Raw genomic sequence first — 55,802 nt, forward strand, 5'->3', positions numbered from 1 at the left:
CCCACCGGCAAACCGCTGGTGTTTGAGAAAACCATTTCGTTTTCGCCCTTCGCCAGCGATGGCCCGCCGCTGTACAAAGACGATTGCCTGCCCGACCCGCCGGTGTTCCGCAACCCCTTTGCCTGGGACGGCAAATCGCCGCAAGTGGCCCAAGCCCCGGTGCAGGCGGCACTGCCCGATCCGCAAGCGCTGGCCGACTGCTTGCGCCAACTGCCCAAAGACTCGATCGAGGCCGAAAGTGCCCACGACCGCAGGCTGATGGAGCAATGGGGCTCTGGTCAACTCAAGCGCTGAATTTCTCCGATACTCAAGTCACCACACCCGAATAGACAACCACCATGACTTCACGCATTTTTGAATTTGGCCAAACGCTGCCCGGCTACGACGTGCCGGTGCTCAACGAACGCGCGGTGCGGGCGAGTGCGGGCATCTTGTTTTTTGTGGCCATGGTCACCTTCATGCAGGCGCTGCTGCTGGGCAACTTCAAACCCACACAGGTGTTTGTGGTGGCCTTCCTGATCGAGTTTGGCATCCGCTTGTTCGTCAACCCGCGTTGGGCTCCGGCCATGATCGTGGGCCAGTGGGCGGTGCGCGGCCAAATGCCCGAATACGTGGGTGCGCCGCAAAAACGCTTCGCCTGGAGCATCGGTCTGGCGCTGGGCTTGTCCATGTTTTATTTGATCGTGGTGCAAGGTGTGATCGGCCCCATCAACATGCTGGTCTGCGGCACCTGTTTGCTCTTGCTGTTTTTGGAGTCGGCCTTTGGCATTTGTGTGGGCTGCAAACTGCACGACCTGTTGCGTCCCGAAAAAGCCCAGCTGTGCCCCGGTGGCGCATGCGCCTACACACCGCCCGCAGGGGCCGGTGGGCAGTGGGGCCACTTGGCTTTGCTGGTGGTGTTTGCGCTGGTCATGGTCGGTGTGGGGCGTTGGGTCAGCCACGGGCCTGATGTGCGCGGCATGCACCACCCCAGCATGCACGGGCAGGGCACGGTGCAGCCAGCCTTGCAGCCTGAGCAAGCCCCCGCATCCGGGGCCGACGCCGAGCGCTGCAAGGTGCCCGAGTTTGCCAAAGCCATGGGCCACGAAACCATCTGGAAACAGCACAACGGTTGCCTGTGAGCGCCTTGGCCCTTTTCGCTGCGTGGCTGCTGGCGCTGATCGCGGCCGTGCCCATTGGCGCGGCGCTGTGGGCGGTGGGCGCGCAAATGCTCGATGCCGCCGCGTGGCAAGCCCTGTGGGCCGACCCGCAAATTGGGCGTGCTTGGGGCATGACCTTGTGGACCGGTTTGGCCTCGACCGTGTTGGCGTGGATCACGGTGGCGCATGTGCTGGCCAGCGGCTTCATCCGCCAACAACTGGGGCGCTGGCTGTCGCATCTGCCTGCCTTGCTGGCCACGCCGCACGCGGCCATGGCCATCGGGCTGGTGCTGTGGCTCTCGCCCAGCGGCTGGGCGCTGCGGCTGGTGTCGCCGGGCATCACCGGCTTTGACGCACCGCCGCACTGGTTCACCACACAAGACCCGTGGGGCCTGGGCCTGATCCTGGCGCTGTGGCTCAAAGAGGTGCCGTTTTTGCTGTGGGTGGCCGCCACCCAAATGCAGCGCGAAGACCTGCGCCGCCGATGGCAAGCTGAATACGCCCTCGCCCAAACCCTGGGCCGCACCCCCGCGCAAGCCTTTGCGCAAATCATCTGGCCGCAACTGGCCCCGCGCCTGCGCTGGCCGCTGCTGGCGGTGCTGGCCTATGGCCTCACGGTGGTCGACATGGCGCTCATCATCGGCCCCGCCACGCCGCCCACCTTGGCGGTGCTGGCCTGGCAATGGTTGAGCGACGCCGACCTGATCACGCAATCGCAAGGCGTAGCGGCAGCGGGGTGGTTGACGGGCACGGTGTTGGTGGCGGGTGTGTTCACGGTGGTGGCTTTGCGAGTGGTCGCAGCTTTGCGGAAATTCGCTAGCAGGGGCTTGCGCCTACAAACAGCCGAAGACCAGGCTGCTGTGTTTCATCGTGGGCGGCTACCCCTGCGGCCGAATGTCGTTTGGACGCTGATCCTCACCACATACGCCGCCGTCTGGTTCGCTTTGACCGTGGGCAGTGTTTCAGGCGTGTGGCCTTTCCCCAATGTGTGGCCCGAGTTGTGGACGCTGGGTGCCTGGCAACAAGTGGCCAGCAGCGCGCACACCGTGTGGACCACGCTGGGCCTGGGCGTAGCGTCGGCCAGTGTGTGTTTGTTGTGGTCGGTGCCTTGGCTGGAGTTGGCCCCGCGCCGCTGGCAGCAGGCCTTGCAACCCTGGCTTTTGTTGCCGCTGGTTTTGCCTTCGGTGCTGTGGGTGGTGGGCTTGTACAGCCTGGCGCTGCACACACGGCTTGAAGGCCAATGGCTGGGCCTGAGCCTGGCGCACGCGGTCATGGTCTTGCCCTATGTGCTGCTGGCGCTGGTGCCCGCCTACCAAGCGGTGGACCCGCGCCAAGCCGCGCTGGTGGCCAGCTTGGGCCACGGCCGCTGGGTGTATCTGTGGCGCGTGAAATGGCCTTTGCTAAAACGCGCCATCGCATCGGCCTGGGCCGTGGGCTTTGCGGTCAGCGTGGCGCAATACCTGCCCACGCTTTACGTGGGCGCGGGCCGTTTTGCCACTGTCACCACTGAAGCCGTCACCTTGGCCGCGGGCGCGCAACGCTCGCTCATGAGCGCCTACGCCGCGCTGCAAATGCTCTTGCCCATAGCAGCCTTTGCGCTGGCCGCGTGGCTGGGCAGGCCGCGCCGATTTGAGAAGATCGCCCCCATGAAAGCCACACCATGACCGACACCCCACAAGATGCCCTGCACGACGGTCTACACGTTCACATCGAACGCTTGGGCAGCGCGCATCACGCGATGGTGAGCGGCCTGCGCCTAGCCGTGCCGCCCGGCGAAATCCTCACGCTCATGGGCCCGAGCGGCTGCGGCAAAAGTTCGGTGCTGGCCGCCATCGCGGGCACGCTGGCCAGCGTGTCCGAAGGGCTGCAGCCCCTGCAATTGCAAGGCTCGGTGCAACTCAATGGCCGCGAACTTGCGCACCTGCCCACCCACCAACGCGGCGTGGGCCTGGTGTTTCAAGACGCCTTGCTCTTCCCGCACATGACGGTGGCCGAGAACCTGCTGTTTGCCGTGCCCGCCTGTGACAACAGGGGCAGCAGTAGCACCCACGCGCAGCGCCAAGCCCGCGTGCAACAAGCGCTGCAAGAAGCCGAGCTGAGCGGCATGGGCGAGCGCGACCCGTCCACGCTCTCGGGTGGGCAGCGTGCGCGGGTGGCGCTCATGCGCGCCTTGTTGGCCGAGCCGCAAGCGCTGCTGCTCGACGAGCCGTTTTCCAAACTCGACGCCGCCTTGCGCGCCCAGCTGCGCCCGTGGGTGTTTGCGCATGTGCGCGAGCGGCGCATCCCGGTGGTGCTGGTCACGCACGACGAACAAGACGTGGCCGACTCGCAGCGCGTGGTGCACTTGCGCGCCGCCGAAGAAAGCCACACCCATGTTTGACCGCCACGCCCAAACCCTCTTGCGCCCCGCGCTCAACGCCGCCGCACGCGGCTTGGTGCACGCAGGCATTAGCGCCGACGCGCTGACCTGGCTGGGCTTTGCCATCGGCATGGCCGCCGCCGTGGCCATCGCGCTGCAAGCGTGGTGGTGGGGCTTGGCGCTGCTGCTGGCCTCGCGCTTGCTCGACGGCCTGGACGGCAGCGTGGCCCGCCTGACCCAGCCCACCGACGCGGGCGGCTTCCTCGACATCGCACTCGACTTCGTGTTCTACGCCGCCATCCCCCTGGCCTTTGCGGTGGCCAACCCCGCCACCAACGCCCTGCCCGCCGCCGCCCTGCTGGCCAGTTTCATCGGCACCGGCAGCAGCTTTTTGGCGTTCGCCGCACTGGCCGAAAAACGCGGCCTGACGGACACCGCCTTGCCGGGCAAAAGCTTTTACTTCTTGGGCGGCCTGACCGAAGCCACCGAGACCATCACCGTCTTCGCCGCCATGTGCATCTGGCCTGAGCACTTTGCGGTGTTGGCTTATGGGTTTGCTGGGTTGTGTGCCATCACCACGGGGATGCGGGTGAGGTGGGGGTATGGGGGATTGCGGTGAATACGCCGCTTATTCACCGCACTATTTGCGGTGAATGGTGAATCTCAACGCCACAATAAGCAAGATTGCGCGACACAATGGCTTGCAAGCGCGACACTTTTCGCGACATAATGACAGCCAATACTGTCGCTTTTGGTGGCCCTGAATGCCCTGAGCGCGACAAATGATCCCTCAACAAGCCACCCCATGCCTCGCATCACCCCCGCCCACGAATTGCAACTGATCGAATCCATCGTGGCCGCGCACCCTGGCGGGATCGGCATTGCCGAGATTGAGTTGGCTATGGCGCAGCGTCAGGGCGGTGCGCTGAACCGCCGCACTTTGCAGCGCCGCTTGCTCAAACTGATCGATGCGCAGCGGATCGCGTCTGAGGGGCAAAGCATTGCGCTGGTTTACAAGCCGGTGACGCTGGCTTGGGCGCAGCTTCCGGGCGAGCGCGTCAGTGCCCCTGTGGGCGTGGCCGAGGCGGAGCCCGATCTGCCGGTTTCGCCAGCGGGTGCCAGCATCCGTGAACGGGTCCGTCAGCCGCTGATGCACCGCCGCCCGGTGGGTTATCGGCGTGAGTTTTTGGAGGCGTATCAGCCGGGCGTCACGTTTTATTTGCCAGCCGCGCTGCGCAGCCAGCTGCACGAGATGGGCCGCACACCCGGCAACGAACGACCCGCAGGCACCTACGCCCGCGACATCTTGAGCCGTTTGCTGGTGGATTTGTCGTGGGCTTCGTCGCGGCTGGAGGGCAACACTTACAGCCGCCTGGACACGCAAAACCTGATCGAGCATGGGCAGGCCGCGCAGGGCAAGGACGCCATCGAAACGCAGATGATCCTGAACCACAAAGCCGCCATCGAGATGCTCATTGAGGATATGGACGAGGACACCAACGAGGTGGGCTTTGATGCCTTTACGTTCAAAAATCTGCATGCCGTGTTGTCGCAAGATTTGATGCGCGACCCGCAGGCCAGTGGCCGGTTGCGTCGGCGCTTGGTGGAGATTTCGGGCACGGTGTTTCACCCCGCCGCCATGCCCCAGGTGATTGAAGACTGCTTTGCGCTGCTGCTGAGCAAAGCCGCCGCCATTCCCGATCCGTTTGAGCAGGCGTTTTTCCTCATGGTGCAACTGCCGTATTTGCAGCCGTTTGAAGATGTGAACAAACGCGTGTCGCGCATAGGCGCCAACTTGTCGCTGATTCAGCACAACCTGTGCCCTTTGTCCTTCATCGACGTGCCCGAGCGGGCGTACATCGAAGGCACTTTGGGCGTGTATGAACTCAACGAGGTCGATTTGTTGCGCGACGTGTTTGTGTGGGCGTATGAGCGTTCGTGTCAGCGTTATCTGGCCATCACCCAAACCATGGTCGAGCCGAACCCCCTCAAAATCAAATACCGCGAAGCGCTGATTCAGGCCGTGCAGGCGGTGGTCAAGGGCCTGCAAGCGCCAAGCCCAGAGGTGCTGGCCCCTGTGGTGGCGCGCATGCAGGTGCCCGCAGCAGACCAAGACGCGTTTACCCGCATGCTGGCCGAGGCGCTGCACCAGTTGCACGAAGGCAGCGTGGCCCGTTACCGGCTGCGTCGCTCTGAATATCTGGCTTGGCAGTTGGCTTTCTCGGGTGAGCGGGGCGACACGCCGTAACTTTTTGCCGCGCCACACCGAACTGCAAGTTCATCCGGGTTATCGTTCACTGCCATTGGCCGTTTCCAACGCACACCATCGGCCACTCAGGAGTTCCCCTTTCATGCGCCTTCGTCAAATTGTTTTGCTGCTCTTGCTGGCGCTGGCCATCGGTGCGTTTGTCGCGCTGGACCTCGGGCGCTACTTGAGCTTTGAGCAGCTCAAAGCCAGCCAGGCCAGTTTTGCGCAGCTGCACGCCGAGCAGCCGTTCACGGTGGCGGTGGTGTATTTCTTGATTTATGTGCTGGCCACGGCGTTGTCGTTTCCGGGCGCGACCATCATCACGCTGGCGGGGGGGGCGGTGTTTGGGCTGTGGCAGGGTTTGCTGATCGTGTCGTTTGCGTCCACCGTGGGCGCGACCTTGGCGTTTTTGGCGTCGCGCTTTTTGTTGCGCGATTGGGTGGAGGCGCGCTTTGGTCAGCGCCTGGCCGACATCAATGCAGGCGTGGACCGCGAGGGCGGTTTTTACCTGTTCACTTTGCGGCTGATCCCGGTCGTGCCGTTCTTCTTGATCAACTTGCTCATGGGCCTCACGCGCATGAAGGTGTGGACGTATTACTGGGTCAGCCAATTGGGCATGTTGGCAGGCACGGCAGTGTATGTGAACGCGGGCACCCAGCTGGCGCAGCTCGATTCGGTGAAAGGCATTTTGAGCCCCGCGCTTTTGGGGAGCTTTGTGCTGCTGGGCATCTTCCCGCTGATCGCGCGGCGCATCGTGGCCGCTGCGCAAAAGCGCAAGGTCTATGCCCGCTGGGCCTACCAGCGCCCCAAGACCTTTGACCGCAACCTGATCGTCATCGGTGGCGGGGCGGGTGGTTTGGTCAGCGCCTACATCGCTGCAGCCGTCAAGGCCAAGGTCACGCTGATCGAAGCGCACAAGATGGGCGGCGACTGTTTGAACTATGGCTGTGTGCCCAGCAAGGCCTTGATCAAAAGCGCCAAGCTGGCCCACCAGATGCGCCACGCGTCGAACTACGGCCTGAGCGATGCGGCCCCGAGCTTCAGCTTCAAAGCGGTCATGCAGCGCGTGCACGACGTGATCAAAGCCATCGAGCCGCACGACAGCATTGAGCGTTACACCGGCTTGGGTGTGGAGGTGTTGCAGGGCTACGGCAAGTTGGTGAACCCGTGGACTGTGGAAGTGGCGTTGAACGACGGCACGACACAAAGGCTGACCGCCCGCAGCATCGTGATCGCCGCCGGAGCCCGTCCCTTTGTGCCGCCACTGCCCGGCTTGGACGATGTGGGCTACGTGACCAGCGACACGCTGTGGGACGAGTTTTCGAAGCTCGATGAAGTGCCCAAGCGCCTGGTGGTGTTGGGCGGCGGGCCCATCGGTTGCGAGCTGGCACAAAGCTTTGCGCGACTGGGCTCACACGTCACGCAAGTGGAAATGGGCGCACGCCTCATGGTGCGCGAAGACGTCGAGGTCAGCGAACTCGCCAAAGCTTCGCTGGAGGCCGACGGCGTGCAGGTGCTCACCGGCCACAAGGCGCTGCGCTGCGAGATGGTCAATGGCGACAAGACCCTGGTGGTGGAACACGCCGGTGCAGAAAAGCGCATCGTGTTTGACCAGCTGCTGTGCGCCGTGGGCCGCGTAGCGCGTTTGCAAGGTTATGGCCTGGAAGACTTGGGCATCCCCACACAGCGCACCGTGCAGACCAACGAATACCTTCAAACCATCTACCCCAACATCTACGCTGCAGGCGATGTGGCGGGCCCGTTCCAGTTCACCCACACCGCAGCGCACCAAGCTTGGTACGCGGCCGTCAACGCGCTGTTTGGGGAGTGGAGGCTGTTCAAGGCCGACTACTCGGTCATTCCGTGGGCCACCTTCATCGACCCCGAGGTGGCGCGGGTGGGCCTGAATGAGCAAGAAGCGAAAGAGAAGAACATCGCCTATGAAGTGACCCAATACAACATCGACGACCTCGACCGCGCCATTGCAGACAGTGAGGCCCACGGATTTGTGAAGGTGCTCACTGTGCCGGGCAAAGACAAAATTTTGGGCGTGACCATCGTGGGCGCACACGCGGCAGATTTGCTGGCCGAGTACGTGCTGGCCATGAAGCACGGCCTGGGCCTGAACAAAATCCTGGGCACCATCCACACCTACCCCACGATGGCCGAAGCCAACAAATACGCGGCGGGCGAATGGAAGCGTGCGCACGCGCCGCAACGCTTGCTGGCTTGGGTGAAGAAGTACCACGACTTCAAGCGCGGAGCCTGAGCATGGCAGGGCACCTCAGTGCATTCGCTGCCGCTGGGCTCTTGGCCTTGAGCGCCCACGCCACATCGCCCTTGTCTTTGTCAGGTCCGCTGTTGCCGTTCACGAGCCAGCACAGCGCCAACACCCCAGGCTGGCGCTTTGTGGGCTTGTCCAACAAACCCGAGATCGGTGCCACGCGTTTTGAGCTGGGGCAAGTCGATGGCGTGGCCGGTGTGCAGATGCGCACCAACCAGTCGTATGGCACCTGGGCGCACGACTGGCGGGGCACCGCAGGCACGTTGCAATGGCGCTGGCGTCTGGACCAAGCCTTGAGCGGTGGCCTGCGGCCTGCCGATTTGCGGCGCAAAGACGGCGATGACGCCGCGCTCAAAGTTTGTGTGATGTTTGACCATGCGCTCGATCGCGTGCCCTTTGGCGAACGCACGCTGCTGCGTGTGGCGCGCTCGGTGAGCGGCGAGAACCTGCCCGCCGCCACCGTGTGTTATCTGTGGGACCCGCTGCAAGCCAACGGCACCTCAGCCGCCAACCCTTACAGCCGCCGCGTGCGCTATGTGGTGGTGCAAGGCACCGGCGCACCACTCCAGCAGTGGCTCAGCGAATCCCGCGATGTGGCGCAAGACTTCCTCACGCTGTTTGGCGATGAACTGCCTGCAGGCAGTGCCAAAACAGCGGTGCCCTCCGTCAGCGCGTTGGTGATCGGCGCGGACAGCGACAACACGAAAGCGCGCAGCAACGGCTGGGTCGCGCAGCTTCAGTGGCGCTGAAACGCTTGCGTGCGCGTCACGTCTGTCGCACGCGAAGCCACCCAAGCCAGCGTGTGGCTGTTGACCAACCTGCACTTCAGGTTTTCAACACCACCGGCTCGATGGCCTGGCCTGCGGCCATGACGTGGCCAATGATGGCGGTGTGTGCATAACCGGCCGCCTGCAGCGCTGCCACGCAGGCGTCGGCCTGTTCAGCAGGCACGCTGGCCAGCAGGCCGCCAGCGGTTTGCGGGTCAAACAGCAGGGGGTAACGGGCGTCTTGCACAAACTCTTCGGCGTTGCGCAGGGCGCGACGCAAGCGCACATTGGCGGGCTGCAGCGAGCTGACGATGCCCGCCTTGACGCATTCCACCGCGCCGTCCATCAACGGCAGGGCGCTCAGTTGAAGCTCGGCGTCCACACCCGAGGGGCGCGTCATCTCGACCAGATGGCCCAGCAGGCCAAAGCCGGTCAGGTCGGTGCAGGCGGTGGCGCCATAAGCGCTCAGGATTTGCGCGCCCACCTGGTTGGACATGAGCATGGACTGCATGGCCCCATCGATCCAGCGGCCACGCGCTGCACCGCGGGCATGGGCTGCAAACAAGGTGCCGGTGCCGATCGGCTTGGTCAGCACCAGCAGGTCGCCCGCTTGCATGCCGCCTTTGCGCATGACCTGGGCCATCTTTTCGTCGATCAGGCCGTTGATGGCAAAGCCCAGGGCCAGCTCGCGGCCCTCGCCGGTGTGGCCACCGACCAAGCTGCAACCGGCGGCGTTGAGCACTTCCACCGCGCCGCCCATCATTTGCAGCAACAGGTCTTCGACCTTGGCTTCCAGCCCCGGGGGCACGGTGCACACCGCGGTGGCGGTCTGCGGCTCGCCGCCCATGGCAAAGATGTCGCCCAGCGCGTGGTTGGCCGCCACCTTGCCAAACAGATAGGGGTCGTCGATGAAGGCGCGAAAGAAGTCCACCGTTTGCACTACAGCTTTGCCCGCAGGCACTTTGACCACGGCCGCATCGTCGGGCTCGTGCAGGCCGATCAGCACATCCTGGCGTGCGACCGGCTGCAAGCTGCCCAGCGCCCGCGACAAGATGTTGGCACCCACCTTGGCCCCGCAGCCGCCGCAGCGCATGGCGATGGCCGACAGCGCTTGCAAGGATTCTTCGCTGCTCAGTTGCATGCCCTGTCGGCCCGAAGCTGGAGCACGCCAGGCCGAGAAAGCCTGCGTCAGCAAGGCCCACAGCGAGGCTGTGCGTGGCTGTGCCATCGGTGCATATTCGTTGAAGCGCCGCATAAACTGGCGGTCGATGCTGTCTTTCCAGCGCCATACCCAGCCACCGGCAAAGCCCAGTGGGCCGCGCGAAGCGACCGCGTAGCGGTTGCCGGTCGAGATCAAGGCCAGCCAACGGCGTTGCGGCGTGTAGGGCTGCAGGGCTTGGCCGCGCAAGCTGCGCCGCAAGTTGCGCGCCAGAGGCTTGGCCATGCGCACGGCGAACACACCGGCTTTTTCGAGCGGGCGCTCGGAAAAGCAGGCGATGTCGCCCGCTGCAAAAATTTTCGGATCGGTCAGCGTTTGCAATTGCGCATTGACCTGGATGAAGCCGTTCGCGTCGAGTGCCAGGCCGGTGCTTTGCAACCAGGCCGGGCCGCCCGCTTGCGTGACCCACATGGTTTCGTCGGCGTCAAAGGTGCGCCCGTTTTTGGTGTGCAGGCAACCGGGTGAGACTTGCACCACCTCTGCGCCGGTGTGCACTTCGACATTGCGCTCGCGCAGCACACGCACAAAGCGCGCGCGCACACCGCTGTTGTGGGTGGGCAGCAGCGTGTCCGAGGCGGTCAGCAGCACGAAGTTGAGGTCTTCCGGGTTGCGCCCCAGGGCTTTGAGTTCATGGCGCAAACGGTATTGCATGGCCAGCAGCAGCTCCACGCCGCCTGCGCCACCGCCGACCACGGCCACCGTCATGCGGCCACGCCACTCGCGCACTTTGACCAGCAACTGCAGCCAGCGCTGGTTGAACTGGGCAATCGGCTTGACCGGCACGGCCAAGGCTTGCGCACCTTCGATCTGCTGGACTTGCGGGGTCGAGCCAATGTTGATCGACAACAGGTCGTAAGCCACAGGCGGGCGGTGGCGGCAAATCACTTGTTGGTTTTGCCGGTCGATGCCGATCACCTCGTCGCGGTAAAGGCGTGCGCCGGTCGCTGCGGCCAGTCGGCCCAGGTCGATGTGCACGTCGTCAAAGCTGTAGTGTCCGGCCACATAGCCGGGCAGCATGCCCGAGTAAGGCGTGTCGGTGTCGGTGCAGATGACGGTGATGCGCAAGCCCGGCTCGGGCTTCATGGCGAACATGCGCAGCACGCCCACATGGCTGTGGCCACCGCCCACCAGCACCAGGTCGCGCAGCACGGGTTGTTCAGAAGATTGCATTCAATGGGTCCAGAGATCCTGCACCCAGCGGTGCAGCGCAGAGCGTTCGGCTTGCGGTTCAAACAGTGTGGCGCGTTTGACACACAGAGCCGTCAAGTGTGACAGCAAGCCACCGAACGAGTTTTGATTTGATCGGCATTGCTGCAACAAATCGGCCAGTGCGGGGGCATCGCCCACCTCGAACACGCCGGGGTAATTGTCGCCGAGCATGCCCAGGTTGCCGTCAATGCGCGAGGCCAGCACCGGGGTGCCGCTGCGCAGGGCTTCCATCAGCACATGGGCGCCGCCTTCCATGCGGCTGGTGTGCACCAGCAGGTGGGCGCGCTGGATGCGCTGCAAGGTCGCGGCATGGGGCAGGCCGCCCAGCCAGCGGTACCGCGGGCATTGTGTTTGTGTCTCGTGTGCGGCCTGGCCCAGTGCCGGGTCGAGCGCCTGGCCGATGTGGTCGATGAAGATGTCCGGCCGCGTGCGCAGCTGCTGTGCAGCGGCCATCAGTGTGCGTGGGTCTTTTTCATCGCGCATGTGGCCGACCATCACCACGCGCAGATGGCGTGCGGTTTTGACCAGGGTCTGCCGTGAACGACCGGAGGCCACGATGACCCGTGTCTTGCTGTGATGCACTTGGGGCAGCGCTTGCAGGCCTTGGCTTTGCAGCACGACCAGGCTGTGGGCTTGGGTCAGAGCGGCTTGCGCTGCCGCATCGTGCTGGATGTCGCGGTACAAGTCGGTGCCGGTGAGCACCAGGCCCAGGCCTTTGGGGCCGCGCTGATCGAACCAAGCTTGCACGGCCGCAGCAGAGCGTCGCGCATGCAGGGCCAGCATGATGTCGTCTTGCGCGGCTTGTGCGTCGGGCCACTCGCGCACGATGCGCACCGTGTGGGGTGCCAGCAGGCTTTTCCAGCGTTGGGCGGTTTGCCAGTTGCCATTGTTGGCGTCGGCCAAGGCAGGGCTGACAATGAGCACACGGAGTTTTTGCATCGCCGGTTTATACCTGAACGGTTTCAGAGGCTGAGCCTCAGTGCCTGCGGGCCCGAAGCGTCAGGTGCTGTGTCAGCCACAGGGCAGAGGCCCCCAGCACGCTGGCCAGCAGCAGCCACCACAAAGCCAGCGCATAGCCCTTGTCCGGCGACCACAGCAAACCCACGGCCAGTGGCGCGGCTGCACGGGCCAGTGCAATCGGCAGGCCGAGCAAACCGTTGAGCTGGCCCACATGGGCCCGGCTCACGTATTGCGCCATGGCCGTGCCTTTGACGATGGTGTTCATGCCATTGCCCAGGCCGTACAGCACCACGAACACCACCGCGGCCACTGGCTGCAAGCCGCCCACGATCAGGACCAGCAGACCCAAGGGGATCAAAGTGGGGATCCAGCGGTTGGCGGTGTGCACATCCCAATAGCGCTCACACACAAACAGCAAGAGCCGCCCCAGCACTTGGATCACACCAATGGCCGCAGGGATGGCGATCACCCAGGCCGGGGGCAAGTGGGCCTCTTGCAGCAAGGCGATCATGTGGGCAGGCAAGGCCGAGGTGACCGCCATCATGAACAGCGTGAACACGGCCAGCAGCCAAAACGGGGCCTGGCGCAGGTGGGTTCTGACCGACACGGGTCGGGGTTCGTGTGGCCCGGTGCGCTGGATGCCGCGTCGGGCACCTTGCAACAGCCAGGCATGCAAGGGGGCACACAGCAGCAGCTGCAAAGCCGCCAATGCCCACAGGGCGTGGCGCCAGCCCCACAGGTCCATCCACCATGAAAACAGTGGGATGAACACGGTGCTGGCCAGCCCACCCAAAAACGTCAGCGTGATGATGGCGCGGCGAAAGTCTTGCGCAAAGCGCCGGGTGACCACCGCAAAGGCGGGCGTGTACAGCGTGGCGGCCAAGCCCAGACCCAGCCAGATCCAGACCGCGTAAAAACCGTTGACGCTTTGCACTTGGCTGTGCGCGATCAGACCCAGACCGACCCAGACAGAGCCCACGGTCATGACCCTGCATTCATGCCCCTGGTCGATCCAGCGGCCCACCAGATAAGCCATCAGGCCCTCGGCCAGCAAGGCCAGACTGAAGGCCAGTGACGATTGCGCACGGCTCATGCCCAGCTCAGCCTCCAGCGGGGTCATCAGCAAAGAGAAGGTGTAGAACACGCTGCCCCAAGTGATGAGCTGGGGCAAGGACAAGCAGACGCTGAAGGGGCCCAAGGCCTGCGGCGATGGACGGCTGAAAAAACGCATGCACGCATTATCGCGAGCGGGGTGCTGCAACAGCGCGCATTCAAGACAGTGCGCCAGGCCTGCAGGCCAAAAGCCTTGAGGCTCAGTGTTCCTTGAGCACGCGCCGGTATTGCACCGCTTCGGCCACATGGGCGGCCTCGATGGTGGCACTGCCCGCCAGGTCCGCGATGGTGCGGGCCACTTTGAGGCTGCGGTGCGTGCTGCGCCCGCTCCAGCCCAGTTGGGCGGCGGCTTTTTGCAGCAAGGCGCTGGCCTTGTCGCTCAAGCGCGATTGCGCATCGATGGCCTGGCCTTGCAAGTCCGCGTTGGCACAGCCTTGCCGGGCCAGCGCGAAGTTGCGCGCCGCCAGACTGCGTGCGGCGATGGCTCCGGTGCTCTCGCCCGCTGGCGCTGTCAGCAAGTCGGTGGCGGGCAGGCTGGGCACTTCGATGTGCAGATCGATCCGGTCCAGCAGCGGCCCGCTGAGCTTGCCTTGGTAGCGGCTGATCTGGTCGGGCGAGCAGCGACACGCCCGCGTGGGGCTGCCCAGATAACCGCAAGGGCAGGGGTTCATGGCCGCGATCAGCTGGAACCGCGCCGGAAACTCGGCGCGCCGTGCGGCCCGTGCGATGGCGATGGTGCCGGTCTCCAGCGGTTCGCGCAGGGCTTCGAGTGCGGCGCGTGGAAATTCTGGCAGCTCGTCCAGAAACAGCACCCCGTGGTGCGCCAGTGAAATCTCGCCTGGCCGGGGTGGCGAGCCGCCTCCGACCAAAGCCACCGCACTGGCCGAATGGTGCGGTTGACCGGTGGGGCGTTGCGCCCAGCGCGAAAGCTCAAAACGCCCGGCCAGGCTGGCGATGGCGGCCGACTCCAGCGCGTCTTCGATGGCCATGGGCGGCAGCAAACCTGCAAAACGTTGCGCCAGCATGGACTTGCCCGAGCCAGGCGGTCCGACCATGAGCAGCGAGTGGCCACCAGCGGCGGCAATTTCCAGCACCCGTTTGACACCTGTCTGCCCCTTCACGTCGGCCAGGTCGGCATAGCGTGGTGGATCGGTCGGGGTCGTGGCGCTCAGACGGGCCCAGCCCTCGCCAGGCTCGGGTGGCGGCTCGGCCGATGGCGGCAAAAACTGTTGCACCACATCCAGCAGGTGTTTGGCGCGAAAGACTTCGGCATCGGGCACCAGCGCGGCTTCTTCGGCGCTGTCCGGCGGCAGCACCAGGCGGGTGCGCACCTGCTGCTGGCGCAGCGCCAGGCTCATGGCCAAGGCCCCGCGGATGGGTCTGAGCTCACCCGACAAAGACAGCTCGCCTGCGAACTCGTGACCGACCAGCTTGGCCGCATCGATTTGGCCGCTCGCCGCCAGAATGCCCAAGGCAATCGGCAAGTCCAGCCGCCCGGAGTCTTTGGGCAGATCGGCCGGGGCCAAATTGACGGTGATGCGTTTGTTGTGCGGAAACTCCAGCCCGCTGTTTTGCAAGGCGGAGCGCACACGTTCGCGGGCCTCCTTGACTTCGACATCGGCCAAACCCACCAAAGTGAAGTTGGGCAGCCCGTTGGCCAGATGCACCTCAACGGTGACCGCGGGCGCTTGCAGCCCGACCAATGCACGGCTGTGCACCAAAGAAAGACTCATATCCCCTCCCTGCCCCATGCTGGTGCATGGTGTGTGTGCTTGCGCGCTGTCTTGGCGCGTGCTTCTTGTATGAATGCCATTGAACCACGCAACGGGGGCCAGCGCACCGGTAAATGCCCCAGTTTCAGGCGCACCAAGTGTTGGCACGGTCTGTGCTTGATGGGGTGTGTCCTCAACAACTTTCAACGGAGTCCAATATGAAAAAGATCCTCGTTCCTTCCCTGATTGCACTGGCTGTCAGTTCTTTGGCTTCGGTGGCACAAGCCCAAACGGCCCCTGCAGAACCTGAAAGTACCTTGTCCTACAACGTCGGCGCCGTGACCGATTACCGTTACCGTGGCATTTCGCAATCCCGTCTGCAGCCCGCGCTGCAAGGTGGCGTGGACTATGCCGACAAGAGCGGTTTTTACGTTGGTGCTTGGGGTTCGACCATCAAGTGGATCAAGGATTCCGCAGCAACGGCAGGGTCCGTGGAAATCGACTTGTACGGCGGCTACAAGGGCGTTTTGGGTGATGTGGCCTATGACGTGGGTTTGCTGCGCTATGAATATGCGGGCAACAAACTCGGCGCCGTTGAGGGCTTTGCCAATGCCAACACCACCGAAGCCTACGGTGCAGTGACCTATGGACTGTTCACAGCCAAATACTCTCATTCGCTGACCAATACATTTGGCAATATCAACAGCAAGAACAGCTACTACCTGGACTTGAGCGCAACCTTTGATTTGGGTGATGGCTACACCTTGGTGCCGCATGTGGGTCGTCAGATGATCAACAACAGCCCTGCCTATTCCTACAACGATTACGCGTTGACGCTGGCCAAAGATTTGGGCAACGGCCTGAGCGCCTCGGTGATGGCGGTCGGCACCAATGCGGGTAAGTCGCAGTACACCCTGGTTGACAAATACAACGGTAAAGACGGTCTGGTTGTCGGCCTGAAGTACGCCTTCTGATCACCTCAAAAAAATTTCAAAGGAGCCATCATGAAACTGGTGACCGCCATCATCAAACCCTTCAAGCTGGACGAAGTGCGTGAAGCACTTTCGGGCATCGGCGTGCAGGGCATCACCGTGACCGAAGTCAAAGGCTTTGGTCGTCAAAAAGGCCACACCGAGCTGTACCGCGGCGCGGAATACGTGGTCGACTTTTTGCCCAAAGTGAAGATCGAAGCCGCTGTGTCCAACGAGTTGGTCGAGCGCGTGATCGAAGCCATCGAGTCCGGTGCCCGCACCGGCAAGATTGGCGACGGCAAGATCTTTGTGTACGACCTCGAACAAGTGGTTCGCATCCGCACCGGTGAAACCGGCGGCGAAGCCCTTTGATAGACAAGAAAGAGAGTCGAAAAATGAAAAAGCTACTCGCTTCGTTGGCCTTGGGCTTGACCCTGGGTCTGGGTTTGTTCGGAACGGCCTCTGTGGTCACCGCCCAAACCGCACCGGCTGCAGTCACCGCGCCTGCAGCCAAAGCGGCTGATGCCGCTGCACCTGCGACGGCACCTGCTGCAGCCCCCGCTGCCGCAGAAGCCGCACCTGCACCGGTGCCCAACAAGGGTGATACCGGCTGGATGATGCTGTCCACTTTGCTGGTCTTGATGATGGCTGTGCCCGGCCTGGCTTTGTTCTACGGCGGCCTGGTCCGCAGCAAGAACATGCTGTCGGTGCTGATGCAGGTCATGGTCACTTTCTCGCTGATCCTGGTGCTGTGGTTCATCTATGGCTACAGCCTGGCCTTCACCGAAGGCAGTGCCTACATCGGCGGGTTCGATCGACTGTTCATGAAGGGCATCTGGGACAACGCCGCCGGCACTTTCGCGAATGCCGCCACTTTCTCGAAGGGTGTCTACATTCCTGAAGTCGTCTTCGCTGCCTTCCAGGCCACGTTTGCAGGCATCACCTGTGCCCTGATCGTGGGTGCATTTGCCGAGCGTGTGAAGTTCTCTGCCGTGCTGGCTTTCATGGTGCTGTGGTTCACCTTCAGCTACCTGCCGATCGCTCACATGGTCTGGTTCTGGATGGGTCCTGACGCTTACGCTTCCAAAGAAGTTGTGGACGAAATGACTTCCAAGGCAGGTCTGCTGTGGCAGTGGGGCGCGCTGGACTTTGCGGGCGGTACCGTGGTGCACATCAACGCCGCTGTGGCCGGTCTGGTCGGTGCCTTCATGATTGGCAAACGCGTCGGTTACGGCCGTGAATCCATGGCGCCTCACAGCCTGACATTGACCATGGTCGGTGCTGCTTTGCTGTGGGTGGGCTGGTTCGGTTTCAACGCAGGTTCTGCATTGGAAGCCAACGGTTTCGCCGCGCTGGCCTTCATCAACACCATGATGGCCACGGCAGCCGCTGTGATCGCCTGGTGCCTGGGTGAAGCCCTGATGCGTGGCAAAGCTTCCATGCTGGGCGCCGCCTCTGGTGCGGTGGCTGGCTTGGTGGCCATCACCCCTGCTGCGGGCAACGTCGGCATCGGCGGTGGCGTGGTCATCGGTTTCATCGCTGGTTTCGCCTGCCTGTGGGGTGTCAACGGCCTGAAGAAACTGCTGGGCGCAGACGACTCTCTGGACGTCTTCGGTGTGCACGGCGTCGGCGGTATCGTCGGTGCTTTGCTGACTGGCGTGTTCAACTCGCCAGCCTTGGGCGGCCCCAGCGCTGTGGGCGACTGGGTCACCGTGGCCATGGTCACTCCGGACGCTTACTCCATCGCTGCACAAGTGTGGATCCAGGCCAAGGCTGTGCTGCTGACCATCGTCTGGTCGGGTGTGGTGTCGGTCGCTGCTTACAAGATCGTGGACCTGACCATCGGTTTGCGTGTCTCGGAAGAGCAAGAGCGCGAAGGTCTGGACATCTCCTCGCACGGCGAGTCGGCTTACCACGGTTGATCTGGAGGACTCTCCAGCGGTGACGCCCGTCACCGCACCAAAGCCCGCAGCGCTTGCGCCCTGCGGGCTTTTTTCATGAGCGCTTGGGGCGGGTGGCTGTCGACATCGGCGGGCCCGAAGGGCGCTGATGAGGGTGGTAAAGTCCTCTGTCATATTTTGCATTTCACTCATGTCACACACCTCCCCCAACGACAACGCTGCTTCGGCGGCTGTCATGCCCGAGGAGCCGGATGAGCAAACCGTCGTTCCGCTCAAAATTGAAGATTGGTTGACCGTGATCGTCATGGGCCTGCTGTCCCTGATCACCTTTGCCAACGTGCTGGTCCGCTATTTCACCGACCAGTCTTTTGCCTGGACTGAAGAGTTCTCGGTCTTTCTCATGATCGTGCTGGCGCTGGTGGCCGGCTCGGCTTCGGTGGCGCGCAATCGCCAAATTCGCATCGAATACTTTGCCGACAGCGGCTCTGAAAAACGCCAACGTGCGCTCGCCCGGTTTGGGGCCTTGATGGTGTTCGCGTTGTTTGCGCTGATTGCTGTGCTCAGCGCCCGCGTGGTCTGGGACGATTACCGGTTTGGCGAAACTTCGCCCGGCATCGGTGTCCCACAGTGGTGGTACACCATCTGGTTGCCCGTCATGTCGGTCGCCATTGCCGGTCGTGCGCTGGGCTTGTTCATCCGTCGGGGGCGCCAGCCATGATCCCAACGCTCCTGTTTGTAGCCTTCGTGGTCATGATGCTCATGGGTGTGCCCATCGGTGCCGCCTTGGGCCTGGCCGGTGCGGCTTGCATTGCCTTGGCCAACACCGATGCGCAGTGGTTCGGCCTTTTGGCGGTGCCGCAAAACTTCTATGCCGGTTTGGGCAAATACCCACTGCTGGCCATTCCCATGTTTGTGCTGGTGGGCTCCATTTTTGACCGTTCGGGCGTGGCGCTGCGCTTGGTCAATTTTGCTGTCGCCATCGTCGGCCGTGGCCCCGGCATGCTGCCTTTGGTGGCGATTGTGGTGGCCATGTTCTTGGGGGGCATCTCTGGTTCTGGCCCGGCCAACGCGGCAGCAGTGGGCGCGGTCATGATCGCGGCCATGTCGCGTGCCGGTTATCCGGCGGCGTTCTCGGCCAGTGTGGTCGGCGCGGCGGCCGCCACTGACATTCTGATTCCGCCTTCGGTGGCCTTCATCGTGTATTCGGTGCTGGTGCCCGGTGCCTCGGTGCCCGCCTTGTTTGCAGCCGGTATGATTCCCGGCGTGCTGGCAGGTCTGGCGTTGATCGTGCCCACCGTGTGGATGGCCCGCAAACACAAGATGGGCGCGCACGAGGCGAGCCTGCCGCGGCCCGAATTGTGGAAAAGTTTTGTGGAAGCCACCTGGGGCCTGGCCGCACCGATCCTGATTTTGGGTGGCATGCGTGCAGGCTGGTTCACGCCCACCGAGGCGGCAGTCGTTGCGGTGTTCTATGGTCTGTTTGTCGGCATGGTGATTTACCGCACCATCAAGCCGCGCGACTTGTTCATCATCTTGCGCGAATCAGGCGAGCTCTCTGCGGTCATCTTGTTGGTGGTCTCGCTGGCGGGCATCTTTGCCTTCTCACTGTCCACGCTGGGCGTGATCGATCCGGTGACCAACGCCATCGTCAACTCGGGCTTGGGTGAATATGGCGTTCTGGCTTTGCTCATCCTCATGCTCATCACCGTCGGTATGTTCCTCGACGGCGTGTCCATCTTCCTGATCTTTGTGCCGCTCTTGTGGCCCATCGTGCAGTTTTACAAATGGGACCCGGTTTGGTTTGGCGTGATCCTCACGCTCAAGGTGGCTCTGGGCCAGTTCACGCCGCCGTTGGCCGTGAACCTGATGGTGTCTTGCCGCATCGCTGGTGTGCGCATGGAAGAGACCGTGCGCTGGGTTGGGTGGATGCTGTTTTCGATGTTCCTGGTCATGCTGGCCGTGATCGCCTGGCCCGAGCTGGCCCTGTGGTTGCCGCGTCAGATGGGCTATTAAGATCGCTGCTGTACTTTTTCAAAACAAGGAGACTTTTCATGAAACTTCGCCGTCACCTGCTCAGCCTGCTGGCTGCTGCCACCGCCTTTGGCGCATTCTCGGCCCCTGCTGCGGCGGCCGACTACAAAGCCGAATACCGCCTGTCCATCGTGCTGGCACCGCCCACACCCTGGGGCCAGGCTGCCAAAATCTGGTCCGATCTGGTCAAGGAACGCACCCAGGGCCGCATCAACATCAAGCTGTACCCCGGTGTGTCGCTCATCCAGGGCGACCAGACCCGCGAATTCAGCGCCTTGCGCCAAGGTGTGATCGACATGGCCGTGGGCTCGACCATCAACTGGTCGCCCCAGGTCAAGGAACTCAACCTGTTTTCGCTGCCTTTCCTGATGCCCGACTACGCCGCCATCGACGCGCTGACCCAAGGCTCGGTGGGTAAAAAGATCTTCCAGACACTGGACAAATCCGGCGTGGTGCCATTGGCCTGGGGTGAGAACGGTTACCGCGAAGTGACCAACTCCAAGCGTGCCATCAAGTCGCCTGCCGACCTCAAGGGCATGAAAATCCGCGTGGTGGGCTCGCCCATTTACTCGGACATGTTCAGCGCCATGGGGGCCAACCCCACGCAAATGAGCTGGGCCGATGCACAGCCCGCACTGTCCAGTGGTGCGGTGGACGGTCAAGAGAACCCGCTGTTCCTGTTCAACGTGCTCAAGATGCAAAACGTCGGTCAGAAATTCGTGACCTCGTGGGGCTATGTGGCCGACCCGCTGATTTTCGTGGTCAACAAGGACATCTGGGCCTCGTGGACACCGGCTGACCAAGCCATCGTGCGCCAAGCTGCCATCGATGCAGGCAAACAAGAAATCGCCATCGCCCGCAAAGGCTTGACCGAAGCCGACAAGCCTGCCTTCAAGGACATCGCCGCCATGGGCGTGACGGTCACGCACCTCACGCCCGCCGAGCGCGAGGCCTTTGTGAAGGTGACGCGTCCTGTGTACGACAAGTGGAAAAACACCGTGGGTGTGGCTTTGGTGAAAGAAGCCGAAGACGCGATCGCTGCACGCAAGAAGTGATCCGAGCCGGGCTTGCCCGGTCGCCACGCCACAGCCCGCAGCGCTTGCGCCCTGCGGGCTGTTTCATTTGGGGTACCAAATGCCCTCGTGCCCCAGAAAACCCGAGCCGCAGGGGCACAATGCCCGCATGAACACAGCACCCTCCTGGTCCGCCATCACCACCGTCCCCGACGGCTTGAGCGAATCGCCGTTTTGGCATCCGCAAGAAAACCGCCTGTACTGGGTGGACATTCCTGGCCGCAGGCTGGCGCGCTTGGCCATTGCAGGGCAGATGCAGCCGCAAGGCGAGGTGGAATACTGGCCCATGAGCGAAGAGCCCGGCTGCATCGCACCTGTGCAAGGCGGCGGCCTGGTCATCGCCCTGCGCGACGGCATTTACCTGGGAGAAAACTGGGGCGGCTCCTTGCAACAACTCGCTGTAGCGCCTTATGACACTGCCAAGCTGCGCTTCAACGACGGCAAGTGCGATGCGCAAGGCCGCTTTTGGGCGGGCAGTTTGTACGAACTCAAAGACCAGGCGCTGGGCGTTTTGTACATGCTGGACGGCCAGGGCCTGCACGCCATGATGGATGGCGTCACCACCGCCAACGGCCTGGCTTGGTCACCCGACGGCCGCACCGCCTATTGGGCCGACACCGCCGCCCACCAGGTGCGGGCGTTTGACTTTGATGCGGCCACCGGCCAACTGAGCGCCGGGCGCGTGTTCCACCAAATGACGCCCAAGCCCGCGGGCTGGGCCTGGGGCGATGCTGCGGCTTATGGCGGCCGCCCCGATGGTGCCGCCGTGGACAGCGAAGGCTGTTACTGGAGCGCCCAATACGAAGGCCAGCGCCTGCTGCGCCTGTCGCCCAACGGCCAAGTGCTGGCCGAAGTCAAAACCCCCGTGCCATGCCCCACCATGCCCTGCTTTGGCGGGCCCGACCTCAAGACCCTGTTCATCACCACATCGCGCCAAGGCCGCAGCGCGCAAGAGCTGGCGCAGTTCCCTCTGGCGGGCTGCGTGTTGGCGATGCGGGTGGACGTGGCGGGTTTGTCGGTGAACGCTTACCGAGCCTGAACGCGCCATAGACGGGCTCTTGATGTTTGATGCGTGATGCGATAGCATCAAACACCAAGGAGCAGGCCATGAGAACCACGCTGGATATTGCGGACGATGTGCTTTTTACAGCCAAAGAAATCGCCCGAAGAGAGAAAAAATCTCTGGGCCAGGTCGTCAGCGACCTGGTGAGAAAAGCGTTTCAAACACCAGAAATACTGCCGGCGGCATCTTCAGTTCAGCAGGCTTCAGAAAAATTGGCCCTCTACGGTATTGAGCCGCTACCAGCCCGAGGCGTTCTGGTGACCAATGAAGAAATTGATCGCTTGCGCGAAGCCGAAGGCATCTGATGCGTGCGTTGCTGGATGTCAACGTTCTGATTGCTTTGCACGACGCCAATCACGCTCACCATGCCATTGCGACGCAGTGGCTGATCGCCCACATTGAGCAAGGATGGGCCAGTTGCGCGCTGACTCAGAATGGTTGTTTGCGGATCATGGCGCAGTCGGGTTACAGCAACCCGCAACCGTTGCCGATCCTGGTGCGCATGCTGCAAAAGTCCACACAATCAGGTGCGCACGAGTTTTGGGGGGATGGCCCCAGCTTGCTGGATGTCACGCGTTTTCAACATGCCCACATTCACAGCCCTCGCCAATTGACGGATCTGTACCTGTTGGCCTTGGCCGTAGGCCATCAGGGGCGGCTTGTGACATTCGATCAGCGCATTCCTTTGTCAGCGGTCCATGGGGCTTCATCACAGCATCTTGTTGTGCTTTGATGGATTGAAGATGTTGCGTGGGTGCCAGACATCTTGAAGTGCGGCCTGGCGAACAAGTCATGCAGGACGTGCCCGCAATTTCCCACAACCCCCCCGTTAAAAAACTTCACGCTGCCACCAGGGGGTGGGGGTTACCATCTTTGCCCATGGAAGCTCAACTCAATTCCCTCATCGACGCCGTGCGCCAGGCGGGTGCGGATGGCCGCGTGCTGCGCTTGCGCGGTGGCGGCAGCAAAGACTTTTGGGGCCAAAGCCTCGCGGGCGATGTGCTGGATACCCGGGGCTATCGGGGCATCGTCAGTTACGAGCCCAGCGAACTGGTGGTCACGGTGCGCTGCGGCACGCCGCTGGCCGAGCTGGAAGCCGCTTTGGCCGAAAAAGGCCAGTGCCTGGCGTTTGAGCCGCCGCACTTTGGACAAGGTTCGGCCAATGGGGCAACCGTAGGCGGCATGGTGGCCGCAGGTCTGAGCGGCCCGGCCCGCGCCACCGCTGGCGCTGTGCGCGACTATGTCCTGGGTGCCCGCTTCATCAACGGACTGGGCGAGCACCTGACCTTTGGCGGTCAGGTCATGAAGAACGTGGCCGGTTACGACGTGAGCCGCCTGATGGCCGGCAGCTGGGGCACGCTGGGCCTGATCACCGAGGTCAGCCTGAAGGTCTTGCCCGTGGCCCCGGCCGAGGCCACCTTGATGATGGCGGGTCTGGCGCAAGGCCCAGCGCTGGATTTGCTGCACCGCTGGGGTGGCCAGCCCCTGCCCCTGAATGCCAGCGCCTGGGTGCGCGACCCCACGGCCCAGCCCGTGGCCGACTATTTGTTTGTGCGTCTGCGGGGTGCGGTGGCGGCCGTGCAGTCGGCCATGGCCAAAATGAGTGCCGATGCCGTCGCCCTGGGTGCGCAGGTGCAGGCCATGGACAACGCCGAAGCCGCGCAGGACTGGCGCGCCAGTGGTGAGCAGACCCTGCCGTTTTTTGACCCACCCAGCCCCGATGCCTGCCTGTGGCGCCTGTCGGTGCCGCAAACGGCGCCTTTGCTGGATTTGCCTTATGCCCAGTACATCGAATGGCAAGGTGCACAGCGCTGGCTGTGGGCACCCGCCTCGGCGGCGGTGGCTTTGCGTGAACTGGCGCAATCGGTCGGTGGCCACGCCACCCTGTTCCGCGCCAGCGTCGCCCACGCCGAAGTGGACAAGGTCGCCGGGGTGAACACCCCGCTGGATGCCGTGCAAGCTCGCATTCAACAGCAGTTGCAAAAGCAGTTCGATCCGAAAGGCGTGTTCGCCACCGATCGCTTGCACCCCCTCTGAGGCGAATCGCCATGCAAACCCACCTCGCCCCCGAATACCAAAACACCCCCGAAGGCCTGGAGGCCGAAGCCATTTTGCGCAAGTGCGTGCACTGCGGCTTTTGCACCGCCACTTGCCCCACCTACCAGCTGCTGGGCGACGAGCTGGACGGCCCGCGTGGCCGCATCTACCTGATGAAGCAGGTGCTGGAGGGCCAAACGCCCACCCGCAAAACCCAGATGCACCTGGACCGGTGCCTGACCTGCCGCAACTGCGAAAGCACTTGCCCGAGCGGCGTGCAATATGGCCACTTGGTCGACATCGGCCGCAAGCTGGTGGACGCCAAAGTCGAACGCAGCGTGGGCGAAAAGCTGGTGCGCTGGGCGCTCAAAGAAGGCCTGCCTTCGCCCCTGTTTGCGCCTGCCATGAAGATGGGCCAAATGGTGCGCGGCCTGCTGCCCGACAGCCTCAAAGCCAAAGTGCCCGCGCCACAAGACGCTGGCACCTGGCCCACCCGCCAGCACGAGCGCAAGGTGCTGATGCTGGCCGGTTGTGTGCAACCGAGCATGAGCCCCAACATCAACACCGCCACCGCCCGCGTGCTGGACGCCGCAGGCATCCAGACGGTGACGGCTGATAAAGCTGGTTGCTGCGGCGCGGTCAAGTTCCACCTGAATGACCACGACGGCGGCAAAGACCACATGCGCGCCAACATCGACGCCTGGTGGCCCTTGGTCGAGCGTGGCGAAGTCGAAGCCATTGTGATGAACGCCTCGGGCTGCGGCGTCATGGTCAAGGACTACGGCCATGTGCTCAAAGACGACCCGCAGTACGCCGACAAAGCCGCCCGCATCGGCGCCTTGACCAAAGACCTGAGCGAGCTGCTGCCCGAGCTGGTGCCGCTGCTCAAGGACAAGCTCAAGCCCGAAGCACTGCAAGCCGCAGGCCTGCAGGCCTACCACCCGCCCTGCACGCTGCAGCACGGCCAGCAACTAAAAGGCGGTGTGGAAAAGCATCTGGGCGATTTGGGCTTCCAGATCAAGGTCACGGCCAATGAATCGCACCTGTGCTGTGGTTCAGCCGGCACCTACAGCGTGCTCAACCCCACGCTGTCCAAACAACTGCGCGACCGCAAACTGGGCCACCTCAACGCGCTGGAACCCCAAGGCGTGCTGAGCGCCAACATCGGCTGCATCACCCACCTGCAAAGCGGTAGCGGCCTGCCGGTGCGGCATTGGGTGGAGTTGGTGGATGGGGCCTTGAGGGCGTCATAAGAAAGCAAGGCAGCACAAAAATTAACTTCTGTTAAAGTTTGTGTTATGCCAAAACCTTCTCTGGCCGCCGACCAACTGCCCGCATCCGCAGCCAAAGCGCTGCGCGACTTGGGTGAAAACCTCGCGCTGGCGCGTCAGCGCCGCAAGGAAAGCCTGCGTGCTTGGGCCAGTCGCATGGCGGTGTCGGTGCCCACGCTCATCCGCATGGAAAAGGGCGACCCTTCGGTGGGCATGGGGGTGTATGCCACGGCGCTGTGGCTCATGGGCCGTCACGCGGCCCTGCCTGAAGTGGCTGCGCCTGCGCAAGATCTGAACGCATTGGAGCAAGACATCGAGGCTGTGCGCCAGCGCGGTCGTCGCATGTCGCGCAAGCCGGAGGAACTCGCATGAGCTATGAGCCCCAGGACAGCATGAGCTTGTGGTGGCTGGGTGATGCGGCACCGCCCCAGCGCATTGGCACATTGAGTTTGCAAGACCAGCGCCGCAAAGTGGCCCTGAGTTATGAGCCCGAATGGATGGCATCCCCGCAAGGCTTTGCTTTGAGCGAAGACTTGCCTTTGCAGAGAGGCTTGTACATCCCTGACGAGCGGGACACGGCTGCCGGAGCTGTGGACGATGCCCGCCCCGACCAATGGGGCGAACGCGTCATTCGCTTGATCGAGCGGCCTGCACGCTTGTCCTTGCTGGAATATTTGTACTTTGCTGGCGATGACCGCTTTGGGGCTTTGGGCGTTTCATTGCACGCTGAAAAGTATGAGCCCGCGCCTGTGGCGGCCATGCCCACGTTTGATGGTCTGACCGACATGCACCAAGCGGTCCAGCGTGTCATGGCCGGTGATGCGGTCAATGAGCAGCAGCGCCGTTTGCTGCAACCTGGCGTTTCCATGGGTGGGGCGCGGCCCAAGTCCTTGATGCAAATCGATGGCGCGTCGTGGGTGGTCAAATTTTCCGAGGGCGGTGAACTGGATTCGCCTTTGATCGAGCACGCCAGCATGCAGTTGGCACGTCTTTGTGGCATCCACACGGCCGAGACCTTGGCCCTGCCTTTGCCGCAAGGCCATGCGGTGGCCATCAAGCGATTTGACCGAGAGGGAGAAAGACGTCTGCACGTCGTGTCGGCCCATGTCGCTCTTCGCGCCGCAGGTGAAGCCATGGGCTACCCCGAATTGGCGCAGCTGATCCGTCGCCTGGGCCACCCGGATCAAGTCCGCGCACAGCAGCAAGAGCTGTTCAGGCGCATGGTCTTCAACATCCTGATCGACAACACCGACGACCACGAAAAAAACCACGCACTGGTGCGTGGTGACGATGGTTTTTATGCCTTGTCGCCCGCCTTCGATGTGTTGCCTGCAGCGCAAGGTTTGGGCTACCAACAAATGCGTGTGGGCGCCATGGGCCACGAATCCAGCCTGGCCAATGCCTTGTCAGAAGCGCGTGCATTTGGATTGACGGATGCCGTGGCACGGCAGATGGCGTCCGAAATTTCCGGGCAAGTCGCGCAATGGAAATCGGTGTTCAAGGGTCTGAAGGTGCGTGATGCAGACATTGATCTGTTGGCGCAGTATGTGGGTAGACACAAGCGCTGAATGCATGACCCTTGCTGCACAATGACCGCACAGGAGACACCGTGGCAGCATTCAATTACCGACATCTGTATTACTTCTGGGTGGTGGCCAAAGAGGGCGGTTTTGCCCGTGCTGCCGAGCGCCTGGACATGGCGATCCAGACCATCAGTGCGCAGGTGCGCGAGCTGGAAAAGTCTTTTGGGCATCAGCTGCTCAAACCACAGGGCCGTGGCGTCACGCTGACCGAGGCGGGCGAGGTGGCCTATGCCCGCGCCGAAGAAATTTTCCAGATCGGGCAGCGCATTCCGCAAGAGGTGATGCAGGCGGCCACTGTGCCCGCGATCCGCTTGTCGGTGGGTTTGTCGGACGGCATTTCCAAACTGGCCGCCCACAAATTGTTGGGCCCGGCGCTGCAAGAGTCTCAACTGAAGTTGGTTTGCCATGAGGGCGAAATCGAGCAGCTGATGGCTGAGCTGGCCTTGCACCACCTGGACTTGGTCTTGGCCGGGCAGCCCGCGGCGCACAACAGCAATCTGCGTTTGTCGAGCCGTTTGATTTCTTCTTCCGATGTGGGCTGGTTTGGTCCCAGCCCATGGGTGCACAAGGCCGAAGTGGAGCAGTTTCCCCAGAGCCTGAGCCGCTTGCCGGTTTTGTTGCCCACCGTGCACTCACCTCTGCGTGCATCGTTGGACCGTTGGTTCGATGAGCTGCAAATTCAACCCCGTGTGGTGGGCGAGTTTGAAGACAGCGCCTTGATGTCGGTGTTTGGCGCGGGGGGCTTGGGGGTTTTTCCGGCCAGCCTGATTGGGCGCGACGATCTGTCTTTGATGAAGGGCCTCAAGCTGCTGGGCCAGTCCGAGGTCAAAGAGGACATCTACGCGCTTTACACCCGTCGCAGCAGCCATCACCCCTTGGTTCAAAGCGTGTTGCAGGCCGCGCAGGCTTGAGGCCTGCACCGCTGTGCGGCATCAGCTCAGGCTTTGCTGGTCGCGGATGCGGTGGATGCTGGCGATGTCGATCACCCAAACCAAGCCATCGCCGATCTGACCGGTGTGACAGGCTTCGATGATGGCGCGGCGGATGGGCTCGACCATCTCATCATTCACGAGCACGCAGACCATCAGCTTGTCGGTGAAGTCGGTCAGCTCGTCTTTGACCGAGCGCTTGTTCACAGAGGCCGGGGCAGTGAAACCTTCGGCCTTGAAGATGGTCACACCCGGGAAGTTGGGGATGGCCCGCAGGGCATCACGCAGGCGTTGCAGACGGTTGGGGCGGACGATGGCGCGAATTTCTTTCATGTGCAATCCTTGTTGATCAGGCTTCACTGGGGTTGTCGTCAAACCAGCGGTAAAGGGTGGGCAGCACCACGAGCGTGAGCAGGGTGGAGGAGATCAGGCCACCAATGACCACGATGGCCAAGGGGCGCTGAACTTCTGAACCCGGCCCCGTGGCAAACAGGAAGGGCACCAGGCCCAGCAAGGCCACGGTGGCGGTCATCATGACAGGGCGGAAACGCTGTACGCAGCCTTCACGGACGGCGGTGGCCACATCCATGCCGTCCTCACGCAGGCGGCGGATGCAGGTGACCAACACCACGCCATTGAGCACGGCGATGCCCCACAAGGCGATGAAGCCCACAGAGGCCGGCACGCTCACGTATTCGCCCGAGACAAACAAACCGACCAGACCGCCGATGGAGGAGAAGGGCAAGACCAGAATGATCAGGCCCGCCAGCTTGACCGAGCGGAACAGGATGAACAGCAGGAAGAAAATGGCCACGATGGTCAGTGGCACGATGATGGCCAGTGTGGCCATGGCGCGTTCCATGTTTTCAAACTGACCGCCATACACAAAGTAATAGCCCTCGGGCAGCTTCAGTTCCTGGTCGATGCGTTGCTGCACTTCGGTCACAAAGCCGGCCAGGTCACGACCCTCCACGTTGGCACCCACCACCACACGGCGTTTGCCACTTTCCCGGCTGATTTGTGCGGGGCCATCGACTAGCTGAATGCTGGCCAGACTCGACAGCGGCACTTGCGCACCGCCCGGTGTGGGCAGCAAGGTGTTGCCAATGGCCTCGGCCGATTGGCGTACCTGAGCAGGGAAACGTACCACCACGCTGTAGCGGCGCTCGCCTTCGTAGAGGGTGGTCACGTCTTTGCCACCGATGGCGGTCTCGATGATGCTTTGCACATCGGCCACGTTCAGGCCATGGCGGGCAATGGCTTTGCGGTCAATGTCCACCGTGAGGGCTTGTTGGCCGGACAGACGCTCGATGCGAATGTCGCGGCTGCCTTGCACGCTCTTGAGGATGCGGGCCACTTTTTCCGAAACGTTTTTCAGCTCAGCCAGCTCGTCGCCAAAGATCTTGATGGCCACTTGCGAACGCACACCGGTGACCATTTCATCGACCCGTTCCGAGATGGGCTGTGAGAGCACGATCTGCACGCCCGGGATGCTGGACAGGCGCTGGCGGATGTCTTCGTCGATTTCATCTTGGGTTCGGTCGGATTTCGGATCGAGCAAGACAATCGGATCGGACTCGTTGGGGCCTGCAGGGTCTGCGGGTGATTCGCCACGGCCCAGTTTGGACACCACCATGCGCACGCCGGGCACTTCGGCGATGGTTTTCATGGCCGCCATTTCCATGCGGATGGATTCGTCCAGCGAGATGCTGGGCACGCGGTTGATCTGCGGGGTCAGGGCGCCTTCTTTCATGGTGGGCATGAAGGATTTGCCCAGCAAGGGGAACAGCGCCAAGGAGCCCACCAGCAGGGCCACCGCGACGCCGAGCGTGAGCCGGTTTTGCGCTGTGGCTGCGTCGAGCAGGCGCAGGTAGCGGACTTTCAGGTAAGCGATCAATCGCGTGTCTTCGCCCGAGCCACCTTTGAGGAAATAGGAGCACAGCACGGGCGACAAGAACAGCGAGACCAGCAAGGACACCGCCAAAGACATGGCGATGGTCAGCGCCAGGGGCGCGAACATCTTGCCTTCAATGCCTTGCAAGGTCATCAACGGCAGGAACACCAAAATGATGATGGCAATGCCAAAGATGGTGGGGGTGGCCACTTCGGTGGTGGCAGCCAACACCGTGCGCACCCGCTCGCCCACGCTTTGGCCTGCGTGTCCCAGTCGGTGGTAGACGTTTTCGACCACCACCACGGTGGCGTCCACCATCAGGCCAATGGCAATGGCCAGGCCCCCCAGTGACATCAGGTTGGCCGAGATGCCGTAGCGGTTCATCAGGATGAAGGTGGTCAGTGGCGTGATGATCAGGGTGGCCACCACGATCAAACTTGAGCGCACATCACCCAAGAAGACAAACAGCACAACGACGACCAGGAAGATGCCTTCGATCAGCACCTTGCCCACGGTCCACAGTGCAGAGTCCACCAGTTCGGTGCGATCGTAGTAAGGCACGATCTGCAGGCCACCGGGCAGCATCTGCTGGCGGTTGATTTGATCGACACGTTTTTTGACACGCGACACGACTTCTTTGGCGTTGCCCCCGCGCATCATCAGCACGATGCCGGAAACGCCTTCGGTGTAGCCGCCTTTGATGATGGCACCCTGGCGCACTTCGCTGCCGATTTGCAATTGCGCCACATCGCGCACAAACACGGGCACGCCCGCTTGTTCTTTGATCACGATGTTGCCAATGTCATCGATGGACTGGATCAGGCCCACGCCACGGATCAGGTATTGCTCATTGACCTGGGGCAGGATGCCGCCGCTGGCGTTGGAGTTGTTGGCGGCAATGGCCTGCACCACTTGCTGCACCGAGAGGTTGTAGTGCCGCAGACGTCCAGGGTCGACCAGCGCTTGGTATTGTTTGACATAACCCCCTTGGGAGTTGATCTCGGCCACGCCTGGAATGGAGCGCAGCAGAGGGCGAACGACCCAATCTTGGATGGTTCGCCGTTCGGTCAATTCTTGCGGCGTGAGGGCGCGTTGGCCGTCATCGGGCCGCTCCAAGGTGTATTGGTACACCTCGCCCAGGCCAGTCGAGACAGGCCCCAACACCGGGGCAATGCCCGCAGGCATGCGGGGCGTGACTTCGATCAGGCGTTCGGTGACCAGTTGTCTGGCGAAGTAAACATCGGTCTTGTCGGTGAACACCAAGGTGATGATGGACAGGCCGCTCTTGTTGAGCGAGCGCATTTCCACCAAGCCAGGCAAGCCGGTCATGGCGATTTCCAGCGGCACGGTCACAAAGCGTTCGATCTCTTCGGGTGACCGACCGGGGGCTTCTGTGGCCACCTGAACCTGGACGTTGGTCACATCCGGAAAGGCATCGACCGACAGGCGCGTGGCTTCACGCAGACCAAAGGCGCAAAGCACCAGTGCGAGGACCACAACAATCAGGCGCTGGCTCAGCGCCCCACGGATCATGGAGATGATCATGCGTTACTCCAACTCAGCGCGTTTGCGCTCGTTGTTCATGTGAAAAGCACCTTCGGTGACCACTTCCGTGCCTTCGGTCAGACCTTTGAGTACGGGGCGCATGTCGTCTTGTGCAGGGGCCAATTCGACGGGTGTGAGGCGAAAGCGTTGCTCAGCGGTGCGCACAAAGACGTGGTCGCGGTCGTTTTCGCGCACCACGGCTTGCGCAGGCAAGGCCAGCGTCTGTTGCGCTCCGCCGCGCACACGCATGGTGGCCAGCATCTGGGGCTTCAGGTCGCGCTTGGGGTTGTCCACTTGCGTGCGGATGGTCACGCTGCGGGTCTCGGGCGAGACGGTGTCGCCCACATAGACGATCTTGCCCGACAGTGAGCGGTTGCCCAGTGCCGGCACTTCGATCATCACGGTTTGGCCCGCTTGCACGGAGCGTGCGGTTTGTTCGGGCAGTGCGCCCACCACCCACACCGTGTCCAGATCGGCCACGGTGAACAAATGGTCACCCGGTTGAGCCACTTGCCCGTTGCTGACTTTGCGCTCGATCACCACACCGGCCAGTGTGGCGCTGACGGCCGCCACGGGGTGCAGTGTGCCTTGGTCTTTGAGGCGATCAATGGCTTCGGAGGGCAAGCCCATCAAACGCAACTGGTCGCCTGCGGCACGCAACTCCGCACGGGCGACGGCCAGCTCGGATTCTCGGCGTTGCAATTCCGCCGAGCCGATCACATCGGCCTGGATGAGCTGACGCGCCCTGTCGACTGCCCGTTCGGCTTGCGATGCGGCAGAGTGCGCTTTGAGAAAGCCCATTTGCGCGGTGGTCAGTTCGCTGCTGGCCAGACGCGCCAATGCTTGACCGCGTTGAACCCGGTCACCGACTTCCGCCAGAACTTCAGTCACGCGCCCTGTGACAGCTGCACCAATGCGGGTGACCAAGCGGTCATTGGCCTCGATGCGGCCTGAAATCTCAAGCCACGGGATGATTTGCTGTGTTTCCAGTTTGCTCACTTTGAACTGGTTGGCCATCTCAGGTTTGATCACCACACTCAAAGGATCGGCTTCGGCGGTGGCGGCTGGTGTGGGCGCTGAAGCTTTGTCGCCGCAGGCGGCCAACAACAAGACGCTGGTGCCCAAGAGCATGGACAAGACGGTGCGTTGGAGGGTGAAGGATTGGGGTGTCATGACGAGGTCCTGCAAAATTCAAGAAGGTGTGTGTTCGATGTTCTGGCCGATCAACTGGTCCAGCATGACGCGCGCTTCTTGCAACTGGTAGCGTGCCTGGATCAGGTCAGCGCGGACGCTGCGCAACACGCGTTGCGCGTCCAACACATCCAGAATGCCCCGCTCACCAAAGCGGTAAGCGGCTTGTGCCACGCGCAAGGCCGCTTCGGCCTCGCGCACGGAGCCCTGGCTCAAGGCCTCGATGCGCAGACGCGCCATCTCCAGGGACTTCCAGGTCAACAACACTTGTTGGGACAGCTCGGCCTTGCGCCCTTCCAGGCGTATTTGGGCGCGCTCCAGTTCGGCACTGGCTTGTGCGATGGGCCCTGAGCGCCTGTCCAGCAAAGGAAGCTGAACGCCCACGCCCCATTGGCCTTGACGAAACTCCGGATCACGGCTTTGGCTATAGCGCAACTCCACGCCTGGCCAGCGGCTGGATTCGGCGCTGCGCAGTTGCGCTTGCGCTTTGTTCACATCGGTTTGCAGCAAACTCAACTCGGTGTTGTGCTTGAGCATCAATTGCTGCAGTTGCGCCATGTCCAGCAACTCTTGGCTGTCTTTCAGATCGCCTTGCAGTCGCCATTGCGCAGGCAGCTGGCCGGCAGCCAATTGGTTCAGCTGGATCTTGCTTTGTTCCACCATCAGGCGCGCTGTTTGAAGGCGTTCACGGGCGGTGATGATTTCGGCATCGGCCTTGATGATCTCGTAGCGTGCGGCTTCTCCGCTCTCTACCCTGATGCGCACACGTTCGCGCACCTGCTCCAGCAGCTGCACATCGTCGGCTGCCGCGGTCGCCTGGGCCTGGTGCAGCAGGCCTTGGTATATGAACAAGCGCACCTGGCTCACCAGCCCGTTGCGGGTTTGGCCAATCACGTGTTTGCTTTCAAGCTCCGACGCGTTGGCGAAGTCAATCCGCGCTTGGCGGCCGTAGGGATTTTCGATGGGTTGACTGAGGGTCCAGCTTCGCAATGCGCCCGATGTCACGCCCGGGATGCGTGCCGTATTGTGGCCTTGTGTCCAGTCAAAACGTGGGTTGGGCAGTGCCCTGGCGGTTTGGATGCCCGATTTGGCGGCGTCGAGCGCGCTTTGTGCTGCGCGCAACTGGGGGTTGTGCTCGAGGACGGTGGCGATGATCTGTGCCTGGGCCAGTTCGGGGGCGGTGGCCGGGTTGATGGGGTTGATCGCTGCAGGCGGTGTGGTTTGTGCCAGCGCGCTGTGCATCAAGAGCGTGAGGGGCCAAGCCCAATGCCAGCTTGGGCGTTTGGCTTGCCCGTTGGCAGATGTGGATAGGCGCATGGGTTTGTTCCGTGGTTCAAAAAACAGATCGAATCCTAAAGCCTGAGAGGCTTTTGAAAAAGCAGATTATTGATGACCATCAGTTCGTAAAAAACTGAATGTTTTCAGTTCACCATGTCGGTGAATGCCTGCCGAGGGCCGGCGAGTCGCTGGCCCGCATCAAGCGGCCAGTGCCGCCTCAATGTCTTGAGCGATCTTTGCGGGGGCATCTTGCGGCGCGTAGCGCTTGATCACGCGGCCGTCTTTGCCCACCAGGAACTTGGTGAAGTTCCACTTGATGGCCTTGCTGCCCAAAATGCCGGGGGCTTCGGCGGTGAGCCATTGGTAGAGCGGGTGAGCGCTGTCGCCGTTGACTTTGACCTTGCTCATCATTTGGAAGCTCACGCCGTAGTTCTTCTGGCAGAAGTTGGCGATCTGGGCGTCGTCGCCCGGGTCCTGGCTGGCGAACTGGTTGCACGGAAAACCGATCACGGCCAGGCCTTGTGCGCCGTATTGCTGGTGCAGTTTTTCCAGGCCGGTGAATTGGGGCGTGAAGCCGCAGGCGCTGGCGGTGTTCACGATCAACATGACTTGGCCTTTGTATTGGTTCAAGGCCACGGTTTGGCCGTCGATGCCGAGGGCTTCAAAGTCGTACAGGCTCATGGGGTGCTCCAATTCAGTCGTGTTGCGAAGGGCCGACCACCGACAGCAGCGCTGCCAGCAGAATCAAGGCGCCGCCCCATAAGGTGCGGCTGTCCCATTGGGAGGCACCCAGTATGACGGAAGACACGCTGGCAAACAGCACCTCGGACAACATGACCAGGGCCGTGGTGTGGGCAGCCAGCCGCGCCGCACCGTATTGCAGCGCCAGGTTACCCAACAGAAAAGACACGCACAGCAGGGCGACAAAAGGCAGCCAGGCCCAGTCGGGGTAGGCCCCCGTGCTGACCACGCCTGTGGCCAGTCCGACCAAGGCTGCGGCCGTGGCCATGACCGCGCCACCCCCAAACATGGCCAGGGTGCGCGAGGCGCTGGGACTGTCCTTGAGCTTGAGCAGCAGCGCGTTGGTCACCGCAAAGGTGAAGCCGCTGAGCAAGGCCAGCACATCGGCCAGGCTCTCGGGTACGGGCCAGGGGGTTTCGGGGGTCTTGAGCACGATGACCAGACCGGCCAGCGCCATGAGCAGCCGCAGCAGCGCCATGGGGCGCGGTTTGTCGCCCAGCATCAGCCAGGCCACCAGCACCGACCAGGCGGGCATCAGGTAAAACAGCAGCACCACGCGCACCACATCGCCCACGGTCACGGCCCAGTTGAAACCCACATTGGTCAGGCCGGAAGCCAGCAGCAGCCACCACAGACCGGGGTGCGCACGCCAGCTCAGCAGGCGGCCGCTGCGCCAGAGGTGCAAACCGATGGCAAGGGTGACAAAACCGTAAACCAGCGCGGTGGCCCACAGCGGGTGCAGACCCATCGCTTCGAGGTGTTTGAATGGCCACCAGCAAATGCCCCAGACCAAGGCATTGAACAGCAGCCCGGCCACAGCCAGGCTTGTGTTGGTGGGGCGAGCCATGGCGAGGCTCAGAGGGTGTCGTTCGGTTGTGCTGCCGCAGCTTTGTGCTTGCGCCACCAGCGCCAGCCCACCCAGCCCAGCCCCAAGGCCAGCAGAGCAAAAATGCCGTGCTGGAATTGGCGCAGGACGCCAAACATCCAGTCCCAGTTTTGGGCGCCAAAGTAGCCCAGGTACACCCAGATCGGCACGCTGATCAGGGCGGCAAAGCCGTCCATCAGGAACCAGGTGGGGAAGGTGACGCGGTGGCTCATGCCGGCCGAGAAGAACACGGGGGTGCGCAAGCCGGGCAGAAAGCGGGCCACGAACATGACCCACTTGCCATATTTGTGGAAGGCGTCTTGCGCGCTGGTGAAGCGCTCGGGTGTCAGGATTTTGCGAAAGCCGGGCATTTGCGAGATGCGTTGGCCATAAAGACGGCCGAGTGTGAACATCAGCCCGTCGCCGATCATCACGCCGGCCATGCCCACGGCAAACATGGTGTGCACATCGGCGTGGCCCAGCCCGGCGATGACACCGCCGGTCACCAGCGTCACGTCTTCAGGGACAGGAATGCCGAAGCCACAGACCAACAGCATCACGAACACGGCCCAGTAGCCGTACTCGGTGAAGATGGGCATCAGAAATTGAAAAACTTCCATCGAATATCAAAGTTCAACCAGCGCCTTGGCGGGGGAGCGGAATGCTCCGTCTGCACAGGCAGCGGGCCAGTGTAATTCATTTGCATGACCCCTTTTGGGCAGGGTCGCAAGGGGTATTCCCGAGTGCATTCAGGCCTTGGTGGTGCTGACGGAATGGGGTTAGATTGCTGGCACACTTGGACTTTCACAAATTTCAGGCGATCTGTTGCATGCCCCGTCCCATTCAGGCCACCATCCATACCGCTGCGCTGCGCCACAACCTCGAGGCTGCCCGTCAAGCCGCACCCGATGCCCAGGTCTGGGCGGTGGTCAAGGCCAATGCTTATGGGCACGGCATCGAGCGGGTGTTTGAAGGTCTGCGCGGTGCCGATGGCTTTGCCCTGCTGGATTTGAGTGAGGCTGAGCGGGTGCGTGCTTTGGGCTGGCGCGGCCCGATTTTGTTGCTCGAAGGGGTCTTTGAGGCCCGCGATCTGGAGCTGTGCTCGCGTCTGCACCTGTGGCACACGGTGCATTGCGACGAACAAATCGACATGCTGGCGCTGCACAAGACGCACGAGCCGCACCGGGTGTTCCTCAAGATGAACTCGGGCATGAACCGCCTCGGCTTTGCGCCGCAGCGCTACCGCTCGGCCTGGACGCGACTGAACGCTTTGCCCCAGGTGGACGAGATTTCGCTGATCACCCATTTCAGCGATGCCGATGGCGACAAAGGCATTGCCGAGCAAGTGGCCCGGTTTGAAGAAGCCACCCGCGACCTGCCAGGCGAGCGCAGCCTGAGCAACAGCGCTGCCACATTGCGCCATGCCCAAGAGGCCAGCGTCAAGGCCGACTGGATCCGTCCGGGCATTGCGCTGTATGGCAGCTCGCCGGATTTCCCGGCGCATTCGGCCGCCGATTGGGGCTTGCAGCCCGCCATGAGCCTGCACGCGAACATCATCGCGCTGCAGCAGTTGCAAGTGGGCGACAGCGTGGGCTATGGCTCCAGCTTTGTGGCCGATCGGCCGATGCGCATCGGCGTGGTGGCTTGCGGTTATGCCGATGGCTACCCGCGCATTTGCCCCACCGGCACGCCGGTGCTGGTGGATGGCGTGCGCAGCCGCACCTTGGGCCGTGTGAGCATGGACATGCTGGCGGTGGACTTGAGCGATTTGCCCGAGGCCGGCATGGGCAGCCGCGTGACCTTGTGGGGGCGCGCCGCCAATGGTGCGGTGCTGAGCATCGACGAGGTTGCCCAGTCCGCAGGCACGGTGGGCTACGAGCTGATGTGCGCACTGTCCCAGCGCGTGCCGGTCGTTAACGAAGACTGATCTGGCCCTTGGCCCTTGCTGCAAGCGTGACAAGCCTTCTGGCAGGCCACGGTGACAATGGCCCATGCCCCACCGATCGCCCACGCACCGCCATGATCAAACCGCTTTGATGGCCGCGCTGGCCCTGATCGTGATCTGGGGGGCCAACTTCACGCTGCAAAAGTTCCTGTTCGACTTGATTTCGCCCACCGGTTTCTTGATGGCGCGGTACATCATCATGCCTTCGTGTGCGCTCTTGTTGATGCGCTGGCGCCTGGGCCGCTGGCTGCCCGCTTTGCCTCGTAAAGACCTGTTGCACATGGCCTGGCTGGGCTTTGCGGGTCACACCCTGCACGTGGGCTTGGTCACTTACGGCATCCATTGGTCCACCGCGTTTTCCAGCGCGGTCATCCTCGCGTGTGGTCCGGTCTTCACCTTGCTGATCCTGCGTTACAAGGGCCTTGAGCGCTTGAGTCTGGCCCAGATTCTGGGTGTGGCGCTGGCGCTGGGTGGCGTCTTGATGTTTTTGTCCGACAAGCTGTTGGGCGGCCACTGGCGGGCCGGTGGCGGTGATCTGGTCTTGCTGATCGCCGCCAGCCTGTTTTCTTATTACACCGTGGCGGCCAAGCCGCTCATGCAGCGGCATGGGCCGGTGCTGACCATGGGTTACACCACCTTGCTCGGCAGCCTGCCGATTTTGCTTTTGTCGATGCCGGTGGGCCTGCAGGCCCCATGGGCCACGCTCGATGCGTGGGCCTGGGCGGGCCTGTTTTGGTCGGTGCTGGTGTCGGCCTTCATGGGTTGGCTGATCTGGGGATGGATCAACATCGTGCGTGGCGTGGCCCGCACCGCGCCCCTGATGTATTTGATGCCGCCCATGACGGGCCTGTTCGCCTGGGCCTGGTCGGGCGAGCACTACACCTGGATCAAGATCGCCGGGGCTGGCGTGATCTTGTCGGGCGTGGCGTTGGCGCAGTACGCCGGGCAGATCAAGTGGCGCTTGCGCTGAAGTGGCCTTAACGCAGCCAAGTGTCGTAAGCGGTCTTGCAGATCAAGGCCAGCACCACGAAGATGAAGACGTGGCGCACAAAGCCCGCCCCGTGCTTGAGGGCCAGCCGGGTGCCGATCAGGCTGCCGATCACGTTGGCCACAGCCATGGCCAGCGCCAGGTGCCACCAGACATGGCCTTTGATGGTGAACAGCACCAGGGCCGCCATGTTGGTGAACAGGTTGATGAATTTCGCAGCGGCCGAGGCGTGTAAAAAGTCATAACCCAGCCAGCGCACACAGGCAAACACCAAAAAACTGCCGGTACCGGGGCCAAAAAAGCCGTCGTAAAACCCGATCACCAGGCCGATGCCTGCCGCCACCCAGGCCTCTTGCGAACCGGCAAAGCGCGGCGCGTGGCTGCGGCCCAGGTCTTTTTTGACCAGGGTGTACAGCAAGAGCAAGACCAGCAGGACTGGCAAAGCTTTGCGAAACAGGCTGGGGTCCACCTGCGTGACCAGCCAGGCACCCCACAGCGAGCCCAACAAGCCAGCCCCTGCTGCAGGCAGCAAAGATCGCCAGGGCATGACCACTTTGCGGCTGTACTGCACGGTGGCAAAGGCGGTGCCCCAGATCGAGGCGCTTTTGTTGGTGCCAAACAAGGTGGCCGGCGGCGCGCCGGGGAAGGCGGCAAACAGGGCGGGCAGCAAGATCAGGCCACCGCCGCCCACGATCGAGTCCACCAGGCCGGCCAGCAGCGAGGCCAGCGAAACAATCAGCAATTCCATGCGGTCGATTGTGGCATCGGGTGTGCGCAGGACTTGTCGGGCCAGCGACGGGCGAAAAAAAAGCGCCGCTTGCGCGGCGCCTGAGAAGTCACATCTCGTTCGGATGTTGGTTCATGTTGGAGTTCTTAGGGATTCGAGTTGTCTCCTCGGCCCTCGGGATGCAAGGTACTGCTTTGCATCGAGTGACTGAAATGTAAGGGCTGGCGGGAGACGAAACCCTCAGGGATTTCCCGATTCGCGGGAAATCCCTGAGCAAAACGGACCTTTGGCTTGGCTTCAGGCTGAAGGCGTGCGCTCGGCGTCCTGGGCAATCCAGTGCGCGGCCTTCTCGGCAATCATGAGCGTCGGGCTGTTGGTGTTGCCGCTGGTGATGGTGGGCATCACGCCCGCATCGACCACGCGCAGGCCCGCCACACCGCGCACCTGCAGGCGCGCGTTGACCACCGCCATGGGGTCGTCATCGCGCCCCATGCGGGTGGTGCCCACGGGGTGGAAGATGGTGCTGGCGATGTCTCCTGCCAGCTTGGCCAGTTCTTCATCGCTCTGGTACTGCACGCCGGGCTTGAACTCTTCGGGCTGAAAGGCCTTCATCGCGTCTTGCGCCATGATGCGGCGCGTCACCCGCAAGCTGTCGGCCGCGACCTTGCGGTCGGCGTCGGTGGCCAGGTAGTTGGGCGCAATGGCGGGGGCGTCTTCAAAACGCTTGGTTTTGATCTGCACCGAGCCCCGGCTGGTGGGGTTGAGGTTGCACACGCTGGCCGTGATGGCCGGGAAGCTGTGCAGTGGCTCGCCAAAGGCGTCCAGGCTCAGGGGCTGGACGTGGTACTGGATGTTGGCGTGCGGCTGGGACGGATCGCTTTTGGTGAACGCGCCCAGCTGGCTGGGGGCCATGCTCATCGGTCCGGTGCGCTTGAGCGCGTATTCCAGCCCGATCATGGCCTTGCCCCACAGGCTGCCCGCCATGGTGTTCAGCGTTTTGGTGCCCTTGACCTTGTAGACCGAGCGGATCTGCAAGTGGTCTTGCAGGTTGGCCCCCACGCCGGGCAGCTCGTGCTTGACTTCCACGGCTTTGTCTTTGAGCAAGGCGGCAGGGCCAATGCCCGAGAGCTGCAGGATTTGCGCCGAGCCGATGCTGCCCGCGCTCAAAATCACTTCGCGGGTGGCTTTGACTTCGACCATCTCGACGCCCGACCAGACCTGCGCGCCGGTGCATCGCTGGCTGCCGTCGGCTTGGGTTTCGATGATCAGTTTGGCGACCTGGGCTTTGTTCCACAACTCGAAGTTGGGGCGGGCGTAGCAGGTGGGCCGTAAAAAGGCCTTGGCCGTGTTCCAGCGCCAACCGTTTTTTTGGTTGACCTCGAAATAGCTCACGCCCTCGTTGTCGCCCCGGTTGAAGTCGTCGGTGGCGGGGATGCCCGCTTGCTGCGCGGCTTGCGCAAATGCATCCAGCACGTCCCAGCGCAGGCGCTGCTTTTCGATGCGCCATTCGCCGCCGGTGTTGCGCCCGCGCAAGGTGTGCAGGTAGCTGCCTTTGGGTAAATCGGTGGGGGCCAGCAATTCGGACTTGGCGCCTTTGGCCCCGTGGAATGCGTTTTCGCCCTTGTAGTGGTCTTCGTGCAGCTTGAAGTAGGGCAAGGTCCGGTCCCAGCGCCATTCGTCGTTGCCGGTGATCTGCGCCCACTGGTCGTAGTCCCGCGACTGGCCACGCACGTAAATCATGCCGTTGATGCTCGAGCATCCACCCAACACCTTGCCACGCGGGTAGCGCAGGCTGCGGCCGTTCAGGCCCTCGGCCGGCTCGGTCTGGTACATCCAGTCGGTGCGCGGGTTGCCAATGCAGTACAGATAACCCACGGGGATGTGGACCCAGTGGTAATCGTCTTTTTTGCCTGCTTCCAGCAGCAGCACACGCTTGCTGGCGTCTGCGCTCAAGCGGTTGGCCAGCAAACTGCCAGCCGTGCCGCCGCCGACGATGATGTAGTCAAAGGTGTTGTCGTTCATGTTCTACCCGGTCTCCTGATGGAACGATTGTGCCTGTGGTTTCTTGTGGGTCGGGGCTTCATGCGCACGACAGAGACACGGATCCCGTAGGTCTGGGCTTCAGCCCTGACATGGCTGGCTTCGGCTCATGCCGCGTGTCGGGGCTGAAGCCGCCGACCTACAGGGTGAGCGTGCGAGACCGAATCAGGCCGAATGGCATCAGCCAGCGCAGCGAGGGTGGCTGGCCGGGGCCGTTGGGCCGATTTGCTGGCGCGAAGCGACTGATGAGGCCCTGCGGCCTCGGCCAGTCGCCCTCGCGGAAAACACGAGGGCTGGTTAAAACGGCAAATTACTTGGCCGTCGGCATCACAAATTCCGCACCCTTGCCAATGCTCTCGGGCCAGCGCTGCATGATGGACTTTTGCTTGGTGTAGAAACGCACACCCTCTTCGCCATAAGCGTGCATGTCGCCAAACAGCGAACGCTTCCAGCCGCCAAAGCCGTGCCAGGCCATGGGCACCGGGATCGGCACGTTGATGCCGACCATGCCCACCTGGATGCGGCGCGAGAACTCGCGGGCCACGTTGCCGTCGCGGGTGAAGCAGCTCACGCCGTTGCCAAACTCGTGGTCGTTGATGATCTGCACAGCGGTGCCAAAGTCGGGCACACGCACGCAGCTCAAGACCGGGCCGAAGATTTCTTCTTTGTAAATCTTCATGTCGGTCGTCACGTGGTCAAACAGCGTGCCGCCGAGCCAGAAACCGTTGTCGCAACCTGTGCCTGCGGCTTTGCCGTCGAACGAACGGCCATCTACCAGCAGCTGAGCACCTTCGGCCACGCCCGCGTCGATGTAGCCCTTGATGCGCTGACGCGCCGCGTCGGTGACGATGGGTCCCATCTCGGCCGCCAGGTTTTCACCGTTGAGCACTTGCAGCGCCTTGGTACGCTCAATCAGCTTGGGGATGATCTTGTCGGCCACATCGCCCACCAGCACGGCCACGCTGATGGCCATGCAACGCTCACCGGCCGAGCCGTAGCCTGCGCCAATCAGCGCGTCCACGGTCTGGTCGATGTCGGCATCGGGCATGACGACCAGGTGGTTTTTCGCACCGCCCAGGGCCTGCACGCGCTTGCCGTGGTGGGCGCCGGTTTCGTAGATGTAGTTGGCAATCGGGGTGGAGCCAACGAAGCTGATGGCCTTCACGTCGGGGTGCTCCAGCAGCGCGTCCACGGCTTCCTTGTCGCCTTGCACCACGTTGAACACGCCGTCGGGCAGACCGGCTTTTTTGAGCAGCTCGGCCATGAACAGCGAGGGTGTCGGGTCGGTCGGGCTGGGCTTCAAGATGAAGGTGTTGCCTGCTGCAATGGCGACGGGGAACATCCACATGGGCACCATGACGGGGAAGTTGAAGGGCGTGATGCCCGCGACCACGCCCAGGGGCTGGCGCAGGGTCCAGTTGTCGATGCCGGTCGAGACTTGGTCGGTGAAGTCGCCCTTGAGCAGCTGTGGGATGCCGGTGGCGAATTCCACGATGTCGATACCGCGTGAGACCTCGCCCTGCGCATCGGTGAAGACCTTGCCGTGCTCGGCGGTGATCATGTGGGCCAGCTCGTCCTTGTGGGTGTTCAGCAGTTCGAGGAACTTGAACATCACGCGGGCGCGGCGCAGCGGCGGCGTGTCGGCCCAAGCGGGAAACGCCGCTTGCGCAGCGGCCACGGCTTTGGCCACTTCGGCGCTGTTGGCCAGCGCCACGCTGCCGGTCACGGCGCCGGTGGCGGGGTTGGTGACGGGCTGGCTGCGGCCCGAAGCGCCTGCGGCGACCTGGCCGCCGATGTAATGACCGATGTGGGTGATGCTCATGGAAGTCTCCAGTGGGTATGGGTGCGCGGTAGACCGCGCAAAGATTTTTGGATTTATGAGCAGTGTAGGCACCCCAGGCACCCCTCACAAGTCCATAAACCTGAATTGATTGTTCAAAATAGTGAACAATACGCACATGGAAGAGCAAAAAATCAACACCCTCTGGACCCACCTGCACTGGCTGAGCGTGCTGGCCCAGCAAGGCAGCTACACCGCCGCCGCCGCACGTTTGGGCGTGAGCAAGGCCGCCATGAGTCAGCGCATTGCCGAGCTGGAGCGGGCGGCCAAAGTCACCCTGGTGCAGCGCACTACCCGCAGCCTGCGCCTGACCGAGGCGGGGCAAAAGCTGGTGGATGACACCCGCGCCTCGTTTGAGCAGATCGAGCAGAGCTTTGCTCAGGTGCGCGATTTGGCGGCCCAGCCCAGTGGCCTGGTTCGTGTGACCGCACCGGTGGCCTTGGCCCGTCAACAACTGGTGCCCTTGTTGGCCGATTTCCTCAAAGACTTTCCTGACGTGCGCTTGGAGTTGGACATGTCCGACCGACTGAGCGCCTTGGCCACGGAGGGGTTTGACCTGGCCATACGGCACACCGCCCATCTGCCCGACACCCACGTGGCCTGGACCTTGTGCGACACCCAATCGGTGCTGGTCGCGACCCGTGCTTATTTGCGTCGCCGGGGCGAGCCGCAGACCCCGGCCGACTTGCAGGCCCACAACTGCCTGCATTACCCGCGCTCACAAGACACGCCGGTTTGGACTTTTGAGCCCCGCCAAACCCAAGGCGTCAGCGAACGCCTCACGGTGCCGGTGTCCGGCAACTTCGCGGCCAACAACAGCGAGGCCTTGCGCGAAGCGGCCCTCACGAGCGCAGGCATCGCCTTGATGCCCGACTTCAGCGCACAAGCCGCTTTGCGTCAAGGCAAGTTGGTGACGGTCTTGCCTGACTGGAAGCTGGTGGGCGCTTTTGCCGAAAGCATCTATGCCATCCGGCCGTATGCGCCGCATGTGCCCAGAGCGGTGGCGGCATTGGTCGAGCATTTGCGCAAAGGTCTGCGGGCTGGGTTTGCCGTGTGATGCCATCACCGTTTGGCAGCTGAGATTCGAAGTCGCCAGCGTGCAAGACAGACCCCGGTGCGGTCACGGGCGTGACATTTTCAGGCCCTTTGGGCCGTTGGACAGGGGTTTGCACTGATAAGCCGTTCCACCTTCTCCAATCAAGATGACATTGGCGTTTTTTTCGATGTCGTCCTGTTTTGGACAAACAAGTGGAGAGACACATGGCAATTCAAGGTATTCGCAAAGCGACTTGGTCGCACAAGACAATCGGTACGGCTGTGACGGTGGTTGCAGCGCTGAGTGGAGCGGCTGCCGTGCAGGCCCAGGAGACCTTCAAGGTCGGCATTGTGAGTTTCTTGTCAGGCCAGGCGGCGGAGAGCTTCGGCATTCCGGCTGTCAATGGCGCGAAGGTGCTGGTCGATGCTTTCAACAAAGGCGCGGCGCCTGCACCCTATAACAAGACCGGCTTTGGTGGCATGAAGCTTGAAGCGGTTTATGTCGATGAAAACGGCGGCGCCACCAAGCAAGTGCAAGAGTTGCGCAACCTGTATGACCGTGAAAAAGTCGACGCGGTGGTGGGTTATGTCGGCTCAGGCGACTGTCTGGCCGTCGCTCCTGTGGCCGAGGAGATGAAGAAGTTTCTGATTCTTTATGACTGCGGCACGCCTCGCATTTTTGAAGATGGCAAATACAACTACGTGTTCCGAACCGCATCGCATGCCGCCATGGACAACGTGGCCCTGGCCCGCTACCTGAAGGCCAAGGACATCAAGGTCAACACGTTCAACATGATCAACCAGGACTACGCTTGGGGCCAAGACTCCAAGAAAGATTTCACCTGGTCGATGGAAAAGCTCTACCCCAACGCCAAGGCGGGTGAAGACCAGTTGCCCAAATTTGGCGCAGGCCAGTACGGCACAGAAATCTCTGCTTTGATGGCCAAGCCGGCAGACATCACCCACAGCAGTTTGTGGGGCGGTGATTTGCAGGCGCTCATCTTGCAGGCAGGGCCTCGTGGTCTGTTCAAGCGCTCGCAAGTGATCCTCTCTGCAGGCGACCACGTGTTGCCAGGTTTGGGCGAGAAGATGCCCGATGGCGTGATTTTGGGCGCTCGAGGTGCCTATGGCTTGATGTCACCCAAGTCCGGTTTGAATGACTGGTGGTGGGATTTGTACAGCAAAGCCTACAACGTGTATCCCGTTCAGGCCCCCTACCGAATGGTTCAATCCTTGTTGGGTTTGAAGCTGGCGGTTGAAAAAGCCATGGCCGCCAACGGCGGCAAGAAGCCCAATGCCGAGCAATTGGCTGCAGCCTTGCGCAACTCCGAGTGGGACTCTCCTGCTGGCAAGATCCGCATGGCCTTGGGCGGTGGTCATCAGGCCGTTCAGGAAACGGCCATTGGCAAAACGCGTTTTGACGCCAGCAAAAAAATGGTGGTGCTCGACGACATCATGCGATTTCCTGCTGAGTGCGTGAACCCGCCGGCCAACATGAAGTCGGAAGACTGGATCAAGGCCGGATTCCCGGGTGCCAAAGGTTGCCCATAAGGACCCCTTGGCATGCTGACCATACTGATTGACGGACTGACCTACGCTTCGTGGCTGTTCATTGTGGCGCTGGGGCTGACGCTGGTCTTCGGCGTCCTCAAGATCCTCAACATCGCACACGGCAGTTTCTACGCGCTGGGGGCCTATGCGGCCGCCAGTTTCGTAGGCTGGGCCAGTGCCATGAAGTGGGCGCCCGGCTACACGCTGGTGGCGATGCTTTTGGCGGCGGTGGCGGTGGCGGCGCTCGTGGCGCCCCTGACAGAGCGCGGCTTGCTGCGTTTCTTTTATGGGCGTGACGAGGTGCTGCTGGTGTTGGTCACGTATGCCATGTTCCTGATCATGGAGGACGCCACCAAACTGCTGTGGGGTGCCAATCCTTACTATGTGTCGGAGCCTTATGGGCTGTTTGGCAACATCGACATTGGCACGCAAACCTATGTGGGCTACGACTTCGCGCTGGTGGCTTTGGCTGTGGTGGTGGGCCTTGCTGTGTGGTGGTGGCTCAACCGCACTCAGCAAGGCAAGATCATGATCGCCGTGATCCACAGCTCGGAGATTGCTTCGAGCATGGGCGTGAACGTCTCGCGCGTGTACATGCTGGCGTTCTCGGTCGGCATTTTCTTGGCGGCATTGGGTGGGGCGTTCACTGCGCCCATGATTTCGGTGCAACCAGGGGTGTCTGTCGGGGTGATCATCGTCTCGTTCGCGGTGGTGATCATCGGCGGGCTGGGCAGCATTGAAGGCGCAGCCATTGGCGCTTTGATTGTGGGTCTGGCCCGGGCCATGGCCGTCCATTTGGCGCCCGTGGCGGAGTTGTTCTCAATTTATGTGGTGATGGCCGTGGTGTTGATGTTCCGTCCGGAAGGGCTGTTCCAGCGCATTCAGGCCCGAAAGATCTGAGCCATGGCGAAAATTTTGGGCACATCTGTGTCTTCTCAAGAGAAACCCGTCGGTCAGACCGTGCTGTGGGCTGCAGGCATTGGCCTTGCTCTGGCTCTGGCAGGTACCGTCATGCCCAAGTGGCTCACTTTCTTGATCACCATGGCGGCGGCCAATGGCCTGGTATCACTGGGCATCGTGGTGCTGATGCGCGGTGGTGTGGTGCCATTTGGTCAAGGCATGGTGTTTGCCGTAGGCGGTTACGCCGCAGCCTTGATGTTCAACAAGCTGGGCATCACCGATGCCTTGTTGCTGACCCTGTGCGGTGGCGTGGTGGCTGCGTTGGTGGCCGCACCCTTCGCGCCGCTGCTGTCGCGCTACCGTGGTATCTTCTTTGCCATGTTGACCCTGGCTTTGTCGATGGTCACTTATGGCCTCTTGATGAAGCTGGAAGTGCTGGGCGGCTCGGATGGTTTCAACCTGGGGCGTCCCACCTTGTTGGGTCAGAAACTGCCAGATGCGCAGGTGGGCTACATCATGTATGTGCTCACCATTTCGGTCTCAACCGTGATGGCTTTGCTCGCTCGCATTTACTTCGACAGCACGCGTGGGTTGATCACGGTGGCGGCCAAAGAAAACGAATTGCGCGTGGAGTATTTGGGCGGTTCCGTGCGCCATGCGATGGCGATCAACTTCATCTTGGCGGCTTTTTGTGGTGGCTTGGGTGGTGCCTTGGCGGTGATGGCTTTGGGGCACATTGAGCCGAACTTCAGTTTCTGGACGACGTCGGGCGAGTTCGTGTTTGTCGCCATTTTGGGGGGCTGGCAAAGTGTGATCGCTTTGTTTGTCGCCAGCACGGTGTTGGAGGTGGTGCGCTCGTTTTCGAGCGCCTATTTCCCCAACACCTGGCAAATGGCACTGGGTATTTTCTTGCTGATCGTGATCCGTTTCTTGCCACGTGGGATTGGTTCACTGTGGGTCAAGGGAGGCACCCGATGAAGCCCGTCTTACAAGCCCGTGATGTGGGCAAAAAATTCGGTGCCGTGGTGGCGGCCTCTAACCTGAATATTGATATCTTTGCTGGTGAGCGGGTGAGCCTGATTGGCTCCAATGGCGCTGGCAAGACCACGTTCGTGAACATGATCACGGGTTACCTCAAGCCTGACCAGGGGCAGATACTGTTGGACGGTCAGGACATCACGCCCTTGTTTCCGCGAGCCATCACGCACTTGGGTGTGGCGCGGTCGTTCCAGATTCCGCAACTGTATGGCGAGCTGAGCGTTTTGGACAACATGCTGGTGGCCAACGCCTGCCATGACCAGAAGCTCAGTTTTTGGCAACCCGCGCGAAGGCGCGATGCCATCGAACGGGCCGATGCTTTGCTGGAGCGCTTTGCCTTGACCGAGCACCGTGGTCGCCGTGTGGCGGAGCTGCCCGGTGGTGTGCGCAAGCTGCTCGACATCGCGATGGCTTTGACCGCATCGCCTAAATTGTTGCTGCTGGACGAGCCCACCAGTGGTGTGTCTGCTGAAGAGAAATTTCCGATGATGGAAACCATCATGGCCGGGCTTGGGCAGGAGCAGTCCACCACGGTCTTGTTTGTGGAGCACGACATGGACATCGTCAACCGCTATGCCAGCCGGGTGGTGGCGTTCTACAGCGGTCGCATCATTGCCGACGACAAACCCGAAGTGGCTTTGGCCACCGACGATGTGAGACGCTATGTCACCGGCGAACTGCTGAGTGAATAAAACGCTGAGCCCAAAGGAACACGCATGCTCAAGGTAGAAGGCCTCCATGTGGCCATCCAGTCGGTCATCGCTTTGCGCGGTTTGTCGCTCACCGTCGCAGACGGCACCATGGTGGGTTTGATCGGCCGAAACGGTGCGGGCAAGACCACTTTGCTGCGCTCGGTGATGGGCCACTTGACCCCGAAACAAGGCACCATCACGTTCAATGGCCAGGATTTGTCCGCCTTGCCCCCGCACGCAAGGGCGGGGCTGGGCATCGGGTACATGCCCGAGGACCGTGGACTCGTGCCTGAGTTGACGGTGGAAGAAAATATCCTGATCCCCGTTTGGGTGAGCCCGTCGCTGGACCCTCAGGAGCGGTTGACGCTGGTCTACAAAGTGTTGCCCGAGTTGCTGGAGATGAAAGATCGCCGCGCCTTGCTGCTGTCGGGCGGTCAACAAAAGCTGGTGGCGCTGGCACGAGCTCTTGCGGTGGGAACCCGCTTGTTGTTGCTTGATGAGCCCTTTGAGGGTGTGGCACCTGCCTTGTCCAAACGGCTGGGTGAGGTCATTGCCGGGCTCAAAGGCACCGAGGTGTCGGTGTTGATCGCGCAAAGCGATTTGAACCACTCACGCAAGCTCGTGGATTGCGAATTCGTGATCGAGCGTGGGGCCAATTTGCAGACTGCCGCAGTCTGAATATTGCCGCGTTGAGCTGTTGCCTTGCGGCTGTGGTCTGATCTCGCAGCCAGCGCAGGAAGCAGCTGCGAAGCCGTCGGCCATGCGCGTTATGGGCCCGATTGTGCGTTGCCCCTGCGCTTCAGACCGCAGGGGTGCGTCTTCTGAACATGCCCCAGCCATCCATCTGCAGCACTTTGTCGCCGTGTTGGTTGAACATTTCCCAGAGGTTGCGTGTCATGCCCACATCGGGTCGTTTGCTCATGGGCTTGGTTTCCAGCATGGTGGACTGCAGCCTCAAGGTGTCGCCTGGGTAAACAGGCTTGAGCCACTTGATGCCCTCCAAACCAGGTGAGCCTAAGCTGGAGGTGTCGTTCAAAAAGTTGGTGACCATCAGCCGCATGGCCATGGAGCAAGTGTGCCAGCCGCTGGCCGACAGGGCACCAAAAACGGAGGCTTTGGCGGCTTCGTCGTCCAGGTGAAAAGGCTGAGGGTCAAATTGGCTGGCGAAGGCGATGATTTCCTCGCGCGTGGGCGTGATGGTGCCCAGATCGCGCACTTCGCCGGGGGCAAAATCTTCCCAGTAGTACTTGATCGGCTTCTTGGTGTCTGCCATCAGCGGCCTCCCGAAACGTCCAGAAAACTCATGGTGGTGTAGCTGGCCTGCTCGGACAGCAGCCAGACGATGGCCTGGGCCACTTCTTCGGCCGTGCCACCACGTTGTGCGGGCACCAGGTGCTGCAGGTCTTTGACCCGGTTGGGTAGGCCGCCCGAGGCATGGATGTCGGTCTCAATCAGGCCAGGGCGCACCGCATTGACCCGAATACCTTCACCCCCCACCTCTTTGGCCAAGCCAATGGTGAATGCATCAATGGCGCCTTTGGCGGCGGCGTAGTCCACATATTGACCAGGCGCACCCAGCCGTGCAGCGGCACTGGAGACGTTGACGATGCTGCCGCCTTCGCCGCCGTGCTTCGTGCTCATGCGGCGTACCGCTTCTCGGGCGCAGATCAGGCTGCCGATCACGTTGATGTCGAACATGCGCTTCCAGCGGGCCACGCTCATTTCGTCCACCCGGGCTGTGACATCGACCACGCCCGCGTTGTTGACCAGGCCGTGCAGCCGCCCCATCTTGGCGTCGATGTGCTCGAACATGCGCAAAACCTGGTCTTCTTCGGCCACATCGGCCTTGACCGCGATGGCTTGCCCACCCGCAGCACGAATCTGTCGCACGACTTCGTCAGCGGCCAAAGAGTTGGCGGTGTAGTTGACCGCCACCGACCAGCCTTGCTGTGCCGCCAACAGGGCCGTCGCTGCCCCGATACCCCGGCTGCCACCGGTCACCAACAAGACCTTGTTCATTGCATGTCTCCTGTAAAAATTCATGAGAACGGTTACAACCGCCGTTTCGTCAAAAGATTACACAACACCTCAGGAGATTTCATGGGTCGCACAGTGGACTATTACTTCGCACCGCAAAGCCCCTGGGCTTATCTGGGCCATCAACGCTTGGCCGATATTGCCCAGCGAACGGGCGCCAGCCTGCGCGTGATGCCGATCGATTTGGGAGGCAAGGTGTTTCCGATTTCGGGTGGTTTGCCTTTGGGTCAGCGCGCACCGCAACGTCAGGCCTACCGTTTGATCGAATTGCAGCGCTTCAGTGAGCACCTGAATGCACCTTTGAACTTGAAGCCCCGTTACTTTCCCGTGGGGGGTGACGATGCCGCGCGCGTGATCATTGCGGCAGACTTGGCCCAAGGCGCAGCGGCTGCCATGAAAGTCGCCGGCGCGGTGCTGTCGGCTTGCTGGGCGCAAGAGCGCAACATCGCCGACGAGAAAGTGCTGACCGAGTTGCTAGCCGAGCAAGGCTTGTCTGCCACGGTGTTGGAGCAAGCGCACAGCCAAGCGGTGCAAGAGCGCTATGAGGCCTACACTCAGTCGGCCATTGACGTGGGTGTCTTCGGCGCACCCAGCTATGTGATCGACGGCGAGATTTTTTGGGGCCAGGACCGGCTTGACTTTGTCGAGCGTGCATTGGCTTCGTGATGACATTTGAACCCTTGGAGAAGAGCATGGGAAACATGATTGAACTGAAATCTGCTGACGGCACTGTGGTGCCCGCTTACGAAGCCCGTCCTGCAGGCACACCCCAAGGTGCTGTGGTGGTGATTCAGGAAATTTTTGGCGTCAACAGCCACATCCGCAGCGTGGCCGATGGCTATGCCGCAGAGGGTTATGTGGCGATCGCGCCCGCCATGTTCCACCGCGTCAAGCCCGGTGTGGAGCTGGGTTACAGCGAAGCCGACATGGGCGAGGGCTTTGGCTACAAAACAGCGGTCGAGGCCTTGCCCGCACCGGGTGCGATGCCCGACATTCAGGCGGCCATTGACCATGCGGCCAAGGCTTCGGGCGGTAAGGTGGGCATCGTGGGGTATTGCTGGGGCGGCTTGTTGACCTGGCGTTCTGCCTGCACCCTCCAGGGCTTGAGTGCGGCAGTGCCTTATTACGGCGGTGGTGTGACGAGCGAAGCAGAAATCGCCCGCCAGACCAAGGTGCCTGTGCTGGCGCATTTTGCAGAGGAAGACAAGTGGATTCCGTTGGACACCGTGGAGGCTTTCAAGAAGGCGCATCCCGAGGTGCAAGTTTTCACTTATGCGGCGCACCACGGCTTCAACTGTGACCAGCGCGGTGCTTGGCACGAGCCCTCGGCCAAGTTGGCGCGTGAACGCACCTTGGCGTTCTTCGCGCAACATCTGTCCTGATTCAGCCGCCAGTGCGGGCCAGGTAGCGTTTTCGCCAGAACACCAGGCCCATGGTCAGGGCGATCAGGCCCATGCTGCCCAGCGTCCACCAAAAGGCGGAGGCTTGGTGCAGCCAGGGGATGAACTCGAAGTTCATGCCAAAGATGCCCGCGATCAGGTTCAGTGGCAAAAAAATCGCGGTCAGCGCGGTCAGGGTGCGCATGATGTCGTTGGTGCGGTTGCCTTGCACGTTGAAGTGCATTTGCACCGCGGTTTCGGTGTTGTGTTCCAGGCGGCGCACGTGCTGCACCACGCGGTCAATGTGTTCCAGCACATCGCGGCTGCGGATCTTGAGCAGCTCGTGCTCGTGAACCGCGGCGCTGTCATGGCCAATGCCCCAGGCGTCCAAGGACTCGGTCCACGATTGGATGGCGTTGTGTTGGTCGTCGCACAGGTCTTCGAGCTGGTGCAGCGCCAGGCGGGCCTGCAGCAAGGCGTCCCAGCGGTTGAAGCGGGTTTGGGGGTGGAGCAGTTCGGCTTGCCAATGGTCAAGCTGACGGCTCAGTTCGCGGCGCAAGTCCAGGTAACCGTCGACCATGTGGCTGACGATGCGCAGCATCATGTCGGCGGGGCTGTGGGGCACGCCACGAGCACCGGCCGAGCGCACATCGCCCGCATCGTCAGACATGGCGCTGGCCAGCAAGCGGCTGGCGTAGGCCTCGCGCACGGCGCAGTCGGCCGGGTGCACGCTCAGCAGCACGCGGTCAAACACCGCAAAGCCGACCGGGCTGGTGTCGATGCGTTGCAGGACCGGCGGGCCAGGGCGCTTGCCGTTGCGGGTGTCGATCGGGGCCGTGTCGGCGCGTTGCGCCAGGCGGCGAAACACCATCAGGTCGTATTGCGAGCTGAAGTCGTAACGCGAGGGCAGTTGCGGGTTCAGCAGGTCCGAGGTGTGCAGATCCACCAAGGGCTGTCCGGTCAGGCGCTCCAGGGCGGCTTGGATCAATGGCAGCTCGGTCTGGAAATAAGCGCGTGAACACGCGATCCACACAAAGCCGTGCTCAGGCAATGCTTCAGGCAAAGCCAGCCCGTCGTGGACTTGCTGACCGCTGACGGTGATGACCCGCATGCGGTCAGCTTTGCTGGCGGATCAGGCGGGCCGCGTCGCGGGCGAAGTAGGTCAGCACCCCGTCGGCCCCTGCGCGTTTGAAGGCCAGCAGGCTTTCCATCATCACCAGGTCGTGGTCCAGCCAGCCGTTTTGCGCTGCCGCTTTGAGCATGGCGTATTCGCCCGACACCTGGTAGGCGAAAGTGGGCACTTTGAACTCGTCCTTGACGCGGCGCACGATGTCCAGATACGGCATGCCGGGCTTGACCATGACCATGTCGGCGCCTTCGGCCAGGTCCATGGCGACTTCGCGCAGGGCTTCGTCGCTGTTGCCGGGGTCCATTTGGTAGACCTTTTTGTTGCTCTTGCCCAGGTTGCCCGCCGAGCCGACCGCATCGCGGAAGGGGCCATAAAAGGCGCTGGCGTACTTGGCGCTGTAGGCCATGATGCGGGTGTGAATGAGGCCACGCGCTTCGAGCGCTTGGCGGATCGCGCCAATGCGCCCGTCCATCATGTCGCTCGGGGCCACCATGTCTACACCGGCTTCGGCTTGGGTCAGGGCTTGCTGCACCAGCACGGCGGTGGTTTCGTCGTTGAGGATGTAGCCTGTGTCATCGAGCAGGCCGTCCTGGCCGTGGCTGGTGAAGGGGTCGAGCGCCACATCGGTCATCACGCCCAGCTCGGGGAAGCGTTTTTTGAGTTCGCGCACCACGCGCGGCACCAGACCGTCTGGATTCATGGCTTCGCTGCCTGTGGGGTCCTTCAGGCTGGCGTCGATCACCGGGAACAGCGCCATGACCGGGATGCCGAGCTTGACGCAGTCTTCGGCCACGGGCAGCAACAAGTCCAGACTCAGGCGCTCCACGCCGGGCATGGAGCCTACCTGTTGGCGCTGGTTTTGCCCGTCCAGCACAAACACCGGGTAGATCAGGTCGTGCGGCGTGACCTGGTGTTCGCGCACCAGGTTGCGGGTGAATTCATCGCGGCGCAGGCGGCGCGGGCGGCTGGATGGGAAGGGGGCGACGGGGTTCATGTGGAAAATTGTGCCTGAAGTCTTTGGCGGGGTGCATATAGCCTGGGCCAACAGCGTCACCCATGTGCAAGCTTAACTGTCAAAAACAATAAAAAAATTGGAAACAAGCTTGTTATCGGTTTTGTTATTTGATAAATTCCCTACCGGGCAGCTTGCTGCCTCCCGCTTTTCCTCCCTGAGCGGGCGCCTTGATGTGTGACAGCAAAAAGGCTTCCCACCCTCGGCCCCTGGCCGAGGGTTTTTTTTGTCCGAATGCGTCCAGCGGCCCCGCTGGCGGTGGTCCCTGACTACACTTGTCCCATGCTCTGGATCAAAGCCCTTCACATCGTCTTCATCGCCAGCTGGTTTGCAGGCCTGTTTTATTTGCCCCGCATATTTGTGAACCTGGCCATGGTGGCGCCGGACTCAGCGGCGGAGCGCACACGCCTGTTGCTCATGGCGCGCAAGCTCTACAAGTTCATGACGATTTTGGCGGTGCCCGCTTTGGCCTTGGGTTTGTGGCTGTGGCTGGTATATGGCATCGGCCGGGGTCCTGGGCAGGGCTGGATGCACGCCAAGCTGCTGATTGTGCTGTTGCTGATCGGCTACCACCACGGCTGCGGTCTGATCTTGCGCAAATTCGAAACTGGCCGCATGCAGCGCGGTCATGTCTGGTTTCGCTGGTTCAACGAAGTGCCCGTGCTGATGATGTTGGCGGCGGTCATTTTGGTGGTGGTCAAGCCTTTTTAAGGCCCAGGGCGCCAAGTCATGATGCGCAAAACAGCGGCGTGGCCTTTGGCGTGGATCTACATGGTCCTGATCGTTTATGCCAGTTTGTACCCTTTTGACAACTGGCGTGTTCAGGGCATAGCGCCATGGTCCTTTCTTTGGGCCCCTTTGCCCAAATACTGGACAGGCTTTGATGTGCTGTCCAACGTGCTGGGTTATGCCCCCTTGGGCTTTTTGCTGGCGCTGGCGTTGCACCGGTCCCGCCGACACTGGCCTGGCATTTGGCTGGCCACTTTGGCGGCTACAGGCTTGTCGCTGTCCATGGAAACTTTGCAGATGTTTTTGCCTGTGCGTGTGCCGTCCAACGTCGATGCGGCGCTGAATGTGGGCGGCGCTTTGATGGGGGCGGTGACGGCGCGTGCCTTGGAGTGGGTGGGCCTGATGGAGCGCTGGAGCCGTTTTCGTGACCGTTGGTTTGTGGTGGATGCGGGTGGTGCTTTGGCTTTGTTGTTGGTGTGGCCGATGGCTTTGTTGTTTCCTGCGCCGGTGGCTTTTGGATTGGGTCAGGTGCTGGAGCGGGTCGAAGCGGCTTTGTCCAACCTGCTTCAGGAATCACCTTTGCTGGAATGGATGCCTTTGCGCGAAGTGGAGCTGCAGCCCTTGTTGCCCGTGAGCGAAATGCTGTGCGTGACGATCGGACTTTTGCTGCCTTGTTTGGTGGCTTTCAGCGTGTTGCGGCAACGCTACCAGCGTTTTGTGATGGCTCTCCTGGTGCTGGTTCTGGGGGTGGCCGCGAGTGCCTTGTCGGCTGCTTTGACGTATGGTCCAAACCATGCTTGGGGGTGGGTCAACACCGAGGTGGCGATGGGGCTGGCCTTGGCGGTGGGGGGCATGCTGGCTTTGGCCTTTGCGCCCGCAAGGGCCTGTCTCGTGTTGGCGTTGGTGATATTGGTCTGGCAATTGAGTTTGCTCAACAACGCATCTGCGGATGCTTATTTCGCCTTGACTTTGCAGACTTGGGAGCAAGGTCGGTTCATCCGTTTTCATGGCTTGATTCAGTGGCTGGGTTGGCTGTGGCCCTATGCCGCTTTGCTGTATTTGGTGCGGCGCTTGTCCTCATCCAAATCGGCACATTAGTTAGCCGGGTCCGGGCGCCTAAAATTCGGCCATGACCTCAGAAACAACCAACCTTTATTTCAAACGCCACATCTTTTTTTGCCTGAATGAGCGCAAAAACGGCGAGGCCAGTTGTGCCCAGCACAATGCCCAAGCCGCATTTGACCATTGCAAAAACCGCATCAAAGCGCTGGGGCTGGCCGGTCCAGGGCAAGTCCGTGTGAACAAGGCGGGTTGCCTGGACCGTTGTTCTGGCGGTCCCGTGGCGGTGGTTTACCCGGAAGGCGTCTGGTACACCTA

53 protein-coding genes (2 of these 53 cut by a window edge) are annotated in these 55,802 nt (G+C 62.0%); 35 read left to right on the forward strand and 18 right to left on the reverse strand.

Annotated features, from left to right (window positions below; genetic code table 11):
- The 8 genes from Q1W40_RS06185 to Q1W40_RS06220 all read left to right on the forward strand — a co-directional run.
- Positions 1-294 carry the 3' portion of an energy transducer TonB gene (locus Q1W40_RS06185; protein ID WP_300709999.1) on the forward strand. The gene continues 567 nt to the left of window position 1, outside the view, so only the last 294 of its 861 coding nucleotides appear in the window; the start codon falls outside the window, past its left edge; it ends in the stop codon at positions 292-294.
- Positions 295-338: 44 nt separating this feature from the next.
- Positions 339-1,121, forward strand: coding sequence for a DUF4395 domain-containing protein (locus Q1W40_RS06190; protein ID WP_300710001.1), 783 nt, complete (start codon positions 339-341; stop codon positions 1,119-1,121).
- Complete coding sequence (locus Q1W40_RS06195) at positions 1,118-2,803, forward strand: ABC transporter permease (protein ID WP_300710003.1); 1,686 nt, start codon at positions 1,118-1,120, stop codon at positions 2,801-2,803. Before Q1W40_RS06190 ends, Q1W40_RS06195 begins: the two co-directional genes overlap by 4 nt.
- On the forward strand, positions 2,800-3,519 hold the full coding sequence (locus tag Q1W40_RS06200) for an ATP-binding cassette domain-containing protein (RefSeq protein WP_300710005.1): 720 nt from the start codon (positions 2,800-2,802) through the stop codon (positions 3,517-3,519). The genes Q1W40_RS06195 and Q1W40_RS06200 overlap by 4 nt, the downstream gene beginning before the upstream one ends.
- Positions 3,512-4,117 carry a CDP-alcohol phosphatidyltransferase family protein gene (locus tag Q1W40_RS06205; protein ID WP_300710007.1) on the forward strand — a complete coding sequence of 202 codons (606 nt, stop codon included), beginning with the start codon at positions 3,512-3,514 and terminating at the stop codon, positions 4,115-4,117. The genes Q1W40_RS06200 and Q1W40_RS06205 overlap by 8 nt, the downstream gene beginning before the upstream one ends.
- A 186-nt stretch (positions 4,118-4,303) precedes the next feature.
- Positions 4,304-5,746, forward strand: coding sequence for a Fic family protein (locus Q1W40_RS06210; RefSeq protein ID WP_300710009.1), 1,443 nt, complete (start codon positions 4,304-4,306; stop codon positions 5,744-5,746).
- Between the two features lie 103 nt (positions 5,747-5,849).
- Complete coding sequence (locus tag Q1W40_RS06215) at positions 5,850-8,015, forward strand: bifunctional TVP38/TMEM64 family protein/FAD-dependent oxidoreductase (protein WP_300710011.1); 2,166 nt, start codon at positions 5,850-5,852, stop codon at positions 8,013-8,015.
- A gap of 2 nt (positions 8,016-8,017) precedes the next feature.
- Complete coding sequence (locus Q1W40_RS06220; protein ID WP_300710013.1) at positions 8,018-8,779, forward strand: DUF3047 domain-containing protein; 762 nt, start codon at positions 8,018-8,020, stop codon at positions 8,777-8,779.
- Positions 8,780-8,855: 76 nt separating this feature from the next.
- Here the strand turns inward: Q1W40_RS06220 and selD are convergent, their stop codons facing one another.
- From selD to Q1W40_RS06240, 4 genes are all read right to left on the reverse strand, one after another.
- Positions 8,856-11,186, reverse strand: a complete 2,331-nt coding sequence (gene selD / locus Q1W40_RS06225; RefSeq protein ID WP_300710015.1) for a selenide, water dikinase SelD — start codon at positions 11,184-11,186, stop codon at positions 8,856-8,858.
- On the reverse strand, positions 11,187-12,164 hold the full coding sequence (gene senB, locus Q1W40_RS06230; RefSeq protein WP_300710017.1) for a selenoneine biosynthesis selenosugar synthase SenB: 978 nt from the start codon (positions 12,162-12,164) through the stop codon (positions 11,187-11,189). It abuts the gene before it with no gap.
- A gap of 37 nt (positions 12,165-12,201) precedes the next feature.
- Positions 12,202-13,416: an MFS transporter gene (locus Q1W40_RS06235; protein ID WP_300710019.1), complete on the reverse strand. Its 1,215-nt coding sequence runs from the start codon at positions 13,414-13,416 to the stop codon at positions 12,202-12,204.
- Between the two features lie 82 nt (positions 13,417-13,498).
- A complete protein-coding gene (locus Q1W40_RS06240) occupies positions 13,499-15,031 on the reverse strand; it encodes a YifB family Mg chelatase-like AAA ATPase (RefSeq protein WP_300710021.1) in 1,533 nt (510 codons plus the stop codon).
- A 197-nt stretch (positions 15,032-15,228) separates the two neighbouring features.
- On the opposite strand from Q1W40_RS06240, the gene Q1W40_RS06245 reads away from it, so the two are divergent.
- From Q1W40_RS06245 to Q1W40_RS06310, 14 genes are all read left to right on the forward strand, one after another.
- The gene (locus Q1W40_RS06245) at positions 15,229-15,984 is read left to right on the forward strand and encodes a TorF family putative porin (RefSeq protein WP_300710023.1); all 756 of its coding nucleotides are present in this window, start codon (positions 15,229-15,231) and stop codon (positions 15,982-15,984) included.
- A gap of 30 nt (positions 15,985-16,014) precedes the next feature.
- Positions 16,015-16,353, forward strand: coding sequence for a P-II family nitrogen regulator (locus tag Q1W40_RS06250; RefSeq protein ID WP_108323385.1), 339 nt, complete (start codon positions 16,015-16,017; stop codon positions 16,351-16,353).
- A 23-nt stretch (positions 16,354-16,376) separates the two neighbouring features.
- Positions 16,377-17,903, forward strand: coding sequence for an ammonium transporter (amt, locus tag Q1W40_RS06255; protein ID WP_300710028.1), 1,527 nt, complete (start codon positions 16,377-16,379; stop codon positions 17,901-17,903).
- A 214-nt stretch (positions 17,904-18,117) separates the two neighbouring features.
- A complete protein-coding gene (locus Q1W40_RS06260; protein ID WP_300710110.1) occupies positions 18,118-18,600 on the forward strand; it encodes a TRAP transporter small permease in 483 nt (160 codons plus the stop codon).
- Positions 18,597-19,895: a TRAP transporter large permease gene (locus tag Q1W40_RS06265; protein WP_300710030.1), complete on the forward strand. Its 1,299-nt coding sequence runs from the start codon at positions 18,597-18,599 to the stop codon at positions 19,893-19,895. Before Q1W40_RS06260 ends, Q1W40_RS06265 begins: the two co-directional genes overlap by 4 nt.
- 38 nt (positions 19,896-19,933) lie before the next feature.
- Positions 19,934-20,968, forward strand: a complete 1,035-nt coding sequence (locus tag Q1W40_RS06270) for a DctP family TRAP transporter solute-binding subunit (RefSeq protein WP_300710032.1) — start codon at positions 19,934-19,936, stop codon at positions 20,966-20,968.
- A 127-nt stretch (positions 20,969-21,095) separates the two neighbouring features.
- The gene (locus Q1W40_RS06275) at positions 21,096-22,025 is read left to right on the forward strand and encodes an SMP-30/gluconolactonase/LRE family protein (protein WP_300710034.1); all 930 of its coding nucleotides are present in this window, start codon (positions 21,096-21,098) and stop codon (positions 22,023-22,025) included.
- A 68-nt stretch (positions 22,026-22,093) separates the two neighbouring features.
- A complete protein-coding gene (locus Q1W40_RS06280) occupies positions 22,094-22,354 on the forward strand; it encodes a hypothetical protein (RefSeq protein ID WP_300710036.1) in 261 nt (86 codons plus the stop codon).
- Entirely contained in the window at positions 22,354-22,782 is a 429-nt protein-coding gene (locus Q1W40_RS06285; RefSeq protein ID WP_300710038.1) for a TA system VapC family ribonuclease toxin, read from the forward strand. Before Q1W40_RS06280 ends, Q1W40_RS06285 begins: the two co-directional genes overlap by 1 nt.
- Positions 22,783-22,928: 146 nt before the next feature.
- Entirely contained in the window at positions 22,929-24,086 is a 1,158-nt protein-coding gene (gene glcE, locus Q1W40_RS06290; RefSeq protein ID WP_300710040.1) for a glycolate oxidase subunit GlcE, read from the forward strand.
- An 11-nt stretch (positions 24,087-24,097) separates the two neighbouring features.
- The gene (gene glcF / locus Q1W40_RS06295) at positions 24,098-25,339 is read left to right on the forward strand and encodes a glycolate oxidase subunit GlcF (RefSeq protein ID WP_300710042.1); all 1,242 of its coding nucleotides are present in this window, start codon (positions 24,098-24,100) and stop codon (positions 25,337-25,339) included.
- A gap of 45 nt (positions 25,340-25,384) precedes the next feature.
- The gene (locus Q1W40_RS06300) at positions 25,385-25,729 is read left to right on the forward strand and encodes an XRE family transcriptional regulator (RefSeq protein ID WP_300710044.1); all 345 of its coding nucleotides are present in this window, start codon (positions 25,385-25,387) and stop codon (positions 25,727-25,729) included.
- On the forward strand, positions 25,726-26,925 hold the full coding sequence (locus Q1W40_RS06305) for a type II toxin-antitoxin system HipA family toxin (RefSeq protein ID WP_300710046.1): 1,200 nt from the start codon (positions 25,726-25,728) through the stop codon (positions 26,923-26,925). Before Q1W40_RS06300 ends, Q1W40_RS06305 begins: the two co-directional genes overlap by 4 nt.
- A 41-nt stretch (positions 26,926-26,966) precedes the next feature.
- Positions 26,967-27,851: a LysR family transcriptional regulator gene (locus Q1W40_RS06310; RefSeq protein ID WP_300710048.1), complete on the forward strand. Its 885-nt coding sequence runs from the start codon at positions 26,967-26,969 to the stop codon at positions 27,849-27,851.
- Between the two features lie 21 nt (positions 27,852-27,872).
- Here Q1W40_RS06310 and Q1W40_RS06315 read toward each other — a convergent pair whose 3' ends face one another.
- The 7 genes from Q1W40_RS06315 to Q1W40_RS06345 form a co-directional block, all read right to left on the reverse strand.
- On the reverse strand, positions 27,873-28,208 hold the full coding sequence (locus Q1W40_RS06315) for a P-II family nitrogen regulator (protein ID WP_315169485.1): 336 nt from the start codon (positions 28,206-28,208) through the stop codon (positions 27,873-27,875).
- Positions 28,209-28,218: 10 nt separating this feature from the next.
- On the reverse strand, positions 28,219-31,308 hold the full coding sequence (locus tag Q1W40_RS06320; RefSeq protein WP_300710052.1) for a CusA/CzcA family heavy metal efflux RND transporter: 3,090 nt from the start codon (positions 31,306-31,308) through the stop codon (positions 28,219-28,221).
- Positions 31,309-31,311: 3 nt separating this feature from the next.
- Positions 31,312-32,481 carry an efflux RND transporter periplasmic adaptor subunit gene (locus tag Q1W40_RS06325; protein ID WP_300710054.1) on the reverse strand — a complete coding sequence of 390 codons (1,170 nt, stop codon included), beginning with the start codon at positions 32,479-32,481 and terminating at the stop codon, positions 31,312-31,314.
- An 18-nt stretch (positions 32,482-32,499) separates the two neighbouring features.
- Positions 32,500-33,816, reverse strand: coding sequence for a TolC family protein (locus tag Q1W40_RS06330; RefSeq protein WP_300710056.1), 1,317 nt, complete (start codon positions 33,814-33,816; stop codon positions 32,500-32,502).
- A gap of 159 nt (positions 33,817-33,975) precedes the next feature.
- A complete protein-coding gene (locus Q1W40_RS06335; RefSeq protein WP_108323357.1) occupies positions 33,976-34,458 on the reverse strand; it encodes a glutathione peroxidase in 483 nt (160 codons plus the stop codon).
- Positions 34,459-34,471: 13 nt separating this feature from the next.
- Positions 34,472-35,365 carry a DMT family transporter gene (locus Q1W40_RS06340; RefSeq protein ID WP_300710059.1) on the reverse strand — a complete coding sequence of 298 codons (894 nt, stop codon included), beginning with the start codon at positions 35,363-35,365 and terminating at the stop codon, positions 34,472-34,474.
- A gap of 8 nt (positions 35,366-35,373) precedes the next feature.
- A complete protein-coding gene (locus tag Q1W40_RS06345; protein ID WP_300710061.1) occupies positions 35,374-35,982 on the reverse strand; it encodes a DedA family protein in 609 nt (202 codons plus the stop codon).
- Between the two features lie 230 nt (positions 35,983-36,212).
- Here Q1W40_RS06345 and alr point away from each other — a divergent pair, with 230 nt between their 5' ends.
- Together alr and Q1W40_RS06355 are read left to right on the forward strand one after the other, a co-directional pair.
- Positions 36,213-37,310 (forward strand): alanine racemase, encoded by a 1,098-nt coding sequence (gene alr / locus Q1W40_RS06350; protein WP_300710063.1) that lies wholly within the window; start codon positions 36,213-36,215, stop codon positions 37,308-37,310.
- Positions 37,311-37,374: 64 nt separating this feature from the next.
- On the forward strand, positions 37,375-38,298 hold the full coding sequence (locus tag Q1W40_RS06355) for a DMT family transporter (RefSeq protein WP_300710065.1): 924 nt from the start codon (positions 37,375-37,377) through the stop codon (positions 38,296-38,298).
- A 7-nt stretch (positions 38,299-38,305) separates the two neighbouring features.
- Here the strand turns inward: Q1W40_RS06355 and Q1W40_RS06360 are convergent, their stop codons facing one another.
- The 3 genes from Q1W40_RS06360 to Q1W40_RS06370 form a co-directional block, all read right to left on the reverse strand.
- Positions 38,306-39,064 carry a TSUP family transporter gene (locus Q1W40_RS06360; protein ID WP_300710067.1) on the reverse strand — a complete coding sequence of 253 codons (759 nt, stop codon included), beginning with the start codon at positions 39,062-39,064 and terminating at the stop codon, positions 38,306-38,308.
- Positions 39,065-39,340: 276 nt separating this feature from the next.
- Positions 39,341-41,065, reverse strand: coding sequence for a GMC family oxidoreductase N-terminal domain-containing protein (locus Q1W40_RS06365; RefSeq protein ID WP_300710069.1), 1,725 nt, complete (start codon positions 41,063-41,065; stop codon positions 39,341-39,343).
- A 328-nt stretch (positions 41,066-41,393) separates the two neighbouring features.
- Positions 41,394-42,905: a CoA-acylating methylmalonate-semialdehyde dehydrogenase gene (locus tag Q1W40_RS06370; protein ID WP_300710071.1), complete on the reverse strand. Its 1,512-nt coding sequence runs from the start codon at positions 42,903-42,905 to the stop codon at positions 41,394-41,396.
- Positions 42,906-43,041: 136 nt separating this feature from the next.
- Between Q1W40_RS06370 and Q1W40_RS06375 the strand changes: the two genes are divergently transcribed.
- The 6 genes from Q1W40_RS06375 (at position 43,042) to Q1W40_RS06400 (ending at position 48,817) form a co-directional block, all read left to right on the forward strand.
- Complete coding sequence (locus Q1W40_RS06375) at positions 43,042-43,980, forward strand: LysR family transcriptional regulator (protein WP_300710073.1); 939 nt, start codon at positions 43,042-43,044, stop codon at positions 43,978-43,980.
- 203 nt (positions 43,981-44,183) lie between these two features.
- A complete protein-coding gene (locus Q1W40_RS06380; RefSeq protein ID WP_300710075.1) occupies positions 44,184-45,509 on the forward strand; it encodes an ABC transporter substrate-binding protein in 1,326 nt (441 codons plus the stop codon).
- A 12-nt stretch (positions 45,510-45,521) separates the two neighbouring features.
- The gene (locus Q1W40_RS06385) at positions 45,522-46,409 is read left to right on the forward strand and encodes a branched-chain amino acid ABC transporter permease (protein WP_108323344.1); all 888 of its coding nucleotides are present in this window, start codon (positions 45,522-45,524) and stop codon (positions 46,407-46,409) included.
- A 3-nt stretch (positions 46,410-46,412) separates the two neighbouring features.
- Positions 46,413-47,387 carry a branched-chain amino acid ABC transporter permease gene (locus tag Q1W40_RS06390; protein ID WP_108323341.1) on the forward strand — a complete coding sequence of 325 codons (975 nt, stop codon included), beginning with the start codon at positions 46,413-46,415 and terminating at the stop codon, positions 47,385-47,387.
- Entirely contained in the window at positions 47,384-48,139 is a 756-nt protein-coding gene (locus tag Q1W40_RS06395; RefSeq protein WP_300710079.1) for an ABC transporter ATP-binding protein, read from the forward strand. The genes Q1W40_RS06390 and Q1W40_RS06395 overlap by 4 nt, the downstream gene beginning before the upstream one ends.
- 24 nt (positions 48,140-48,163) lie before the next feature.
- The gene (locus tag Q1W40_RS06400; protein ID WP_300710081.1) at positions 48,164-48,817 is read left to right on the forward strand and encodes an ATP-binding cassette domain-containing protein; all 654 of its coding nucleotides are present in this window, start codon (positions 48,164-48,166) and stop codon (positions 48,815-48,817) included.
- A 121-nt stretch (positions 48,818-48,938) separates the two neighbouring features.
- Here Q1W40_RS06400 and Q1W40_RS06405 read toward each other — a convergent pair whose 3' ends face one another.
- Entirely contained in the window at positions 48,939-49,412 is a 474-nt protein-coding gene (locus Q1W40_RS06405) for a MaoC family dehydratase (RefSeq protein ID WP_300710083.1), read from the reverse strand.
- The gene (locus Q1W40_RS06410; protein ID WP_300710085.1) at positions 49,412-50,158 is read right to left on the reverse strand and encodes an SDR family oxidoreductase; all 747 of its coding nucleotides are present in this window, start codon (positions 50,156-50,158) and stop codon (positions 49,412-49,414) included. Before Q1W40_RS06410 ends, Q1W40_RS06405 begins: the two co-directional genes overlap by 1 nt.
- Positions 50,159-50,239: 81 nt before the next feature.
- On the opposite strand from Q1W40_RS06410, the gene Q1W40_RS06415 reads away from it, so the two are divergent.
- Together Q1W40_RS06415 and Q1W40_RS06420 are read left to right on the forward strand one after the other, a co-directional pair.
- The gene (locus Q1W40_RS06415) at positions 50,240-50,842 is read left to right on the forward strand and encodes a 2-hydroxychromene-2-carboxylate isomerase (RefSeq protein ID WP_300710087.1); all 603 of its coding nucleotides are present in this window, start codon (positions 50,240-50,242) and stop codon (positions 50,840-50,842) included.
- A gap of 26 nt (positions 50,843-50,868) precedes the next feature.
- Positions 50,869-51,558: a dienelactone hydrolase family protein gene (locus tag Q1W40_RS06420; RefSeq protein WP_300710089.1), complete on the forward strand. Its 690-nt coding sequence runs from the start codon at positions 50,869-50,871 to the stop codon at positions 51,556-51,558.
- 1 nt (position 51,559) lies between these two features.
- Here Q1W40_RS06420 and Q1W40_RS06425 read toward each other — a convergent pair whose 3' ends face one another.
- Together Q1W40_RS06425 and hemB are read right to left on the reverse strand one after the other, a co-directional pair.
- Positions 51,560-52,666, reverse strand: coding sequence for a magnesium transporter CorA family protein (locus Q1W40_RS06425; RefSeq protein WP_300710091.1), 1,107 nt, complete (start codon positions 52,664-52,666; stop codon positions 51,560-51,562).
- Between the two features lie 4 nt (positions 52,667-52,670).
- A complete protein-coding gene (gene hemB / locus Q1W40_RS06430) occupies positions 52,671-53,678 on the reverse strand; it encodes a porphobilinogen synthase (protein WP_300710093.1) in 1,008 nt (335 codons plus the stop codon).
- Between the two features lie 300 nt (positions 53,679-53,978).
- On the opposite strand from hemB, the gene Q1W40_RS06435 reads away from it, so the two are divergent.
- The 3 genes in view from Q1W40_RS06435 to Q1W40_RS06445 are tightly spaced (at most 31 nt apart) and all read left to right on the forward strand, a layout consistent with a single transcriptional unit that may run on beyond the window.
- A complete protein-coding gene (locus tag Q1W40_RS06435; protein ID WP_300710095.1) occupies positions 53,979-54,407 on the forward strand; it encodes a CopD family protein in 429 nt (142 codons plus the stop codon).
- A 21-nt stretch (positions 54,408-54,428) separates the two neighbouring features.
- Positions 54,429-55,523 (forward strand): VanZ family protein, encoded by a 1,095-nt coding sequence (locus Q1W40_RS06440; protein WP_300710112.1) that lies wholly within the window; start codon positions 54,429-54,431, stop codon positions 55,521-55,523.
- Between the two features lie 31 nt (positions 55,524-55,554).
- Positions 55,555-55,802 carry the 5' portion of a (2Fe-2S) ferredoxin domain-containing protein gene (locus Q1W40_RS06445; RefSeq protein WP_300710097.1) on the forward strand. 97 nt of this gene lie beyond the right edge of the window, so the window shows 248 of its 345 coding nt (coding positions 1-248); the start codon lies at positions 55,555-55,557; its stop codon lies beyond the right edge, outside the window.

It is taken from the genome of Limnohabitans sp. (assembly GCF_030158565.1).
Taxonomy (GTDB): Bacteria; Pseudomonadota; Gammaproteobacteria; order Burkholderiales; family Burkholderiaceae_C; genus Limnohabitans_A.

Coding starts and splice junctions, on each gene's coding strand:
- Q1W40_RS06190 (WP_300710001.1), top strand. CDS start 339: ATGACTTCACGCATTTTTGAATTTGGCCAAACGCTGCCCGGCTACGAC.
- Q1W40_RS06200 (WP_300710005.1), top strand. CDS start 2,800: ATGACCGACACCCCACAAGATGCCCTGCACGACGGTCTACACGTTCAC.
- Q1W40_RS06205 (WP_300710007.1), top strand. CDS start 3,512: ATGTTTGACCGCCACGCCCAAACCCTCTTGCGCCCCGCGCTCAACGCC.
- Q1W40_RS06210 (WP_300710009.1), top strand. CDS start 4,304: ATGCCTCGCATCACCCCCGCCCACGAATTGCAACTGATCGAATCCATC.
- Q1W40_RS06215 (WP_300710011.1), top strand. CDS start 5,850: ATGCGCCTTCGTCAAATTGTTTTGCTGCTCTTGCTGGCGCTGGCCATC.
- Q1W40_RS06220 (WP_300710013.1), top strand. CDS start 8,018: ATGGCAGGGCACCTCAGTGCATTCGCTGCCGCTGGGCTCTTGGCCTTG.
- selD (WP_300710015.1), bottom strand. CDS start 11,186: ATGCAATCTTCTGAACAACCCGTGCTGCGCGACCTGGTGCTGGTGGGC.
- senB (WP_300710017.1), bottom strand. CDS start 12,164: ATGCAAAAACTCCGTGTGCTCATTGTCAGCCCTGCCTTGGCCGACGCC.
- Q1W40_RS06235 (WP_300710019.1), bottom strand. CDS start 13,416: ATGCGTTTTTTCAGCCGTCCATCGCCGCAGGCCTTGGGCCCCTTCAGC.
- Q1W40_RS06240 (WP_300710021.1), bottom strand. CDS start 15,031: ATGAGTCTTTCTTTGGTGCACAGCCGTGCATTGGTCGGGCTGCAAGCG.
- Q1W40_RS06245 (WP_300710023.1), top strand. CDS start 15,229: ATGAAAAAGATCCTCGTTCCTTCCCTGATTGCACTGGCTGTCAGTTCT.
- Q1W40_RS06250 (WP_108323385.1), top strand. CDS start 16,015: ATGAAACTGGTGACCGCCATCATCAAACCCTTCAAGCTGGACGAAGTG.
- amt (WP_300710028.1), top strand. CDS start 16,377: ATGAAAAAGCTACTCGCTTCGTTGGCCTTGGGCTTGACCCTGGGTCTG.
- Q1W40_RS06260 (WP_300710110.1), top strand. CDS start 18,118: ATGCCCGAGGAGCCGGATGAGCAAACCGTCGTTCCGCTCAAAATTGAA.
- Q1W40_RS06265 (WP_300710030.1), top strand. CDS start 18,597: ATGATCCCAACGCTCCTGTTTGTAGCCTTCGTGGTCATGATGCTCATG.
- Q1W40_RS06270 (WP_300710032.1), top strand. CDS start 19,934: ATGAAACTTCGCCGTCACCTGCTCAGCCTGCTGGCTGCTGCCACCGCC.
- Q1W40_RS06275 (WP_300710034.1), top strand. CDS start 21,096: ATGAACACAGCACCCTCCTGGTCCGCCATCACCACCGTCCCCGACGGC.
- Q1W40_RS06280 (WP_300710036.1), top strand. CDS start 22,094: ATGAGAACCACGCTGGATATTGCGGACGATGTGCTTTTTACAGCCAAA.
- Q1W40_RS06285 (WP_300710038.1), top strand. CDS start 22,354: ATGCGTGCGTTGCTGGATGTCAACGTTCTGATTGCTTTGCACGACGCC.
- glcE (WP_300710040.1), top strand. CDS start 22,929: ATGGAAGCTCAACTCAATTCCCTCATCGACGCCGTGCGCCAGGCGGGT.
- glcF (WP_300710042.1), top strand. CDS start 24,098: ATGCAAACCCACCTCGCCCCCGAATACCAAAACACCCCCGAAGGCCTG.
- Q1W40_RS06300 (WP_300710044.1), top strand. CDS start 25,385: ATGCCAAAACCTTCTCTGGCCGCCGACCAACTGCCCGCATCCGCAGCC.
- Q1W40_RS06305 (WP_300710046.1), top strand. CDS start 25,726: ATGAGCTATGAGCCCCAGGACAGCATGAGCTTGTGGTGGCTGGGTGAT.
- Q1W40_RS06320 (WP_300710052.1), bottom strand. CDS start 31,308: ATGATCATCTCCATGATCCGTGGGGCGCTGAGCCAGCGCCTGATTGTT.
- Q1W40_RS06325 (WP_300710054.1), bottom strand. CDS start 32,481: ATGACACCCCAATCCTTCACCCTCCAACGCACCGTCTTGTCCATGCTC.
- Q1W40_RS06330 (WP_300710056.1), bottom strand. CDS start 33,816: ATGCGCCTATCCACATCTGCCAACGGGCAAGCCAAACGCCCAAGCTGG.
- Q1W40_RS06335 (WP_108323357.1), bottom strand. CDS start 34,458: ATGAGCCTGTACGACTTTGAAGCCCTCGGCATCGACGGCCAAACCGTG.
- Q1W40_RS06340 (WP_300710059.1), bottom strand. CDS start 35,365: ATGGCTCGCCCCACCAACACAAGCCTGGCTGTGGCCGGGCTGCTGTTC.
- Q1W40_RS06345 (WP_300710061.1), bottom strand. CDS start 35,982: ATGCCCATCTTCACCGAGTACGGCTACTGGGCCGTGTTCGTGATGCTG.
- alr (WP_300710063.1), top strand. CDS start 36,213: ATGCCCCGTCCCATTCAGGCCACCATCCATACCGCTGCGCTGCGCCAC.
- Q1W40_RS06355 (WP_300710065.1), top strand. CDS start 37,375: ATGCCCCACCGATCGCCCACGCACCGCCATGATCAAACCGCTTTGATG.
- Q1W40_RS06360 (WP_300710067.1), bottom strand. CDS start 39,064: ATGGAATTGCTGATTGTTTCGCTGGCCTCGCTGCTGGCCGGCCTGGTG.
- Q1W40_RS06365 (WP_300710069.1), bottom strand. CDS start 41,065: ATGAACGACAACACCTTTGACTACATCATCGTCGGCGGCGGCACGGCT.
- Q1W40_RS06370 (WP_300710071.1), bottom strand. CDS start 42,905: ATGAGCATCACCCACATCGGTCATTACATCGGCGGCCAGGTCGCCGCA.
- Q1W40_RS06375 (WP_300710073.1), top strand. CDS start 43,042: ATGGAAGAGCAAAAAATCAACACCCTCTGGACCCACCTGCACTGGCTG.
- Q1W40_RS06380 (WP_300710075.1), top strand. CDS start 44,184: ATGGCAATTCAAGGTATTCGCAAAGCGACTTGGTCGCACAAGACAATC.
- Q1W40_RS06385 (WP_108323344.1), top strand. CDS start 45,522: ATGCTGACCATACTGATTGACGGACTGACCTACGCTTCGTGGCTGTTC.
- Q1W40_RS06390 (WP_108323341.1), top strand. CDS start 46,413: ATGGCGAAAATTTTGGGCACATCTGTGTCTTCTCAAGAGAAACCCGTC.
- Q1W40_RS06395 (WP_300710079.1), top strand. CDS start 47,384: ATGAAGCCCGTCTTACAAGCCCGTGATGTGGGCAAAAAATTCGGTGCC.
- Q1W40_RS06400 (WP_300710081.1), top strand. CDS start 48,164: ATGCTCAAGGTAGAAGGCCTCCATGTGGCCATCCAGTCGGTCATCGCT.
- Q1W40_RS06405 (WP_300710083.1), bottom strand. CDS start 49,412: ATGGCAGACACCAAGAAGCCGATCAAGTACTACTGGGAAGATTTTGCC.
- Q1W40_RS06410 (WP_300710085.1), bottom strand. CDS start 50,158: ATGAACAAGGTCTTGTTGGTGACCGGTGGCAGCCGGGGTATCGGGGCA.
- Q1W40_RS06415 (WP_300710087.1), top strand. CDS start 50,240: ATGGGTCGCACAGTGGACTATTACTTCGCACCGCAAAGCCCCTGGGCT.
- Q1W40_RS06420 (WP_300710089.1), top strand. CDS start 50,869: ATGGGAAACATGATTGAACTGAAATCTGCTGACGGCACTGTGGTGCCC.
- Q1W40_RS06425 (WP_300710091.1), bottom strand. CDS start 52,666: ATGCGGGTCATCACCGTCAGCGGTCAGCAAGTCCACGACGGGCTGGCT.
- hemB (WP_300710093.1), bottom strand. CDS start 53,678: ATGAACCCCGTCGCCCCCTTCCCATCCAGCCGCCCGCGCCGCCTGCGC.
- Q1W40_RS06435 (WP_300710095.1), top strand. CDS start 53,979: ATGCTCTGGATCAAAGCCCTTCACATCGTCTTCATCGCCAGCTGGTTT.
- Q1W40_RS06440 (WP_300710112.1), top strand. CDS start 54,429: ATGCGCAAAACAGCGGCGTGGCCTTTGGCGTGGATCTACATGGTCCTG.